The organism is Kocuria sp. ZOR0020 (genome assembly GCF_000800955.1).
Lineage (GTDB): Bacteria > Actinomycetota > Actinomycetes > Actinomycetales > Micrococcaceae > Kocuria > Kocuria subflava.
Map to the genome: position 1 here is coordinate 1 of NZ_JROX01000166.1, position 41,710 is coordinate 41,710.

At 64.9% G+C, this 41,710-nt stretch carries 42 protein-coding genes; 17 read left to right on the top strand and 25 right to left on the bottom strand.

Annotation, left to right across the window (positions count from 1 at the left end):
- Positions 1-67: 67 nt before the first annotated feature.
- The 4 genes from L979_RS10105 to L979_RS10120 all read right to left on the bottom strand — a co-directional run bounded on the left by L979_RS10105 (position 68) and on the right by L979_RS10120 (position 3,565).
- On the bottom strand, positions 68-637 hold the full coding sequence (locus L979_RS10105; protein WP_156125540.1) for a hypothetical protein: 570 nt from the start codon (positions 635-637) through the stop codon (positions 68-70).
- Positions 638-661: 24 nt separating this feature from the next.
- Positions 662-1,342 (bottom strand): hypothetical protein, encoded by a 681-nt coding sequence (locus tag L979_RS10110; RefSeq protein ID WP_156125541.1) that lies wholly within the window; start codon positions 1,340-1,342, stop codon positions 662-664.
- Positions 1,343-1,421: 79 nt separating this feature from the next.
- Positions 1,422-2,714 carry an ABC transporter permease gene (locus L979_RS10115; RefSeq protein WP_047692090.1) on the bottom strand — a complete coding sequence of 431 codons (1,293 nt, stop codon included), beginning with the start codon at positions 2,712-2,714 and terminating at the stop codon, positions 1,422-1,424.
- The gene (locus tag L979_RS10120) at positions 2,711-3,565 is read right to left on the bottom strand and encodes an ABC transporter ATP-binding protein (protein ID WP_081994270.1); all 855 of its coding nucleotides are present in this window, start codon (positions 3,563-3,565) and stop codon (positions 2,711-2,713) included. The genes L979_RS10115 and L979_RS10120 overlap by 4 nt, the downstream gene beginning before the upstream one ends.
- A 197-nt stretch (positions 3,566-3,762) precedes the next feature.
- Here L979_RS10120 and L979_RS10125 point away from each other — a divergent pair, with 197 nt between their 5' ends.
- Entirely contained in the window at positions 3,763-4,788 is a 1,026-nt protein-coding gene (locus L979_RS10125; RefSeq protein WP_197052131.1) for a TOPRIM nucleotidyl transferase/hydrolase domain-containing protein, read from the top strand.
- Positions 4,789-4,921: 133 nt separating this feature from the next.
- Positions 4,922-5,803, top strand: a complete 882-nt coding sequence (locus L979_RS10130; protein ID WP_052209771.1) for a PhzF family phenazine biosynthesis protein — start codon at positions 4,922-4,924, stop codon at positions 5,801-5,803.
- Between the two features lie 16 nt (positions 5,804-5,819).
- Here the strand turns inward: L979_RS10130 and L979_RS10135 are convergent, their stop codons facing one another.
- The 3 genes from L979_RS10135 to L979_RS14700 form a co-directional block, all read right to left on the bottom strand.
- The gene (locus L979_RS10135) at positions 5,820-7,277 is read right to left on the bottom strand and encodes a benzaldehyde dehydrogenase (protein ID WP_047692092.1); all 1,458 of its coding nucleotides are present in this window, start codon (positions 7,275-7,277) and stop codon (positions 5,820-5,822) included.
- A gap of 127 nt (positions 7,278-7,404) precedes the next feature.
- Positions 7,405-9,075, bottom strand: coding sequence for an MDR family MFS transporter (locus L979_RS10140; RefSeq protein WP_081994274.1), 1,671 nt, complete (start codon positions 9,073-9,075; stop codon positions 7,405-7,407).
- Complete coding sequence (locus L979_RS14700) at positions 9,072-9,695, bottom strand: TetR/AcrR family transcriptional regulator (RefSeq protein WP_081994275.1); 624 nt, start codon at positions 9,693-9,695, stop codon at positions 9,072-9,074. Before L979_RS14700 ends, L979_RS10140 begins: the two co-directional genes overlap by 4 nt.
- Before the next feature lie 84 nt (positions 9,696-9,779).
- Here L979_RS14700 and L979_RS10150 point away from each other — a divergent pair, with 84 nt between their 5' ends.
- The 4 genes from L979_RS10150 to L979_RS10165 all read left to right on the top strand — a co-directional run bounded on the left by L979_RS10150 (position 9,780) and on the right by L979_RS10165 (position 13,981).
- Positions 9,780-10,820, top strand: a complete 1,041-nt coding sequence (locus tag L979_RS10150; RefSeq protein ID WP_047692093.1) for a Gfo/Idh/MocA family protein — start codon at positions 9,780-9,782, stop codon at positions 10,818-10,820.
- An 85-nt stretch (positions 10,821-10,905) separates the two neighbouring features.
- Positions 10,906-11,481, top strand: a complete 576-nt coding sequence (locus L979_RS10155) for a TetR/AcrR family transcriptional regulator (RefSeq protein WP_047692094.1) — start codon at positions 10,906-10,908, stop codon at positions 11,479-11,481.
- Positions 11,478-12,632, top strand: coding sequence for an EamA family transporter (locus L979_RS17090; protein WP_081994277.1), 1,155 nt, complete (start codon positions 11,478-11,480; stop codon positions 12,630-12,632). The genes L979_RS10155 and L979_RS17090 overlap by 4 nt, the downstream gene beginning before the upstream one ends.
- 461 nt (positions 12,633-13,093) lie before the next feature.
- Positions 13,094-13,981: a PhzF family phenazine biosynthesis protein gene (locus tag L979_RS10165; RefSeq protein ID WP_047692095.1), complete on the top strand. Its 888-nt coding sequence runs from the start codon at positions 13,094-13,096 to the stop codon at positions 13,979-13,981.
- A gap of 7 nt (positions 13,982-13,988) precedes the next feature.
- Here L979_RS10165 and L979_RS10170 read toward each other — a convergent pair whose 3' ends face one another.
- Positions 13,989-14,570 (bottom strand): methylated-DNA--[protein]-cysteine S-methyltransferase, encoded by a 582-nt coding sequence (locus L979_RS10170; RefSeq protein ID WP_047692096.1) that lies wholly within the window; start codon positions 14,568-14,570, stop codon positions 13,989-13,991.
- A gap of 181 nt (positions 14,571-14,751) precedes the next feature.
- On the opposite strand from L979_RS10170, the gene L979_RS10175 reads away from it, so the two are divergent.
- On the top strand, positions 14,752-15,603 hold the full coding sequence (locus L979_RS10175) for a hypothetical protein (protein ID WP_047692097.1): 852 nt from the start codon (positions 14,752-14,754) through the stop codon (positions 15,601-15,603).
- Positions 15,604-15,676: 73 nt separating this feature from the next.
- Here the strand turns inward: L979_RS10175 and L979_RS10180 are convergent, their stop codons facing one another.
- The 3 genes from L979_RS10180 to L979_RS10190 all read right to left on the bottom strand — a co-directional run bounded on the left by L979_RS10180 (position 15,677) and on the right by L979_RS10190 (position 17,554).
- On the bottom strand, positions 15,677-15,943 hold the full coding sequence (locus L979_RS10180) for a DUF1540 domain-containing protein (RefSeq protein ID WP_047692115.1): 267 nt from the start codon (positions 15,941-15,943) through the stop codon (positions 15,677-15,679).
- 205 nt (positions 15,944-16,148) lie between these two features.
- On the bottom strand, positions 16,149-17,177 hold the full coding sequence (locus tag L979_RS10185; RefSeq protein WP_047692098.1) for a pirin family protein: 1,029 nt from the start codon (positions 17,175-17,177) through the stop codon (positions 16,149-16,151).
- Between the two features lie 65 nt (positions 17,178-17,242).
- A complete protein-coding gene (locus tag L979_RS10190; RefSeq protein WP_052209773.1) occupies positions 17,243-17,554 on the bottom strand; it encodes a GNAT family N-acetyltransferase in 312 nt (103 codons plus the stop codon).
- Between the two features lie 154 nt (positions 17,555-17,708).
- On the opposite strand from L979_RS10190, the gene L979_RS10195 reads away from it, so the two are divergent.
- On the top strand, positions 17,709-18,671 hold the full coding sequence (locus tag L979_RS10195; RefSeq protein WP_231559494.1) for an arsenic resistance protein: 963 nt from the start codon (positions 17,709-17,711) through the stop codon (positions 18,669-18,671).
- Positions 18,672-18,704: 33 nt separating this feature from the next.
- Here the strand turns inward: L979_RS10195 and L979_RS10200 are convergent, their stop codons facing one another.
- The 5 genes from L979_RS10200 to L979_RS10220 form a co-directional block, all read right to left on the bottom strand.
- On the bottom strand, positions 18,705-20,396 hold the full coding sequence (locus tag L979_RS10200) for an ABC transporter permease (protein WP_156125543.1): 1,692 nt from the start codon (positions 20,394-20,396) through the stop codon (positions 18,705-18,707).
- Positions 20,397-20,455: 59 nt separating this feature from the next.
- A complete protein-coding gene (locus L979_RS10205) occupies positions 20,456-21,379 on the bottom strand; it encodes an ABC transporter ATP-binding protein (RefSeq protein ID WP_047692100.1) in 924 nt (307 codons plus the stop codon).
- Positions 21,376-22,398 (bottom strand): MerR family transcriptional regulator, encoded by a 1,023-nt coding sequence (locus tag L979_RS10210; RefSeq protein ID WP_047692101.1) that lies wholly within the window; start codon positions 22,396-22,398, stop codon positions 21,376-21,378. Before L979_RS10210 ends, L979_RS10205 begins: the two co-directional genes overlap by 4 nt.
- A 190-nt stretch (positions 22,399-22,588) precedes the next feature.
- Positions 22,589-23,608, bottom strand: a complete 1,020-nt coding sequence (locus L979_RS10215) for a phosphatidate cytidylyltransferase (RefSeq protein ID WP_052209774.1) — start codon at positions 23,606-23,608, stop codon at positions 22,589-22,591.
- A complete protein-coding gene (locus L979_RS10220; RefSeq protein WP_231559495.1) occupies positions 23,605-24,318 on the bottom strand; it encodes a CDP-alcohol phosphatidyltransferase family protein in 714 nt (237 codons plus the stop codon). Before L979_RS10220 ends, L979_RS10215 begins: the two co-directional genes overlap by 4 nt.
- A gap of 68 nt (positions 24,319-24,386) precedes the next feature.
- Between L979_RS10220 and L979_RS10225 the strand changes: the two genes are divergently transcribed.
- The 3 genes from L979_RS10225 (at position 24,387) to L979_RS10235 (ending at position 28,274) form a co-directional block, all read left to right on the top strand.
- The gene (locus L979_RS10225; protein WP_231559496.1) at positions 24,387-24,989 is read left to right on the top strand and encodes a hypothetical protein; all 603 of its coding nucleotides are present in this window, start codon (positions 24,387-24,389) and stop codon (positions 24,987-24,989) included.
- Positions 24,990-25,249: 260 nt separating this feature from the next.
- Positions 25,250-27,340, top strand: a complete 2,091-nt coding sequence (locus tag L979_RS14705; RefSeq protein WP_156125544.1) for an HNH endonuclease signature motif containing protein — start codon at positions 25,250-25,252, stop codon at positions 27,338-27,340.
- Positions 27,341-27,476: 136 nt separating this feature from the next.
- Positions 27,477-28,274 (top strand): nitrilase-related carbon-nitrogen hydrolase, encoded by a 798-nt coding sequence (locus tag L979_RS10235; RefSeq protein WP_047692103.1) that lies wholly within the window; start codon positions 27,477-27,479, stop codon positions 28,272-28,274.
- Between the two features lie 17 nt (positions 28,275-28,291).
- Here L979_RS10235 and L979_RS10240 read toward each other — a convergent pair whose 3' ends face one another.
- The 7 genes from L979_RS10240 to L979_RS10270 all read right to left on the bottom strand — a co-directional run bounded on the left by L979_RS10240 (position 28,292) and on the right by L979_RS10270 (position 34,749).
- The gene (locus L979_RS10240; protein ID WP_047692104.1) at positions 28,292-28,630 is read right to left on the bottom strand and encodes a hypothetical protein; all 339 of its coding nucleotides are present in this window, start codon (positions 28,628-28,630) and stop codon (positions 28,292-28,294) included.
- Positions 28,631-28,732: 102 nt separating this feature from the next.
- Positions 28,733-29,188, bottom strand: coding sequence for a CrcB family protein (locus tag L979_RS10245; protein ID WP_052209776.1), 456 nt, complete (start codon positions 29,186-29,188; stop codon positions 28,733-28,735).
- Positions 29,188-29,970, bottom strand: a complete 783-nt coding sequence (locus L979_RS14710) for a CrcB family protein (protein WP_052209777.1) — start codon at positions 29,968-29,970, stop codon at positions 29,188-29,190. Before L979_RS14710 ends, L979_RS10245 begins: the two co-directional genes overlap by 1 nt.
- 95 nt (positions 29,971-30,065) lie before the next feature.
- On the bottom strand, positions 30,066-31,316 hold the full coding sequence (locus tag L979_RS10255; protein ID WP_052209778.1) for a PLP-dependent aminotransferase family protein: 1,251 nt from the start codon (positions 31,314-31,316) through the stop codon (positions 30,066-30,068).
- Between the two features lie 8 nt (positions 31,317-31,324).
- Positions 31,325-32,464 carry an N-acetylglucosamine-6-phosphate deacetylase gene (gene nagA / locus L979_RS10260; RefSeq protein ID WP_231559497.1) on the bottom strand — a complete coding sequence of 380 codons (1,140 nt, stop codon included), beginning with the start codon at positions 32,462-32,464 and terminating at the stop codon, positions 31,325-31,327.
- Between the two features lie 17 nt (positions 32,465-32,481).
- Entirely contained in the window at positions 32,482-33,267 is a 786-nt protein-coding gene (gene nagB / locus L979_RS10265; RefSeq protein WP_047692105.1) for a glucosamine-6-phosphate deaminase, read from the bottom strand.
- 3 nt (positions 33,268-33,270) lie between these two features.
- On the bottom strand, positions 33,271-34,749 hold the full coding sequence (locus L979_RS10270; RefSeq protein ID WP_197052132.1) for a PTS transporter subunit EIIC: 1,479 nt from the start codon (positions 34,747-34,749) through the stop codon (positions 33,271-33,273).
- A 144-nt stretch (positions 34,750-34,893) separates the two neighbouring features.
- On the opposite strand from L979_RS10270, the gene L979_RS10275 reads away from it, so the two are divergent.
- The 4 genes from L979_RS10275 to L979_RS10290 are packed head-to-tail and all read left to right on the top strand — an operon-like array spanning position 34,894 to position 37,356.
- On the top strand, positions 34,894-35,124 hold the full coding sequence (locus L979_RS10275; RefSeq protein WP_047692106.1) for a glucose PTS transporter subunit EIIB: 231 nt from the start codon (positions 34,894-34,896) through the stop codon (positions 35,122-35,124).
- Positions 35,121-35,579 (top strand): PTS glucose transporter subunit IIA, encoded by a 459-nt coding sequence (locus L979_RS10280; protein ID WP_047692107.1) that lies wholly within the window; start codon positions 35,121-35,123, stop codon positions 35,577-35,579. The genes L979_RS10275 and L979_RS10280 overlap by 4 nt, the downstream gene beginning before the upstream one ends.
- A gap of 9 nt (positions 35,580-35,588) precedes the next feature.
- Entirely contained in the window at positions 35,589-36,311 is a 723-nt protein-coding gene (locus L979_RS10285) for a GntR family transcriptional regulator (protein ID WP_052209779.1), read from the top strand.
- Positions 36,312-36,366: 55 nt separating this feature from the next.
- Positions 36,367-37,356, top strand: coding sequence for a patatin family protein (locus L979_RS10290; protein WP_081994286.1), 990 nt, complete (start codon positions 36,367-36,369; stop codon positions 37,354-37,356).
- A 147-nt stretch (positions 37,357-37,503) separates the two neighbouring features.
- On the opposite strand, the gene L979_RS10295 is transcribed toward L979_RS10290, so the two are convergent.
- Positions 37,504-38,235, bottom strand: a complete 732-nt coding sequence (locus L979_RS10295; RefSeq protein ID WP_081994288.1) for a Crp/Fnr family transcriptional regulator — start codon at positions 38,233-38,235, stop codon at positions 37,504-37,506.
- Positions 38,236-38,369: 134 nt separating this feature from the next.
- Here L979_RS10295 and L979_RS17095 point away from each other — a divergent pair, with 134 nt between their 5' ends.
- Positions 38,370-39,056, top strand: a complete 687-nt coding sequence (locus L979_RS17095) for a DUF1801 domain-containing protein (RefSeq protein WP_047692128.1) — start codon at positions 38,370-38,372, stop codon at positions 39,054-39,056.
- 3 nt (positions 39,057-39,059) lie between these two features.
- Here L979_RS17095 and L979_RS10305 read toward each other — a convergent pair whose 3' ends face one another.
- Positions 39,060-41,066, bottom strand: coding sequence for an alpha-amylase family protein (locus L979_RS10305; RefSeq protein ID WP_081994290.1), 2,007 nt, complete (start codon positions 41,064-41,066; stop codon positions 39,060-39,062).
- 277 nt (positions 41,067-41,343) lie between these two features.
- Here L979_RS10305 and L979_RS10310 point away from each other — a divergent pair.
- Positions 41,344-41,710, top strand: a 367-nt coding sequence (locus L979_RS10310) for an FAD-binding oxidoreductase (RefSeq protein WP_047692109.1), incomplete at its 3' end; no start/stop codon positions are given.

The window sequence follows — 41,710 nt, forward strand, 5'->3', positions numbered from 1 at the left end:
AGGCGACCCCCACAGCACACGGCCGATCGGTGGATCGAGGCTAAGACATGGTGGCCGGCCTCTCAGGTCAGGAAGGTTGGGGTGCCCGGCGGAACCATTGTTTGACCGGGGCTGTGAAAGCGACGGCAAGCCACAACAGGCTGACCACCAGGAATGCGATGGAAATGCCGGCAGAAACCTGGCCGTAGAGGCCTGGTGCCTTGTCAGTGGGGATCCACGGGGCCACCTGTACGGCGTTCCAGATCAGGAAGGCTGCGGTCAGCACCAGTCCGCCCCAGCGGCCCCAGTCGCTTCCCGCCATGATCCCGAACAGCACGACGACGAACAGGCTGGTGATCATCAGGCCAAGCACCATGTTGCCCATGGTGGACGCCAGAAGGGAGTTGCGCAGGGCGTCGTTGTGAATGAGGTCCGCAGGCACACCTTGCAGGGAGTACTGCCGGCGCAGGGACTCCAGCATGGGGGCGCTGCGCAGTGCCGTGATGCTGGCGATTGAGCCGGCCACGTGCAGGAAGAGTGAGAGGACCGTCAACCCCACCAGGAGGTTCACGGTCCGCGGGCGTACAGCGCCCTGCCGGTTCTTGGGCACGGCACCGCCCGGACCGCGTGATTCCCGCGGCCCAGGCGCAGGTGCCATGTGCTCAGACACTGATGCTGTGACTCAAGCGCGGCGGCTCATCCACAGGGCGATGCTGCGGTTGAACGCCAGGATCAGCCAGTAGACGTTGACCAGCACCAGAATCAACAGAACGACGATGGACACAATCGCCAGCATCCCGCCTGCGCTTGCCATGGTGAGCGAGCTGATGAGGTTCCAGGCGAAGTACAGGGTGGTCAGGATGGCCACGACGATGCCCAGGATGCGGGCCCAATTCCATCGCTTCTTGATGCCCAGCAGAACCAGTGCGTAGATCACCAGGCCCAGGAGGGCAAAGATGATCAGGAATACAGCGCCGCCAATCTGGCTGGCTGCAACCATGTCATCCATGTTCATGCCCTGCGGAAGGGTCTGCCCTGACTCCGCAAACTGATCACGGAAAAGCTGCGCATAGTCAGAGTGGAACAGCATGGCCACACCCAGCGCGCTGTAAACCAGGAACAGCACCAGGGAAGCCACAGTGACCTGGAACCAGCGGTTGATCCGCGGGGGCTGGGTCATTTCAAAGTTCTGGTTGGGGTCGTAACCGGCAGTGCCGTACTTGTTGCCACCCTGGGCGTACGGGGCATTCTGCGAGTACTGGGGGTTCTGCGGCTGCTGGGGGTACTGAGGGTCTTGTGGTGCGTTCGTCAACGGAATCTCCTCCTTGTTGATGGTGAACCAATCGGTTGATGCTGAGCTCATGGGTTGACGTAGAGCTCGTTGGTTGTTGGGGCCGGTGCGGTCTGACATCTGCCGGACCGCACCGGCCCGGTGCGCACGATCACTCGTGACGCAGTGCGTCAATGGGGTCCTTTCGAGCGGCCCGAGCGGCCGGCAGGGTTCCTGCAATGAAGGCGATGAGCATGATCAGCAGGATGATGCCCACCAGCTGCAGAGGCGCGATGCCGTAGAGAGTCAAACCAGCCACGTTGGCCAGAGCCCCACCCTCACCCGTCAGCAATGCGTTGGCCACGGTACCGGCCACAACGCCCACACCCACGCCGATGACGGATCCAATGAACCCGATCAGCACGGCCTCGGATGAAAACAAACCGAAGATCTTGCCCGGGGACATGCCAAGTGCCTTCATCAAACCGATCTCACGGGTTCGTTCCTGAACGGACATCAGCAGGGTGTTCACAATGCCAAAGGCCGCTGCCAGCAGGGCGATCAGGGCAAAACCGTTCAAGACCCAGGTCACCGTGTTGATGATGCCGCGGAGCAAGCCGATTTGGTCCTCCACAGTCATGCCCACCATGCCTTCTTCACGCAAGGCGGCCTTGACCGAGTCCTGTTGATCAAGGTTGGGGACGTCAGCCACTGCCATGGCGTAACCCTGGCTTTCAACCGCCTGCTCAGGCAGTCCTTCATTCTGGTACTCGTACAGTCGGTCGGTGAAGGACGTCGACGGCGTGGGCTGAGAACCCTGGTTCGACAGCATGATCTCCGTGACACCGGAAATGGTGGCTTCGAACTCCTGGCTTTCACCGGTCGCGTTGGTCATGCCGATGTTGACGGTCCCGCCGACGGCATCCTCTGCGTTGTCGTAACCCAGTGACTCCACCCAGGTGGTCGGGATGGTGATCTCATCGGCGTCCCGCTGGGGAGCCTCGCCTGCCGCGTACTCCAAGCTACTGGCGTCACTGGGGAGCCCCAGGGACACGATGTACTGGTCACCGGATTCATCGGCCAGGTAGGTCGGGGACACCGCTACAAGGGGTTCCACGGACTCGACACCGTCGATGTCACGAATCTCGTCGATCTCCGAGGTGCTGAGCATCTGCAGACCGAAGTTGCCTTCCCGGGCGCCTGCTGCTTCCTCGGGGTCGTATTCCTGCGGGCCGGCATCTGTTGGCTGGTTGGACTGCTGCGAGGGCTTTTGGACGTACAGCTGCTGTTGATCCCCAAAACCCTGCACCAGTCGATCGATGTAGGTGTTGATGCCCACGCCCAGACCGGAGGTCAGGGTCAGCGTGAAGGCACCGATGAAGATGGCGATCACGGTCAGGATGGTGCGCGCCTTGGAGCGCATGGTGTTGCCCAGGGCTGTGGTGACTACGTCGGTGGATTTCATCGAGTTCCCTCCTCACGGTGCTTGGGGCCGTCCTCTGAAGCGCTGCTGGTGCTGCCGCCGGTTGCGGCCCAGGGCTCCGTGGCCCTGTAGTTCGGTGCCGGCACGGCGTCACCGGCAGACGACGCCGACTGCTGGTTCGGCTCACCGTGGGTGGCATCCAACCGCCCCTCCTCCACGGAGACGATCTCCCCGTCCTTGAGGTGGATGCGGCGGTCGCACTTGGCGGCGAGGTCGTCGTCGTGGGTGACAACCACCAGGGTGATGCCGCGTTCGCGCTGGAGGCCAAAGAGAATCTCCTCCACCACCTCGGAGGTGTTGGAGTCCAGGTTGCCGGTGGGTTCGTCAGCAAAAATCACGGACGGGTTGGTCACCAGAGCGCGGGCGATGCAGGCGCGCTGTTTCTGACCACCGGAGAGATCCGTTGCCTTGTTCTTGGCCTTGTCCGCCATTTCCAGGCGCTCCAAAGCCTCCATGCCGCGCTGATTGCGTTCCCGCTTGGACAGACCCGCAATCTTGAGGGGCAGAACCACGTTTTCCAGAACAGTCTGATTCGGGTTCAGGAAGAACTGCTGGAACACGAATCCAAAGCTCTGATTACGGACCTTGTGGATTTCCTTGTTCTTCAGTTCGGAAACGGGCCGCCCGTTGAGCGCCACCACTCCCTGGGAGGGACGGTCCAACAGCGCCATCAGGTGCATGAGCGTGGACTTGCCTGATCCGGACTTCCCGATCACGGCCACGGATTCCCCGCGCTTGATCTCCAAGGTGAGTCCCTTGAGGGCATCGAATCGGTTGGCTCCACGTCCGTAGACTTTGACCAGGTTTTCGGTCTCAAGGACCGGCGGTTCCATCGCCGTCGCCTCCTGCTGCATTTGGGTGCGGTGGTGCCCGCTCACACGAGCGAACATGTCCATGGTCGCTGACCTGCTGGCTTGAAACATCCACCGAGAGAATGAACCACCGGACTTGTCACAATGTTTCGTGTACCCGTACTCCAACTTATGGATGAGGCCCCGCCCCGTGATAGCAGCGCACTTAAGCTGACCAGGTGGCACGTTCACACCTCAGCGGCAGGCAGGTCCGGTCGGCGTCGCCCGTTCAGGGGTCTCCGGCCCGACTGACGGTGGCCGTGTGCGCTGGATTTGGCACCGTGGCACATCCATGGGCCGCCTTGGATGCCGCCGGGTTGACTGATCAGACCGTTGTGGACCTGAGATTGCCCCCAGCGCAATCCACTTCGGGTCCGACGGGGGCGGCGTCGTCGGGAAGCCACGCTCGGGCGAATCGCCTGCGGGAGCTGCGTCGAGCCGCCGGTCAGGCCAAGCACATGGCCACGGCGTGCGGTCACAGGAACGCACTGCTGCTGCCGGACCCTGCGGACCCCCTTCCCGGGGAGTGGATTGTGCATCTGGCACGGGTGACCCCGGTTGGGGTTCTGCGCCCGGACATGGCGGCCCTGGCCACCGCGCTGAACCGGCCCCGCAACCAGGTGCTGCGGGAATTGTGGGGCACGGACCCGGCTGATCTTGCCCAACTCTTGCGAGCGCAGCACGCCGTCCTGGTGGAAGGCCCCACGGACCGCACCGTTTTCTCGGTGCTGTTGCGCCGCTGGGGTCTTGGGCACTGCACCGTGGTCACAGCGCACAGCAAGGTGCGGTTGGCTGCGCTGCGTGCCCTGGCCGAGCAGCTTGGGGTACGCACGTACGTGATTTTCGACGGCGACGGCGGCGCTCTCCCACCCCATGCGGCCAAGGCTCACCGAGTGCTCCGAACCCGTCAGGTGCAGACGGCCGCTCTGACCGCCACCCTGCCGTGTCCCAGTGAGCAGGCGAGTTGGGGGTGCGGGGATCCAGGCGTTGTGGGACCCCACTGGGCGGCGTGGCAGGAGAATCTGGAAACCGAACTGCAGACCTGGCCCACATTCCTGGCCGCCTTGCGGGAGCAGGACGCAGATCTGTCGGCCAAGGACGCCGCGGCGCTTGGCGCAGCAGTCGAACGGGCGAGCTTGACGGACCTGCCCGAGTCCTTCCGGCAGATGCTGGAGCGTCTCCGGGTTTCCGAACAGCGCACGTGAAGCACCCAGTGGTGTGGGTGGAGCCCTCAGAGTCGTCGTGTCCGCATGGACCCGTCCGCTTTTGCAGGGGGATCCTGGCGCTGAGCCTGTCTGGATGACAGCTGCAGCGGACGTTGGCCCTAACCTACGGGTCATGACCGCTCTCCCCAACGTCGCCACGCTTGCCCGCACCACCGTTCTGCCGCACGTGGTGGTGGACGTTTTCACCCCCGCACCCTTCCAGGGCAGTCCCATTGCAGTGGTCCTGGATGCGGACAGCCTGAGCACGGAGGAGATGACCAACATTGCCCGGTGGTCCTCCTCCACGGAGGTGGCCTTTGTTCTGTCAGCCACTGACTCCGTGGCCGATTACCAGGTGCGATTCTTCAGCCCCACCACGGAGGTCCGGTTTGCCGGGCTCTCCACGTTGGCTGCTGCCCGTGCCTGGCTGGATCAGGGGCACGAACCCCGCTCCCCCGGGCAGCTCATTCAAGAGTGCGCCGCGGGAACGGTGCACGTTGCGGTGGAGGAGAACAACCACCTCCAGTTCACGGCACCTCCGCTTTACGATCGCGGCGGACCCGATGAGCTCACGGTGGAGATGGCCCGTGAGGTCCTGGGCCTGGACCCGCAGGACATCAAGGCCACCACGTGGCTGGACAACGGCCCGGGATTTCTGGGCCTTCTGATCAACGACGCCGAAACCGTGATCGGCATGGATCCCGACATCCACGAACTCGGTCAGCTGTGCGTGGGCGTCATGGGCGCCTACGGCGACGGCGGGCCGGCGGATTACGAGATGCGTTCCTTTGCCCCGTCCCTGGGAGTGGACGAATATCCTGCGGCAGCAGCTTTGAGCGCCAGCTTTGCCACCTGGCTGGTGCCGCAGGAGATCGCCCCCTCTTCCTACACGGTCTCCCAAGGCACCAGCCTGGGACGCTCGGCCAAGGTCCACGTCCGCACCCGAGGATCAGAGATCTGGGTGGGTGGACCGGTCACCTCACGGGTTCAGGGACAAGTGAGCGTCACCGCCTGATCTGAACGGGTACCGATCAGAACGGGTACTGCGCAATCTCCGGGGAGACGGTGACCCACTGGGTTTCCGTGAACGCCTCGATGTTGGCTTCCGCCCCACCGAACCGTGACCCCGTTCCGGAGGCACCCACGCCACCGAACGGCGCCTGAGCTTGATCCGCCACGGTCATCTCATTGATGTGGACCTTGCCCGAATGGACACGATCGGCCACCTTCATGGCCTCCCCCACGGGCCCGATGATGGAGACGGACAACCCGTACTCGGAGGCGTTGACCATCTCCACGGCCTCATCCACTGACCCCACGGAGAGCACAGGCGCCACGGGCCCAAAGATCTCGTCCTTCCACGCGGGCATCTCCGCAGTCAGGTCGGAGAGCACCGTGGGCCGGTAGAACAAGCCGTCATGGGTGGCACCGGTGCGCACCGTACCGCCTGCGATCACGGTCTCTTGGACAATCGAGTCCACGTTCTTCAGCTGCTTCTCGTCAATGATCGGCCCCAGGTGCACGGGCCCGGCAGAGGGGTCCCCCACCACCAGGTTCTCAGCGCGTTCTGTCAGCTTGGTCAGGTAGTCGTCGTAGACGTCCTGGTGGACCACATGGCGGCCCGTGGTCATGCAGATCTGGCCCTGGTGGAAGAAGGACCCCATGGCCCCGGCTGATGCCGCCAGGTCCAGATCCGCACCCGGCAACACCACGACGGCGTTGTTCCCGCCCAGCTCCAGGTGTGTGCGCTTGAGCAACTTGGCGCCTTCAGCCCCCACCATCCGGCCGGCAGCCGTGGAGCCGGTGAAAGAGATGATGCGAACGGGATCAGCTGCCACCGTGGCCGCCCCGACGTCACCACCACCGGGCAACACCTGCAGCACCCCGGCGGGCAAACCGGCTTCCTCGAAAGCGCGAGCGATCAGAAAACCGCCTGTGATGGTGGTGCGGGGGTCCGGCTTGAGCAGAACCGCGTTGCCCAGCGCCAATGCCGGTGCCACGGAGCGGATGGAGAGAATCAACGGAAAGTTGAACGGGGAGATCACGGTGACCACACCGGCCGGCCGACGCCGGCTCAGGGACCAGTGCGGGGAATCCGAGGACAACCACTGGCCCTGCGGGTGCGTGGGCAGAGCCGCTGCCTCAAAACATTCGGCGGCACCGTTGTGGATCTCCAAACCAGCCTTGGGTGGGATGCCACCGGTTTCACGCACAATCCAGTCGGAGATCTCCTCCGCGTTGTCCTCCAAGATCTGACCGGCCCGGCGCATGATGGCAGCCCGCTCAGAAGCCGGGGTCTGCGCCCACTCAACCTGGGCGGCAGCGGCCTCAGCAGCAGCGCGGTGCACCTCATCGGGAGTCACCGTGCCAATGGTGGTCAGGACGTCGTCGTTGGCGGGGTTGCGGACGGTCAAGGGGTCCCCGCCGCCCTCCTTCCACTGGCCGGTGAAAACCTTGTGCTCAAAAACTGAGGTGTCCAGAAGTCCCACGGTCGCTCCTTTGCGCTCGGGTCACCGCGCACACGGCGCGGGGATGGGCCGGTTGTGGATACAAGAAACCGGTCGAGACCTGCATGGTATGTGATGCAGGTCTCGACCGGCTGGGAGGGGGTCAAGCTCAGCGCTGCTGGGCGGGCTCCTTCTCCGATGAAGCGGTGTCCTCCGAGGTGATCCGGTTGGAGGTGCGCAATGTGGTCTCCGGGACAAAGAACATCAGGATTGCACCCACCGCCACAAACGGCACCAGCCACAGGTAGATGGGAATCAAGGCGTCGTTGTAGGCGCCCACCACAACGCTCTGGATCTGGCCCGGCAAGGTGTGCACCAGCTCCGGGGTGAAGCCCGCGGAGGCATCCGAACCACCGGCACCGGACATGGTCCCGGCCGGCATGCGCTGCTCCAAGAGATCCATCAGGCGGGAGGCGAACAAGCTGCCCACCACGGCCGAACCAAGGGTGGCACCCACCTGGCGGAAGAAGTTGTTGCCCGCAGTGGCCGTGCCCACCATGGCCGGGGAGAACACGTTCTGCACAATGAGCACCAAGATCTGCATGGTCATGCCCAATCCGAGGCCCAGGACACCCAGCGCCAAGCAGACACGCCACACGGGCAGGTCCACGGAGAGCTGGCTCAACAACACCAGAGCCACCCCGATGATCACCATGCCCACCAGCGGGAAGATCTTGTACCGGCCCGTGCGGGAGACGATCTGCCCGGTCACGATCAAGGTGATCAGCATGGAACCCATCATGGGGATCATCAGCAGACCAGACTCCGTTGCGGTGGCTCCGTGCACCATCTGCAGGTAGGTGGGCATGTAGCCGAGCGCCCCGAACATGGCGATTCCCATGAACAAGCCTGCGGACATGGTCAACACAAAACTGCGGCTGCGGAACAGGCTCAGCGGCAGCACGGGCTGGGCTGCCTTGCGCTCAATCAGCACGAACACCACGGAGAGCACCACGACGGCGGCGAACAGGGACAGGATCTGCCAAGAGTCCCACGCATAGTCGCTGCCACCCCACGTGGCAGCCAGGATCAGAGCCACCGTTGCTGCACCCAGGGTGATCATGCCGGCGAAATCGACCTTCACTTGGTTCTGCGGACGCGGCAGCTTGAGCAGGAAGGCGAACAGGCCAAAGGCGATCAGGCCCAGCGGAATGTTGATCCAGAACGCCCAACGCCATCCGGGACCTGTAGTCAACCAACCGCCCAGCAGCGGACCTGCCACGGAGGCCAGGGCGAAAACGCCACCGATCAGCCCCATGTATCGGCCGCGGTCACGCGGAGGAACAATGTCTGCGATCACCGTCTGGGAAAGGATCATCAGGCCACCACCGCCCAGACCCTGGACCACACGGCCACCGATCATCCAGTCGATGTCGGTGGCCATGCCGCTGATGGCGGAGCCCAGCATGAACAGGGCAATGGCCACCAGCAGCACCGGCTTGCGGCCCACCTGGTCACCGATCTTTCCGTACACGGGCATCATCACCGTGGAGGCAAGGATGTAACCGGTGATCACCCACTGCATCTGGTGCACACCGTCCAGGTCTCCCACGATGGTGGGCAGGGCCGTGGAAAAGATGGTCTGATCCAATGCAGCCAGCAGCATGGCCACCATCAGGCCCAGGAAGATGGGCAGCAGGCGTTGCGTGTTCTTCTCCTCGGCCGAGCGCTTGCCCGGCTCCCAACCGACCACGCCGATGGACCCGGTGTAAGCCCCCACCACGGTGGTGGGGGCGGTTTCCGGGAAGGGGTCACGCTCAGTGTCTTGTGTTGTGGTCATGACAAATCCGTTCTGTTCAAAAAGTGATAGGTGTCCACGGCCCGTTGGAGATCTTGGGCCGTGGGGTCCTGACCTGGCACATGGTCAGGACCGGTCCAGGCGAAGCGCAGAATGCTGCCTGCCACCAACACGAGCATGCGAACGCGCTCGGTGATGGGGACGTCGTCGTTGTCCTGAAGTTGCGTCGAGCCGGTCTCCGCAAGCCGCTCCAGCAGTGCGGTGCGCACCAGGTCCTCGGTGCGGTGAAGGGACTGCTTGTGCAGACCCATCAGTTGTGGATGTTCGGCCAACAGCCGGTGGCGCAAGGAATGTTCAGTGGTCGGCCGAGCCGAGCGCACCACGTGGTCCAGAAGCTCAACGGCCTTGAGCAGCAGATCCGGCCCCGGTGTCAGACGGTCAGCAGCACCCTGCGGCACCACCGGGTCTTTCAGTCCCAGGACCGCGTGGTCCTTGGACGGGAAGTAGTTGAAGAAGGTGCGCGGTGAGATTCCCACTGCCTGGGCAATCTCCTCTACCTTGACCGCCTCCAGACCGCGGTCCAACACGGCACGTGCGGCCTCTTGGTGGATGGCCTCCCAGGTTTCGGCCTTCTTCCGCTCCCGCAGACTCATTTCTTGCATGCGTGCAATATTTGCACTCAGGCACTTTTTGCACAACTGCAACTTTGGAGACTTGGGACACACCGCAGCCGTAGGCTGGTCACCATGCGCCTTGCAACCATTGGGACCAGCTCCATCACTTTGAGCCTTTTGACCGCCAGCCGCCAGGTGCCGGAGGTGGTGCACACTGCGGTGTTTTCGCGCAGCAGCGCCCGTGGTGCCGAATTCGCGGACAAAGCGCAGGAGATCACAGGCCAGACACCCCGCGTGATCGCAGACCTCACCGAGCTGGCTGCAGCACAGGACATCGACGCCGTGTACGTGGCCAGCCCCAATGCCTTGCACCACCATCAGGCACGGGAACTGTTGGCAGCCGGAAAGCATGTCCTGGTGGAGAAATCCGCCGCCTCCAACCGTGCGCAGTTCCAGGACCTCCTGGAAACCGCCAGGGAATCCGGGGTGGTGCTGATGGAGGCCATGCGCTCGGTCCATGACCCCGGTTTTGCGCGCATTCGCGAACTACTCCCTACTCTGGGCCCCCTGCGCCGCGCCGAGTTCCGGTTGTGCCAGTACTCCAGCCGCTACCAGCGATTCCTGGACGGGGAAACTCCTGCCATCTTTGATCCCGAGCTGTCCGCGGGCGCCTTGCTGGACATCGGCACCTACTGCGCCCACCCGGCGGCAGCCCTGTGGGGTGAGCCCGCACGCCTCCACGCCGAAGCCACGATCCTGCGCACCGGTGCGGACGGTGCCGGGACGGTGCTGTGCGGTTACGACTCCCCCGCCGGTTTCTCCGTGAGCCTGAACTATTCCAAGATCACCTCATCCAGAACCCCCAGCACCATTGAGGGCGAGCACGCCACGCTGGAGATCGACTCCATCACCACGCCCCGCCGCCTGACCGTGATCGGCACGGACGGATCCACGGAGGAGATCACCGTGGACGGCCTGGGGGGTGGCTCCAGCGCGCCGGGGAACATGAGCTACGAACTGGCGGAGTTCACCCGACTGGCCGCGGCTCCTGCTGCCAACCGCGACGACGACGCCCTGCGCGTCCACCAACAGGCATCCCTGGACACCTTGGCGATCCTGGATCGGACGCGGCAGATTCTGGGCGTGAAGTTCCCGGACGATCCCTGGGACTGAGTAACCCGACAGATCCGCACTAGACAGGTCTGTCTAGTGCGGATTGAACGGTGGCATTCGTCGTCATACTCCCAGGAGAGCCACCATGCCACCCCGCGCACCAGCCCGCGAGCGCATCCTGACAGCCGCTGCAGGTCGCTTCTACGCGGACGGTATTGCCGCTACCGGAATCGATGCCGTGATCGCAGACGCCGGCGTGGCCAAAGCCAGTCTCTACAACAACTTTGCCAACAAGTCCGCCCTGGTGGAGGCCTACATTGAGGCCAGGCACCGGGAGTGGATGGAGCTTCACCGACTCCGCGCGGCGCAGGCCACCACTCCCACGGATCGGGTTATGGCTGTTTTTGATGCCTATCTGGACCATGCACAGGGGGCCTACCGCAACGGGTTCAGGGGGTGCGGATTGTTGAACGCGGCAGGGGAGCTTGCTGCGGATGATCCCGCGCGTGCGGCGGTGACAAAACACAAGGCGGAGGTCCAGTGCATCCTGCGCAGCGCACTGTGCGACCTCACGGATCCTGACACGGCGGAGGGGCTGACGGAGCACATGGCCTTTCTGCTGGAGGGTTCCATGTCCCTGGCCGGGTTGGAACGCAGCCCTGAGCGGATCGTCCACGCCCGAGCACTGGCCGTGCAGCTGATGGAAGGCCTGAGCCGGTGAGGGCATCAGCATCGCGTCAACTGAGCTCACGGAACCATGAGCAGGCCGGCATTGCCGTGCCCTCACTGCGCCGCAACACATCCACCCTGCTGGCCAACCGTGGCCTGGTGGCCCTGGGGGGTGCCGCCGTGGTGGTCTACCCGCTGGCCTTCTACGGCTCCATGCACCTGGCGGGGGTGGCCATTGGCACCGTGATCTCCCTTGCCAGCGCCCCATTGGCCTCAGGCGTGTTGGAGTTGGTGCTGGACCGGCGTCGCCTGGGGCCCTGGTGGATGACTGCTGCCGTTCTGGGAACAGGAGGCAGCACGCTCCTGTGCTTGGCCAAAGCGGCACAACCGGAGGCCTCCGCAGCACATACCGCAGCCGGAATTGCGCTCGGCCTGGTGGCAGGGCTGAGCTACGCGCTGTACTCCTGGGTGGTGCATCGTCTTCTGGGACACGGTGCGCCACGCGCGGCCGCCATGGGTTCGGTGTTCGGTCTGGGTGGGTTGGCGCTGATGCCGGTGCTGCTGCTGACGGGCGCGCCGCTGCTGGAGTCGACCACCAACTTTGCCGTTGGGGCCTACATGGCCCTGGTGCCCATGTTCTTGGGCTACGTGCTCTTTGGCGTGGGTCTGACGCGCGTTCGCCCCAGCACCGCCACCACCATCACGCTGAGTGAACCCGCCGTGGCCGCCCTGTTGGCTGTTGCCGTGGTGGGTGAACGCCTCTCCGGGACCGGATGGGTGGGCCTGGGCGTTGTTGGACTGGCCCTGGTGGTGCTGGCCATGGCCCCGGGAACCCCGGCGGTGCCGGCCTCCCCCACACCACGGGTGGGTTCGTCACGCGGTGGGGACCACGACGTCGTCGATCCCCAGGTCCTCCCAGCGGCGCCGCGCCATCTGGACCCGGACCACGGCAATGGTGAGCAGAAGCCAGAACAAGCAGAACATGACCGCAAGCTCCAGGCCACCAGCAAGGTCCATGCGGCGGACGTCCATGAATCCGTAGGGGGCGCGGGCGGAGTAGTAGATCTGCGCCAGGATGGTGGCCAGACCGTAGGCAACGGGGAAACCCATGGTGGCCAGGGCAGCCGCCCCCGGGATCTTGCGGGCAACCACACCAAAGAGCACGTGAGCCAAGGCCCCGCACGGCACCAGCACGTGCAGTGAGTACATGCTGGCCTGTTCCAGAACGGTGCGCGGCACCATGGTGAAGTCCACCAGCATCATGACCCACCACCCGGCGCCACAGGTGAGAACCCCCACGATCCCGGTCAGATACAGGTAGGCCCCCAGTGCGGAGCGCTGCGCGCCCAGGCAACCCAATGCGCAGATCACAGCAGACAAGCATGTGAAGTAGCGCAAGAAGAACAGCTTGTCCGGCGTCATTTCCTGAGCGGCCTGCAACACCACACCACTGACGCACACACAGAACAGCAACACTGCAATGGGATCGGGCGCGTGGGAGATCTTGGTGGTCTGTGTGTCTCCCACGTCTCCCCTCCCGGCAGGTCCGTCACCCCCGAATGACTGTGCATCCAAGCCAACCACACCCATGACTCAGCAAGGGCCTGCCGGTGCTTTCGGGGCGATTCTTACGCACCGCGGCGTGAGGCTGGAAGGATGACCGCGTGACTGAGTTCAAGTTCTCCCAGGTGGACGTCTTCTCCAGTGCCCCGCACCGTGGCAATCCGGTGGCCGTGGTCCACGGCGCCGATGCCCTGACGGACGATCAGATGGCACGGTTTGCCCACTGGACCAATCTGTCCGAAACCACCTTCCTGCTCAGCCCCACGCAGGAATCCGCGGACTACCGCCTGCGAATTTTCACCCCCGATCAGGAACTACCGTTTGCCGGCCACCCCACCTTGGGCTCAGCAAGGGCGTGGCTGGAAGCCGGCGGCATTCCCCGCACCCCGGGTCAGGTGGTTCAGGAGTGCCCAGCCGGCCTGATCACGGTGGTCATGGACGACGACGACGGCCTCTCCTTTGGCGCCCCACCTCTTGTCCGCTCAGGCGATGTGGATTCAGCAACCCTTGCTGTGGCTCGCCAGGCCTTGGGTCTGAAGCCCGGGCAGATTCAGGCCGCCAACTGGGTGGACAACGGGCCGGGCTGGGTGGGTCTGGTGCTGACTGACGCTCAAACCGTGCTCAGGTGCACGCCGGATGCTGCGGCCTTTGCCGAACATGATCTGCGGGTGGGTTTGCTGGGTGCGTATGGACCGAATGGTCGGACTGGGCCGGGAGATCAGGCTGGACGGACAGGCCATGATGCCGACGTAGAGGTTCGGGCTCTGATCGCCATGGGCGGGACCGTGCGGGAGGATCCCGTGACGGGCAGCCTGAACGCCGGTTTTGCCTCCTGGCTGATCCCCGCCGGCCTGGCACCGGAGGAGTACGTGGCCGCCCAAGGCACCGTACTGGGGCGTGAGGGACGGGTTCGTGTCCGCCATGACGGTCAGGACATCTGGGTGGGCGGGGACACTCAGGTCCTGGTCCACGGCACCGTACAGTTCTGAGGTCGGTTCAGTTCCAGGGTGACGCGCCACGTCCCAGAACGGCAGCTTCATGCTGCAACAGGTTTCTGCGATGACACGGTGAGTTCGGTGATTCACCGGTGGAACCGTTCGCCCGGGTGACCCGGTGGACGGGGAGAAACAGGGACACGGGCACATCGCGGCAGGCGGTGCCGGCAGCACGCGCGGCCAGGGGTGAGCCGGCCAGGGCCGCCACCTCGCCATAGCTGGCAGTCTCCCCGTAGGGGATTTCTTGGATCACCCGGTAGAGATCCCGGCGGAAGCCGCGAACACCGGTGAGATCCACGGCGACGTCGAACTCTTGCCGCTGCCCACTGAACCACTGTTCCACCTGGTCCCGCACAGGTTTCAGGGCCACGTCATCACGGATGGGCGGTTCACCGAAAAGCCCGGTGACTTCATCCAGCGCCCGGGCAAAATCCGCGGGCAGAACCTGGTTGGGAGAGCCTTCCCACGCCTCCTGCGGCGGGGCAAACACCGTTCGGCACACACCGGCCCGTGAGGTCACGATCAACGCCTCACCCAGGGGCGTGTCCACCCAGGTCCAGGCGGGAGAAGCGGGAAGTTCCATACGTCCATGGTCACATGAGCCGGAAAAGTGCACCGTGCAATTAGGGCATGTCTATATGCTCTAATCCTGCTTTGTGCCTTGACTCACCCACAGCTCGACAGGTTAGGTTCCCCTTAGTCATTGATGGTGATGACGGCACCAGAGCCCCTCAGGTGCCACCACCCAGGATCCGGAGTCCCCCATGAGCACGCCCCAGGAACGCGCGTCCACCCAAAGCCACCCCGCAGGCGCCCTGACCGCCAACGCTCAGCCGTGCCACCTGGATCAGGCAGCAACTCACGTGGCCGCTCGTCTGCTCAACGGCGCCGGACAGGCCACCGTGGTCTGCCACGACGGCCAACGGGGTTACACCCTGGACACGGTGTTCCACGGATCCGGCGCGGACGGTCGCCGCTACCTGGTGGCCGCTCCCGACGACGACGCCTGGCCCGCCATGGAGGTCGGCCGCCCACTGCGCGTGGCCATGACCATCAAGTCGGATGCCCCCATTGCGGAAATCCGCATGAACACAGCAGAGCTCACCGGCCATGTCATGTTGACCCGCTGCTCAGAGTCCGAGGAATTGGACGTTCTGGCAGAAGGCCCGCTGCCCTCGGATGTTACCCGGACCCTTGCCTGCTGGCCGGGTGCACAGCTGTGGCACGTCGAGCCCTTGCGGATGACTGCCCACCACGTCCACGGTTCGCACGCATTGGACCATGAAGCTCTCAAACCACGCCCCGCATGGCCCACCCCGGCACAGGAAGATGAAGTCGTGGAGGCCATGCGATGCACGTGGGGTACGTACCTGACGGAGATCGTGCCTCACCTCCGGGCTGCAGCCACCGTGACTGCGGCCTTCCCCGACGCACCGGGTGACGCGCACTGCGCCACGGGGCGCGCCTACCCGGTAGCGGTCACCGACCGTGAGGTCGCATTCCTGATGGCAGAAGGCGCCCAGCGGGAGACCATTGTGGTGCCGCTGGGTCAGACCGTGGATTCCGCGGAGGCATTGCTGCACCGCCTGGATTCCGTGGTGGCCCGGTACGCCTGATGGCATGACTGTGGCCTGGTGCCCACCACCTCCGGGTGGGCACCAGGCCACAGTCATGATCAGAGGTTTCGCGTCAGCGAGCCTGGTAGGACAGGCAAGCTTCCGAATCCCCCACGGTGATGGCGGATGCAGTGCACAGCAGGTCCTGGTTGAACTTACAATCGGCCCGCTGGCAGGCACCCACGTGAGCGCTGGCGGACGGCAGGCCACCGCGAGCATCCAGCTCAATGAAGGTGGCGCAACCGGAATCGGTGATGGTCACGGCCTCAGCGGTGCAACCCTGGTTGTTGTAGGCGCAGGCGGTGACGGTGCAGGTCTTGACGTCGGTGACGGTAGCCATGATGTGGATCTCCTTGAAAGCTGTTCGCAATGGTGAGCGTCCTTCAAGGCTATGGGCCACAAAGAGCTAGCACAACAAAGGAGACCCTTACAAGATTTCGGGAAGATCTATGTTCCCTAATTTCCGTTTGAGGCTCTGACCAGCGTATTTAAAAGTAGTCACATATTGTGGCTCGATTAGCTCATGGATTCCTTGGCGAATGAATTTATCCCCGGGAACGCAATCGCGCATTGGGCAGAGCGGGTGCCGGAAGCGCTGCCGGTTGATCGTCCGGATACGGGCCGAATCGGGGCACCTGCTGCCCGGTCAGCCCGGCGGCAGCCAGGACGTCTTCCGCAGGTGCATCGTCCACGCCGATTTCATGCTGGTAGATGGCCCGGTAGGCCACCACTTCCTCGTGGGAGCGGCCGATGAAGTTCCACCACATCACGATCTCCTCCCCCAGCGGCTCACCGCCCAGAATCAGGAGTCGGGCGGGAGCGGCGTCGTCGTCGTTGAGATGGTTGATGGTGAGTGTGGTGCGGCCGGGGGCAAAGTAGGCCAGGTGATCCTTGGGCATCTCAACACCATCGGCGGTGGGGGTGCCGCGGTCCACCAGAATGGCGTGCTCGAACGTGGGGTCCAGGCTCAGGTCCACGCTGACACCAGGCTCCACGGTGAGCTCTGCACCCAACAGCGGAGGCGTATGGGTGTCCACGGGTGAGGTGGAACCGGCCAGGGAGCCCAGGAACACGCTCAAACTCCAACCGGAACCAGTCACGGGCTCGGGGGCGTAATGGATGAAGTCATGCTCCATGTGCCGTGTGGCATCCGGCAGGGCATACCAGAGCTGGGCGCCGTGGAGCACGGTGGTCTCCGGCGTGGAGAATTCCTGGTGGGTGATGCCGCGCCCTGCCAGCATCAGATTCATCTCACCGGGGCGAACCACGGCTGCGTTGCCTGCGGAATCCAGGTGGTCGATCTGCCCCGTGTAGAGCCAGGAAACGGTGGCCAGGCCGGTGTGGGGGTGACGGGCCACGTTCATGCCGTTGGATTCAATGACGTCATCCGGGCCGTAGCTGTCCAGGAAACACCAGGCCCCCACCAGGGACCGTTTGCGCTGCGGCAGCGTGCGGCGCACGGTCAACCCGCGTGGGCCACCCAGTGGGACCATGCGGGGTGGGAGGATCTGGATGTCCGCACCGGTGTCCGTGGTGCACACGGTTTCCAGGGGGACGGGCTCGGTGTTGCTCACGGGAACCTCCGGGGCAGGGCGGGCTGGTGCGGCCGACTGGTGGGCACGGACGAGCGGGCTGGTGATCAGCGGGTCAGGTGCTGGTAGTCGCTGTTCTTGCGCAGCCACACCCGAATGTAAGGGCAGGTGGGGATGACCTTGAACCCCGCCTCAGCGGCAGCGTCCATGGTGAATCGCACCAGCTCAGCGGCCAGTCCCTGGTTGCGGTACTCGGGCCTGACTCCTGTGTGAATCAGATTCCACGCGGGCGCCCCACTGGCCAGGTTGGCCTCCTGATAGTTCAGCTCACCGATCACCTGGTCACCGTCCAGCAGTTCAAACACACTGCCGGCAGAGTCATGGCGCAGGGAGAATGTGGTGTCCGGAATCTGGGTCACGGTGTGGCCTTTCGCTGAAGTGACGGGCTGCCATCATGTTGGTGACGTATCACGCAACACAGAGGTGGTGCTCGCCTATTCCCTGCAGCATGTCACGATGGCCCGGGCTCATCACAGCAACTCTCACCACAAAGATCACCATTGAAGGGGCACCGTGGAATTCTTGGAACGCCATCAAGTGGCCCTGTACCTGGGCGCCATGGTGCTGGGTGCGGTGTTGGGGCTGGCTGCACCCCAGGCGGCCCCCACCCTGGAGGTGATGATCAATCCGGCCATTGCCTTGATGTTGTTCAGCACGTTCCTGGCCATCCCCGTCACCCACATCGGCCAGGGCTTCAAGGACGTCCGCTTCTTGGGTGTGCTGCTGGCGCTGAACTTTGTGGTGGCCCCGGTGGTGGTGTGGGCACTCACCCTGCCGTTCGTCCAGAACCCGGCGCTGCTGGTGGGGATCCTGCTGGTGCTTCTGGTCCCCTGCATTGACTGGGTGATTGTGTTCACCGGATTGGCCGGCGGGGATTCAGCACGGTTGACCGCCGCCGCACCCGTTCTGATGGTGGTTCAGATGGTGGCTCTGGCCCCGTTGATGGTGCTGATCGGTGGACCGCAGCTGGTGGTCGATGTGCCCCCGGGGCCGTTCATCACGGCCCTGGTCCTGCTGCTCTTGCTGCCGTTGGCTGCCGCGGGCCTCCTCCAGGCACTGGCGCGGCGCTGCCCCGTGGCCGCTCGCGTTCAGACCGGTGGGCAGGCCGTCATGGTGCCGTCTTTGATGGTGGTTCTGGTGGTGGTGATTGCCTCACAGATGGCCGGGCTGGGGTCACGCTGGATTGAGGTCATCTGGGCCGTGCCGGTGTTCGTGGGTTTTGCAGCGGTGATGATCGCAGCCGCCGTTGCCGCCGCTCGCCTCACCCGCACCACGACGACGCCCGCCCGAGCCCTGGTGTTCAGTGCCGTGGCGCGCAACTCCCTGGTGGTCCTCCCACTGGCCCTTGCCTTGCCCGAACGCTATGACTTGGTCCCCCTGGTGGTACTGACCCAGACCATGGTTGAGCTGGTGCTGATGGTGGTCATGCTGCGGGCGGTCCCCCTGGTGGTACCGACCCACCCATTCCGCCGGTGAATCGCCCCTCCTGTGATTCGCCCTGTCTGCGCGTCACCCAGTGGTGATGTCCCGGCGCCCCACCAGGGCCGCTGCAGCCACGATTCCCGCCACACCGATCACACTGAGCAGAATCATCTGGGCCCAGGGCCAATCTTCCCCGCGCACAGGCGCCCAGGCGTAGAGGCTGAGATCCAGCGCCCACTGCGGCAGATCCACCAGTCCCCCGAAGGCTTGGATGAATCCAGATCCGGCCACCACCGCCCAGATGGCACCGGTTGCCCGGGGCACCACCGCAATCAGGAGGGCAGCCAATCCGATGCCTGCCAGTACCGCAGGTACCTGCCCAAATGTTGAGGTCATGGATTGACGGAAGGCTTCCCCAGCCCCGACGTCGTCGGCCATTTGGAGCTCACCCAACCACCCCATCAAGGCGGCTGAGGCTGCCAACAGGGCCACCGAGCTGAACACAGCCACCGTGCTGCGGGCCGTCAAAGAACGCCAGCGGCGGGTGCCCGCGGTGAGTTCAAGGTCCAGGTGACCCGCTTTTTCCTCGGAACGCCACCGAGTCAGGGCGGTGATGCCGAAAACGGCCACCAGGATGGCCACGTACAGGCCCAGGAACTCGTAGAACTGCGCCAGCAAGTGGGTGGGATCCAAGGCTGCGGCCGCGGGGGAACCGGCTGCGGCAACCTGCGAACTCTCCACAGCCCCTGGGCCCTGGGCAGCAGACATGCGCTCCAACAACTCACGGGTGGGCTCACTGTCCCGCAGGGTCTGCACCAGCCCGGCAGTCATGGAGCCGAACAGGGCGGAGACCAACAGCACGGCCACCCACCACCCCAGAACATGCGAGCGCCCGGACACCCACCCCCAGGTCTCCACCCCGCGTACGGTCAACCCGCGGGTGGACACCGAGCGGTCCGGCAGGGTGGAGGCGGAGTACTCGCGGGCGCGGTACAACACCGTCACCACGGCCAACAGCACGCCACACACCAGGGCGAAAACGGCCAGGGTCCACAGATTGTCGTCCGTGTACGGGGAAGCCACTTCCTTCCACCCAAACGGGGTGAACCAGTTGAGCGTCTTGAGCCACTGGGGCCAGGAGTCGTCGTAAATCGCCTGGTCCGCCAGGACCCGCATCAGAAAAGCCCCACCCAAGAAGGCAAATGCCCAGGACTTGGCGCCGCGGGCTTCACCACGCAGTTGGGCACAGAGCATGGCCGTGAGACCCACAGCAAAGCTGGCCGCGGTGGTCACCGCCCCGAACCCCACGGCACCTTCCACGGTGAGTTCATCAGTGGAACCCATCTGCATCAGCAGAATCCCAGCGGAACCCGCACCCACCAACACGCAGGAGGTGAACACCAGGACCATGGCGGCTGCAAGCGGCGCCATGGGCTGAACGCCGGAGGCGCGCACCAACTCCAAACCGCCGGTCTCCTCCTCCCCACGGGTGGTGGAGACCCCCAACAGCAGGGCCATCACGCAGGCCAGGATGATCACGTAGGAACCGACCTCCCACGTGAACAGCTGGCCCAGGGTTCCGGGATCATGCAGGATCCCGTAGAGCAGGCGCATCCCATCCGTGCTCTGCATCTGCGCCACCAGCGGGGCACGCTGCGCCAAGCCCGGGTAAGTGCTCTGGTAGGACGGCACGGTGATGGCCACCATCAGCAACAGAGGCAAGCTCCAAGCGATCAACCCCACCCTGTGACGGCGGAACATCAGCACGGTCGCGGGCATGACTCCCCCGGCGACCCGGTTGGTTGGTGCACCCGCGCGGTGTTTTGCAGTGTGAGTGGTCATCGCGCATCCGTCTGGTAGTGCCGCAGGAACAGGTCCTCCAAGGAAGCCGAAGCCACCGTCACATCAGTGCATCCAGCCACAGCCACATCAGCCAGCACCTGGGGCAACTGATCCCGATGGACCTGCAAGTGGAGACCCGTTGACGCCTGGTGATGCTGCTCAGAGCTGGATTCGATCCCACGGCCACGCAGCGTACGGGCCAGGGTGGTGAGGGTCTGGGCGTCGTCGTGAATGGTGACCTGCACGGCCGCCAAATGCTGCAAGTGGGCCAGGGAACCGGACTCCACCACCCGGCCGTCCTTGATGATGGTGACGTCAGTGCACAGGCGCTCGACCTCGCTGAGAATGTGGGAGGACAGCAGCACAGTCCGCCCGGCCTGGGCCGCCTCCTCAACACAGTCTTGGAAGATCTGCTCCATCAGGGGGTCCAGGCCAGAGGTGGGCTCGTCCAGGATCAGCAGATCGGTGGGAGCGGAAAAGGCCGCCACCAACATGACCTTCTTGCGGTTACCTGTGGAGTAGGAGCGGACCTTCTTGGTGGGGTCCAGGGAGAGTCTCTCCATCAGCTCCTGCTCATGGACCTTGTTGCGTGCACCCCGTAAACCGGCCAGGACATCCAGGACCTGCTTGCCCGTCAGATTCGGCCACAGCGTGGTGTCCCCGGGAATGTAGGAGATGTTGCGGGTGACCTCAGCGGGGTGCTTGCCCGGGTCCAGACCCAGCACGCTCACCTGCCCGGAGGTGGCGCGATACAACCCCAGCAGCACTCGAACGGCCGTGGACTTCCCGGCACCGTTGGGCCCCAGGAACCCGTGGACGGTGCCCTTCTCCACCATGAGATCCACACCGTCCAGGGCGCGGAAGGACCCGAAAGTCTTGACCAGGCCCGTGACCTGGATGGGTGTGCTTCTCTGGTTCATGAGGGGTCTCCTGATGCGCGCGTGGCTGACAGTTGAGTGGTGGCCGGTGCGGATTCTGGATCAAAGGCACCCTGGGATATCAGCTCCGTGAGCCCGTCCAGGGCGTGGCGCAGCAGGGCCCGCTGGTTGGGATCGCGGTACTCGAGCATGAGCAGACCCATCACCACGGAGCGCACTGCCGGGACGTTCCACCCGGGCATGACCGCCAGATACAACCGCACCAGCTCCGGGTGCTCCAGACACCACTGGAGCATGTCACCGGAGAGCTCGACGACGGCGCCCTCCAACTCCTGCCCCGGAACATCCTTGATGGCAACGAATCTCTCCAGGAAGTCGACCATGCGATCGATCTGGTTGTCCGGGAGGTCCAAGGCATCGATCACGTCTGCGCGGATCAGACCGCGCTGGCACAGCATCTCTGCCATGTTCCGCTCCCGACGAAGTACCCGTTGGATATGGGGATCCTGCGGAACAGCTTGCTCCAGCCGGCTGTAGACGCGGTCAATCTGGGGCGGAATGGAACTCAGACCACGGCCGGATTCAGCGGCATCAATGAGGTGGAGGATGCGTTGGCGTTGAGCGTGAAGCTCCTCCAAGGAGGTGTCCACCTGGTACAGGGCAGCGTAAAGATCGTCGACGGCCGCTCCGGAAGGGACCGGCTGGGCGGAATGGACCGTCGGCGGGACTGTGCGGAGTTGGTGGTCTGCGTGGTCCGTGGCGTCCATACGGTCCGCGGTGTCTGCAGAGGTCTTATTGCCTGCGTGGTCCGTGCTGTCCCCACCGGCCGAGCTCTCTTCACGGCCTGCGTTGTCTTCGCGGTCCAGGAGATCGCGGACGTTGCTCAGCGGAAGACCTGCTTGAGCCAGCCACCGGACCCGCAGGATCCTGGCCACGTGGTGAAGCTGGTAATCCCGCCGCCCACCTCTGTTCTCCGGGACGGGCACCAGGCCTTCCTGGTGGTACCAGCGGATGGTGCGCACGGTGGTACCCGTGAGCTCCGCGGCATCTTTGATCTTCATGCTGTCATGGTGCGCTGTGACGCGGCGTCACAGTCAACGAGGGTGGAAAGTTGCCGCCCACCCGCTCACCCGATTTGAGCATGGAAAAGTGCAGATCATGGCTCAGATCTGCACTTTTCCATGCGTAAGTTCGGCATGTGGGGCCGGGGTGACCGGATCTGGGTTACGGGGCGTGCGGAGCCGCCAGGCCTCAGGTGAAGAAGAAGCGCACCAGGTGGAAGAACACCGGTGCTGCGAACACCAGGGAGTCAAAGCGGTCCATGATCCCGCCGTGCCCGGGGATGGCGGAGCCGAAGTCCTTGACCCCGCGGTCCCGCTTGATGGAGCTCATCACCAACCCACCCAGGAAGCCCATCACGCAGGACACGAAAGCCAATGCCGCTGCCTGCCACGGGGTGAACGGAGTGGCCCACCACAGCGCTGCACCCAGTGCGGTTGCGCTGAGCACCCCTCCGATCAGGCCTTCCCATGTTTTGTTGGGGCTCACGCTGGGCGCCACGGGGTGCTTGCCAAGGGTCTTGCCCCACACGTATTGGAGCACGTCAGAGCCTTGAACCACGATCACCAGGAACAGCATCAGCGCCGCCCCCTGGGTTCCGCCGGAGCCAGGGTCTGAGCCTTCCGCAACGGCACGGCCGAGTTCCATGCCCACCGGGAGTTGCAGCAGGGCAGGCACGTGGGAGACCGCAAAAACACAGACCATCAAGGCCCACTGGACACTGGCCGCCCGGTACATGAAGGTGCGGGTCTGCCCTTGCAAAGCAGCCACGGCTGGCAGGAACAAGAACGCGTAGACCGGTATGAACACGGCGAACATGCCGTACCAGTGCTCCCACAGGAACCAGTAGTGCAGCGGGGTGATCACTGCCAACCAAATGATGGTGTGCCGGTCGCGTCTGCGCTCGGGCAACAGAGCTGCCATCTCCCGCAGACCCACCAGGGAGAGCACGGCGAACAGGACAATCACGGCGGTCTCACCCAGCAGCAGGGTCAGGCCCAAGGCGCCGATCATGATCCACCACGCCCAGGTGCGCTGGCGCAGCTCAGACTTGAACTTGGGCTTGTCCTTGAGCCACACCGCACTGATGGTTTCCACCAGCGCGGTGGCCACCAACAACACAGCCACGGAGCCCACCAGCAACCACGCTGATTGACCACCGATCAAACCAACGGGATGGGACCCGTTCAAGAAGTTGTGCAGCCACGTCATGAGGAGGACCCGCCGTCGTCGTGAAGGGGTGCGGTGGCGCGCAGGTCCGCGGCGATGCGGCGCAGACGAACCACCACGGTGACCAGGGACCCCAGGCTGATGACCACCAGCGCCACCACCAAGGAGGTACCCAACGGAACCGGCAGCAGGGGTTCGGTCAGTGCAGCCAGGCACCCCAGGACCAGGATCCACATGCGCCGGGGTTTGGACATGGGCCCGTTGAAGTGGTTGGACAACCCTTGCGCGGCACCCAGGGAGCGGACGTAGGCAGTCAGCACGGCCAGCGATGCCGCTACCCAACCCACCGTGATCCCGCCGCACACCTGAGTTGCGGCGTACCCGGCGCCGGCCAGGAACAGGATGTCGGAGAGGCGGTCCGGGAGTTCGTTGTAGAGATCGCCCACCGGTGAACTCATGCCGCCCTCCACGGCCAGCATCCCGTCCAACATGTTGGCCAGCAAACGCAGGGGTGCGCACAGGGCGGCGGTGAGGAGCAGGAGGGTGCGGGGCAGGGCGTCGTCGTGGATGCCGGCCAGGACAAGGCAGGTGCAGCCGATGGCGGCAATCACCACAGAGGCCACGGAAATCATGTTGGGGGTCAGGTGAAGTCTCTGCAGGAGGGCTGCGGTGCGCTGGGCCCAACCCGTGGTGCGCTGGGGAACACTGCGGCGCATGGTGCGGTGCTGCGGGGATCCTGGTGACTCAGTCACGGTGCGTCCTCTCCCGACGATTGGTGCTGGTGTTCTAAACTTTACACAAGCAAATCATGGAGGATGTTGTGGGTTCACATCGGTTACGCGATCACGGGGTGGCATTCGGCTGGGGTGTTGCGGAGGCCACGGTGTTCTTTGTGGTCCCGGACCTCTGGACCTCTTACCTGGCCTTGCGCAGGCCACGCCGCGGATTCACGACGACGGCCACCGCCACCGCCGGAGCACTTCTGGGTGGTGCGGCGGTGCACCGATGGGCATCGCGGGTTCCGGATTCTCGGTCAGCCGATCTGGCTGCCCGGGTGCCGGCCATCAATCATGAGATGGTGGCCAAGGTTGACCGGCAGTTGGAGAGACACGGACTGGCGGCATTGATGATCGGGCCGTTCACCGGGACCCCGTACAAGCTCTACGCGCGGTCCGCGGGAGTTCAGGGCAAGCCGTTGGTTGCGCTCCTGGCGTGGTCGGTCCCGGCGCGGATGACCCGATTTGTACTGGTGACCGGCATGGTGGGTGGGCTGGCTTCCGTGGCACGGCGTGCGGGGGTTTCGGCACCGGGGCGTGGGTTGGCCCGGATCCCAGGGGTCACGCCTCAGAGAGCTGAACGCGCGGTGTTCCTGGTGGGCTGGGGTGCGTTTTACACGTGGTTCTTCCGGTCAGTGGGGCGGTGAGTTAGGGCTGTGAGGCCTGTGGGCGGTGGGGCCTCATTGCGGTGGGGCCTCATTGCGGTGGGCCTCAGGGCGAAACCGGAGGCTCGGGTCTGATTCCTGTGGATTGTCGCTGGCCGTCATGTGGGTTGGATGGGTCTGTGGAGTTGTGACCACTGGGGTCTGATCACTGATGGGAAGATTTTCGAAATATGTGTCTGACAAGTGCTTTTGAGGGTGTTGAGAGGGCTCGTGTTGTCTGACCCCCGTGGAATCGTGGGGTTATGGATGAGGAAGCAGTGAGGGGGTCGGACCCCTCCCCGGAGATTTCACACGGACGGCCCGTTCCTGGGCCTCCCATGGGTGGTGCAGATGCCCCCGAACTGGCGTATTTGGACGGGCTGGACGCGGCGTCACTGGTTCGTGGCATTCAAGACTCGGCCTCCTGTGAGTCTGCGGCGCGGGGGCGGCTGATGCGCCAGGTGGTGGCGCTTCACAAGGTGGCAGCCAAGAACGCAGGGGCCCGGGCCGTCGTCGAACACGACCACGCTGTATCCACGGCGCTCGCACAGGACTCTCCTGACTTGGTGTTGAGGGATGTGGCTGCAGAGGTGGGGGTGGCACTCATGCTGCCGGCTGGCAGCGCCCGTGTTCTGGTGGAGCAGGCGCTGATCCTGACCGGGGACCTCCCCCACGTCTTGCAGGCGTTGGAGGCTGGTGCCATCACGTGGCCCAAGGCCAAGGTCATCCTGGACGAATGGCGCACTCTCACGGATCAAGCGCCACGCCCCGGCGGAGACCCGCCAGGTGCACCAGGTGCTGATGCCCTTGTTGCTGATACCTCTGAGGCGGTCGGCGAAGGAGACAGTGCGGATGGCAGCGCTGATGGCGGCCCCGCCCGGGAGGAGGCTCTGCAGATCTACCGGGAGGCCACCAAGCTCACCCAGGAACTGACGGTGCGGGCGCCACATTGCACGGTGCGGCAGTTGGGGGACTTCTCACGGCGGCGTCGAACACGGATGGGCGCCGCCGCCAATCAGCGTGCTTGCGCTGCGGCGCGCAAGCACAGAGACGTTTGGATCACCCCGGAGGACAACGGCTTGGCCTGCCTCACGGCCATTCTGGATGCCCCCGCCGCCACTGCCATCCAGTCACGCATCAACCGCATGACGCAGACCTTGGCTGACACCACACGCCTGACCGGCGAGAAGCGCGCAGACGTCCTGACGGATCTGTTGCTGGACGGCGAGCTGCCTGCCGATCGTGGAGTACCGCGTGGAATCCGTGGACAGGTTTCGGTGACAGTACCGGCAACGAATCTGATCGGGCAGGACCCTGACCTGTCGCCCAAGTTCGAGCCTAGGTCTCAGTTCCAGTCTCCGTCCTGGGAACAGTTCCAGGCCCGGTCTCAGCCTCAATCCCCGTCTCAGCCCCAGCCTCAGTCCCCGTCACCGTCCCAGGTGCCAGCGGGTGACCGTTCGGCCGCCGTCCCCCGGACGGATCTTTCCACTCCTGCCGGTCAGGATGTGGAGGGCGGCCGCATGCCATTTTCTGCATCTGACCGCTACACCGCGCCTGGTCCTGCCCCGTACGCCGAATCAGGCCCGCACATGGTGGGCTACGGTCCCATCAGTGACGCCCAGGCCCTGGAAATTGCTGCAGGTGCCACCAGTTGGCGGCGCCTGCTCACGGATCCACACACCGGAGTGGTGACTGACCACGGAAGATCCACCTACGTGGTGCCGGCAGGGCTGCGCAAAGTGCTGGAGATACGGGACCAGACCTGCAGGTTCCCGGGATGCCGTAGGCAGGCTTCGAGTTGCGACATCGACCACACCATCGCCTGGGACAGTGGCGGTGTGACCAGCTTGGACAATACTGCCCACCTGTGCAGGCATCACCACAGCATCAAACACCAGGTGGGCGCGCTGGGCTCCTGGAAGGTGCGGCACATCAATCCCGATCACGACGACCGGACGGCTCCGCCCACAACCGATCCACCCGATGGCCCCCAGGTTGGCGGCCAGCAGCGCCCCGGTCTTCTGGAATGGACATCGCCCACAGGAGTGGTCCGCCGTACGGTCCCCGGCGCACCCACACCTGCCACCACGCGATGGTTGGTGGGAAGTCGCGACGTGCACACGCCAGCCGGTGACCCAAACATGGAGTCCGGCGATGACTCAGCAATGAGGGCGGGCGCGCATCAACACACAGGCACAGATGACATGAATGCCCCGGGTCATGTGGCTGGCGCGGCTCACGTGGCTGGCGCGGATGATGTGGAGGGCCTGGGCCATGCGGCAGACCCGAATCACGTGGAGAACCAGGGCCCTCAGGATGACCTGCCCGACTTGGATCCCCCACCTCCGTTCTGAGGAGAACAGGCGGCGCAGTGTCACGCGGCAGGAGAGCCACCCACTACGGGAGGCACCCAGCAGGGAACCTGATGCAAGGCCAGTGGACTTCGTGGCATCGTGGGCACACAGGATCAATCGATACACAGAGGACCCCATGAAGATCTCCATCGCCCAGATCAACACGGTCCCGGATGTGGACCGAAACCTGGAAGCCATTCTCAGCGCAGTTCAGGCAGCTGCAGCTGATGGTGCCGACCTGGTGGTGTTCCCGGAGGCGGCGGCATGTTCGTTCGACGGCGACTTTGCCAGGTTCGCCCGCGAGAGCGCCGCAGAATTTCATGACGCCGTGCAGGCAGCGGCGGAGGATCATGGGCTGGCCGTCATGGTGGGGTCATTCACCCGCAACCAGGAGGATCACCGAACCTCCAACACCTTGATGGTTTTCCGCCCCGGCGAGCAGCCGGTCAGCTACAACAAGATTCACTTGTTTGACGCCTTCGGTTTCAAGGAGTCCAAAGGCATCGCACCCGGGGATCGACCGGTCACGGTGGAGATCGGCGGCACCACCGTTGGTTTGGCCATCTGTTATGACGTCCGGTTCCCCGAGCTGTTCACAAGGTTGGCGCAGGAGGGGGCGGAGGTCGTCGTCGTTGTGGCGTCATGGGGGGACGGCCCCGGCAAGGCCGAGCAGTGGGACTTGTTGACGCGGGCCCGGGCGCTGGATTCGACGTCGTACGTGGTGGCCTGCGGTCAAGCGGTGCGCGAGTTGGACAAAGAGGGCGAGGCCACCAAGACCCCACTGGGGGTGGGGCACAGCGCGGTGGTGGGGCCCAACGGTGTGGATGAGCTGCGAATGGACGGCGCGCCCGGCCAGCGCACCGTGGAACTGGACGTGGAGCGGGTCGCCAAGATCAGGGAGTCGATCCCGGTGCTGGCCAACAAGAGGCTGTGACCGAACGCCCCACGGTCTCACCGCAGGAATCCCCACACCAGCAGGGTGAGCACCCAGGCGCAGAAGGAGGCACTCAGTCCCAGGCCCATGATGATCAGCGAGCGCTTCACCAAGCCCTTCCGCCCGCGACTTTGAGCACCTCCGGCCGCCACACTGGTGACAATCATGCCGATCACCACCAATCCCAGGCCCAGGAATGACGCGCCCACAGCAAAGAACGGAGCCAGCTGACCTGCCTGTGCGGCATCAGTCACGGTGGATTCGGTAGCTGCCGCCTGGGTGGTGATCATGCCTGCGGCCGAGATCACCGCCATGAGGACCGCAGCGGCACTCAGAACCCAGGACCATGCGATCACTGGGCAACTCGATGATGTCTTGGCATCCCCGGAGAACGACACAAGAGTCCTTTCACATGGGCGAATGCTTCCGATGCCATCCAAGCACAGAGCTTGGATGGCTTAAAGCTGCGCGCCCGACATCATGCCCAGCACCACCGCGATCACCGCGGCCACTGCCGACCCTACCCAGTAGCCCACGGCCATCCAGGTGCGGCGATTGAGCAGCAGCTGGGTCACTTCAAACATGGCCGTGGAGAACGTGGTGAAACCGCCACAGAACCCCACCGTGGCCAGCGCGACCCCCAACGTCCAGGGGTCACTCGAGATGGCTGCGGTCGGCGTCGTCGTCTCGGAGACCAGGGCCACCAGGGACGGCGTGGGTAAAGTGCCCACCAATCCGCAGGTCAGACCCAGCAGCAATGAGCCCGCCACGTTGATGACCAGGGTGGACAACGGCAGCGCACCACGCCACCGGAGTCGAATCTCGCCGTCCATCAGGAACCGGGCTGCAGCACCCAACCCACCGGCGGCGGCAGCCAGCAGCATCCACGGCAACACCTGACCTGCGGTGACCATCACGCATCCCCCCTGGTCGGATCAACAGCCACGCGGGGATCAACGGGCCTGTCTGCATGAACAGACCTGGCCGGGTCACCGGAGCCCAACGGGTCAACAGAGCCCAACGGATCTACAGACTCCATTGGCCCCGCAGAACGGCGGGCATCAGCAGACTTGAGCGAGTCTCCAGAACCACGACGCCCCACGGCCGCACCCACTGCCATGCCCAAGAGTGCAGCCGCCAGACCACCAATCAGGCTGGCGGCCAGGTACAGCGCAACCGACAAGACCGGCCCCAAAGATCCCAGACCCGCAGCCGTTCCGGCGGTGGCACCACTGGTCAGCGAAGGGGAGAGTCCCGCCAGCGTGACCGTGTCCAGCGCGAACCCCGAGTACGTGGTGAACCCGCCAAAAAAACCGGTTCCCAGACCCAGCCGCAACAGACGTCGTTTGGTGCCCTCCGGCCCGGCCTGAAGCACTGCTTGGCGCTCTCCGTGGAATCCTGCCTCCGGCCCGGCTGGGTGCCTTTCGCGCAATCCAGTCGCAAGTCCGGCCTGGCGCCCTTCTTGGAGTCTTACCTGGTGCCCGGCATGGCGCCCTGCCTTGACCAAGGCCTGCAGCAGCCAACCGAGTCCAAAGGCTCCCGCAATGTTGACTAGAACGGTGGCCACAGCACCTGCCCCTACCCAGAAGGACAAGCCTTCAACAACCAGCAGGCGCACCCCGGCACCCACCGCGCCTCCCAGGCCGACCAGCAGGATCAAGCCCCAGTGCCGGTGCAGCAGCTTGTCAGCGCTCATGGCTGCACCGGTCGCTCGAGCCGAACTGCCAGCCGCGGCTGAGCTGGCAGGCACCCGGCACCCCCAGGTCTCGCATCATGAACATGACACCAGGCTCACCCGTGCCAGCGTTCCAGTGCCCGGCCCAACCTGTGCAGGCCTTCGCTGATGACCTCCGGCGGGTTGGTCACGTAGGACAGGCGCATTGTGGAGCGGTCCGGATCGTGGGCAAAGAACGACTCCCCGGGGACAAAGGCCACCCCTTCCTGCACGGCAATCGGCAGCAGTGCTGTGGTGTCGATCCCGTTACCCAGTGCCGCCCACAGGAACATGCCTCCATCCGGTGAGGTGACCGTGGCACCTTCTGGCACCATCTCCAGCAACTCCCGGCGCATCCCGTCACGCCGTTGCTTGTAGACCTCCACCACGGTGCGGATGTGGGCGTCGACGTCGTATGCCTCCAGGTACCGGGCCACCGCCAGCTGATCCACCACGGAGGAATGCAGCCCGATTGCTTCCTTGGCAATGGAGATGGTGTTCATGATGGGGCCCTCACCGCGGATCCACCCCACTCGAATACCCGGTGCCATGACCTTGGAAATCGAGTTCAGCAGCAGGCTCTGGTGCGCCATGCCCGGCAAGGCGGAGATCTGCGGGATGAACTCACCGGAGAACCGCAGCTCACCGTAGGGGTCGTCCTCCACCAACGGCGTGCCGGTGCGCAGCAGCACCTCCGCGATTTCCTTGCGTCGCCCTGCCTGCATGCACACCCCGGACGGGTTCTGGAACGTGGGGATCAGATAGACGAACTTGGGGTTGTGCTCCCGAATGAGATCTTCCAGGGCGTCGGGGCGGGCGCCGTCGTCGTCAGAAGGGATGCCGATCATCCGGGCACCGGAGGAGGCAAAGGCCTGGACAGCCGCCAAGTACGTGGGCCGCTCCACCAGCACGACGTCGCCCGGGTTGATCATGGCGTTGCCCACCAGGTAAATGGCCTCTTGGGACCCCGTAGTCACCTGGATCTGATCGGCGGTGGTGGGGATGGACCGTGACACACGCCGGGCCGCCTGCTCACGCAACTCGGGCTCACCGGGCGTGGAGGAGTACTGCAGCGCCTTGGCCGGGCGGTTGGCGAACACCCAGTCAAAGCTGGCCCGGATGTCATCCGCGGCAAAAAATTCTGCTGCCGGCGCCCCACCCGCAAAGGAAATGATGTTGCCCTGGGACAGAACGTCCAGCAGGTCGCGCACCGCAGTGGTGGTGACACCCGCGTAGCGGTCGGCCACGGGAAAGGAGACCGCGGAGGGGGCCTGGGCGGATACCGGCGAGTTCTGGGCAGGTGCAGCGGATGTAGGCAGGTCAGACATACCCACGATCATTCCACCCAACGGCCCCCGTGTAGCACTGCTTGCACGGACAACTTCTCATCCAGCACCACAAGATCTGCCCGCGTCCCCCGCGCGATCCTTCCGATGTCCGCTCGCCCCAGCGCCCTGGCCGGGGTCGACGACGCCGCCCGCACGGCCACTTCCAGCGGAATCTGCGCCTGAGTGACCGCAAAGCGCACAGCCTGGTCCAGGGTCAAGGTGGAACCCGCAATGGCGCCGGTGTCCCGGATCCGCGCCACACCGTCCACCACGTCCACATCCAACGGACCCAGACGGTAGGAACCGTCCGGATGACCGGCTGCAGCCATGGCGTCAGTGATCAGCGCGAACCGACCACGTGCTGCGCAGACAGCCATGCGCAGCACGGACGGGTGGACGTGAACGCCGTCGGCAATGAGCTCCACGGTCACGTGGGGATCGGCCAGCAGTTGTGGGATGGGGCCTGGCTCTCGGTGGTGCAGCGAGGGCATGGTGTTGAACAGGTGAGTGGCCACGCGAGCGCCTGCATCCAGTGCGGCCCGGGTCTGCGAGTCAGTGGCATCCGTGTGGCCAACGGCAGCCAGCACCCCGCGGTCACACAGCGTCCGGATGGCCTCCAACGCCCCGGCGCGTTCAGGCGCCAGCGTGACCATGCGGACGTGGCCGCGTCCGGCATCCAGCAGACGGTTCACATCTGCCAACAGAGGGTCCCGGAGCAGCCCGGGGTCATGGGCCCCGCAGCGCACTTCCGAAAGCCACGGCCCCTCCAGATGGATGCCCGCCAGCTCCCCGGTCTCTGCAAGTCCCGCAAGCTCCGCCACCTGGTGTTCCAACTGTTCGATGGTGTCAGACACCAGGGAGGCCACCATCGTGGTGGTCCCATGCGCCAGATGGGCGGCGCGAGCAACACGGGCGGCCTCAGTGCCCTCCGTGAAGGCTGCCCCGCCACCGCCGTGCACGTGCATGTCCACAAAACCCGGTGCCAGCGTCACCTCTCCCAGGTGCCGGATCTGGGCGGCGCCTGCATCATCCGGGACCGGACCGGTGCCGGCATCAACGATTGCCTCTCCGCTCACCCGCACCCAGCCCGGGCAGGCCGGGCCATCACGAAAGACCACCTGATCGGCCTGCAGAATCAGACCCACCACCGCCGCATCCCCCACCCTCACAACCCCTGCCAGTCCGGCTTGGCCTCCCAGGCCTGCCGGGCGTAGGAGGCCAACTGCAACCGAGAAGCCGCCGATTCATCCAACACCACGGTCACGTGCGGGTGGAACTGCAAGGCCGTGGCCGGCCACATGGCAGAAACAGAGCCCTCCACCATGTGGTGAATCGCCTCTACTTTGGACTGCCCAAAGGCCAGCAACACCACGTGCCGGGCCTCCATGATGGTGGCCACGCCCTGAGTGAGGCAGTGCTTGGGGACGGAGGCGACGTCGTCGTCAAAGAACCGGGCGTTGTCCTCCCGTGTCTGTCTGGTCAGTGTTTTCAGGCGGGTCCGGGAGCCCAGGGAGGAACCGGGTTCGTTGAAGGCAATGTGACCGTCCGTGCCGATTCCCAAGATCTGCAGGTCGATGCCACCCGCGTTGGTGATCGCCCGCTCGTAGTCTGCGCAGGCCTGCTCGATCTCCTGCGCAGAACCGTCCGGCCCGTGAACATTGGCGGGATCAATGTCCGTGGGCTGCACGAACTCGCGGTCGATCACCGTCCGGTACCGCTGCGGGTGATCGGCGGGCAGCCCCACGTATTCGTCGAGCATGAACGCCTGCGTGTCCTTGAGACTGAGCCGCCCCTGGGCCACCCGCCGCCCCAGCTCCCGGTACACCGCACCGGGGCTGGAGCCGGTGGCCACACCCAGCACCGGGTTCGCCTTGCGCTCCACCAGGGCGACGACGGCCTCAGCCACCAACTCCCCGGCCTGCTGCTGGGTTTCAACAATCACGATCTCCACGGATCACAACTGCCCTTCAGCGTTGAGACCCGTACCGAGGTCCGGATCCTGGCTGCGGGGCTCCCCGGAGGAGTCACCCGAACCTGTGGTCACATCGGTTACCGTGACACCTGCGGCTCCAGCACCGGCTCCTGCAACACCCGCTGCTTCTGCCGCTGTCGCTTGCTGGGAACTGCCGGATACGCCGTCATGCTCTGCATCCGACGTGCTGACCTGGCGCTTGGCCTGGCCCTTCTGCAGTTCGGAGTCCGTGGCCATGGAGGTGTCTCCCTCGGCCTCACGGCCCGGGGTGCGCAGGTTCCAGAACCGGATCACCACGCGGAAGATCAGGTAGTAGATCACCGCGTACATCAGGCCGATCGGGATCAGCATCCAGGCCCGCTGCCCCAGACCGAAGTTCAGAACGTAGTCGATGGCACCGGCAGAGAAGCCGAATCCCATGTGGATGTCCAGGGCGTTGACCAGTGCCAGGGAGGTACCGGTGAGGACGGCGTGGACCAGGTAGAGCGGCCAGGCCACGAACATGAAGGCGAACTCCAGGGGCTCGGTGATGCCGGTGACAAAGGCGGTCAGCGCCACGGAGAACATCACACCACCCACGGCCTTGCGGTTCTCCGGGCGGGCCTCGTGCGTGATGGCCAGGGCTGCGGCGGGCAGGGCGAACATCATGATGGGGAAGAAGCCCGTGGTGAAGATTCCCGCCGCTGGGTCACCGGCAAAGAACCGGGCGATGTCACCGTGTGCGCCCTCAAAAGTTCCCAACTGGAACCACGGGAAGAAGTTCCACAGGTGGTGCAGACCCAGGGGCAACAACAGACGGTTGACGAACCCGAAAAGGCCACCACCCAACACGGCGTTGTCCGCCACGGTTTCACCGGTCCACAACAGTCCGGAGGCAAACAGCGGGTAGGGGAAAGCCATCAGCACACCCAGGATCACCGCAACAACAGCCACCATCATGGGCACCAGGCGGCGCCCGCCAAAGAAGCCCAGCCAGTCCGGCAGCTTGGTCCGGTGGAACCGCTCCCAGAGCTTGGCGGTCACCAGACCGATGATGATGCCGGCCAACACCCCGTAGTTGATCACCGGTGGTTCGCCGTCGGGGCCCTCGGGCAACACCACGGGCGCCATGGCATCAAAGACCGCCAACAGCACCACGTAACCCACCACGGCCGCCAACGCGGTGGAGCCATCGCCCTTCCTGGCAAAGCCGAAAGCGATGCCCACGGCAAACAGCAGGCCCAGGTTGTCGAACAAGGCGCTTCCGGCCGCACCGATCACTGCGGCCACGGTGTGCAGACCGTCAAAGCGGCCCAGGAGATCGTCCTGCCCCAAACGCATCAGCAGAGCCGCCGCCGGCAGGCTGGCAATGGGCAGCATGAGGCTGCGCCCCAACCGCTGCAGAACCTGTAGTGCCTTGGAGGGCTCCTTGCCCTCGGCCTTCTGGTGGGCGCTGGCGCCCAGGATCCCTAGCAGTGGCATGGACCCGCCCTCTCGCTCTCCCGTACAGTGATGATTACTGGTCATAACCAGTGTTGGTGGTCACTTTGACTGACCACATGAGAAGCTGTCAATAGCCTGGGAAACAACTCAAGAAACCCCCGGCTGAGGATGCAAGGAGGAGCCATGTCCAAGCCTGAAGAGATCCTGGCCGCCCTGGGTGGGGCACAGAACGTGGAAGACATTGAAGGATGCATCACGCGGCTGCGCACTGAAGTGGCAGACAGCTCGCTGGTGGATCAGGCGGCCCTCAAAGCACTCGGTGCACACGGCGTGATGGTGGCGGGCACCGTGGTCCAGGTGGTGGTGGGCCCGGAGGCAGAGAACCTGGCCGAAGACATCCAGGACCTCTTGTGACCACGCCCGTTCTTGCCCCGTTCGCCGGGGCGGCCGTGCCGTTGAGCGAAGTCCCGGATCCGGTGTTTGCCCAGGGCATGCTGGGTCCCGGGATCGCCGTGATTCCCGACGACGCGGCGGGGCAACTGGTGGTCGTCGCACCCGTTGCCGGGACGATCATGAAGGCCATGCCGCACGCAGTCGCCCTGGTGAGTGAATCCGGGCAGGGGGTGTTGGTCCACGTGGGGATCGACACCGTCCAGCTCAAGGGTGAAGGCTTTGAGGTCCTGGTGGAAAAGAAGCAAACGGTCATCGCCGGCCAGGAACTGTTGCGGGTGAATGCAGGATTCGTGCGCGAGCAGGGCTATGACCTGATCAGCCCCGTGGTGCTCATGGACGGCGATGCCACTCAGATCACCCAGCCCGTCCACGGACTGGTGGCCTCCGCAGATGCCTTGTTCCAGATCATCGGGTGAAGGATCCGGGTGAGTTCCCAGATCGGGTCCAAGCACGCCCAACTGCGTGATGCCCTGGCACAGATGATCCGGGATGACCTGAAAGTCGGTGACCGGCTTCCCGGCGAGCGCCGCCTGGTGGAGCAGTTCGGAGTCTCCCGGATCACGGTTCGCCACGCCATCGCGCAGTTGGTGGCAGACGGTTTGTTGGTCCGGGAACACGGGCGGGGCACCTTTGTGACCCACGGCATGGCTCGCTCGCGCCTGCACCTGGCGTCCTTTCACGAGGACATGCAGGCAGCCGGGCTCAGGCCCACCACAGCCGTGGACACGGTGGGCGGGCAGCCCGCGCCGGATGCGGCGGCCCAACATCTTGGCCGGTCCCAGGCCTTGCGGATCCGCCGCCTGCGCCTGGGGGACGGTGTTCCGGTCAGCGTGGACGACAGCTGGGTTCCACTGGATCTCTTGCCCCTGGACGCGGACTGGGAAAGCTCCCTCTACGGAATGCTCGCCCGCGCCGGAGCCCCCGTGACCCGCGCCGAACAAACCGTGCAGGCCCAGGCGGCCACACCCCAGGACGCCGCGCTGCTGGGCATAGACCCCGGCACCCCCGTTCTGGTCTTCCACCGGCGTTCCTTCACCACGGGCACCATGCCGGACACCGATCCGGCGCTGGCGGAACGGGCCGTGGAGTACTCGATCTCCGTGTATCGGGCGGATCGTTACCAGCTGCACATGGAAGTTCTGGCCTGACGGATAGGCTCGAATCCCCCACACAGACCTGCGCGCGACAGAGGAGCTACCACCCATGGCTGATGGTCCGGACCAGTTCTCCGCCACCGACGACGACGGCGCCAACCTGGGTTACCCCGGTGCACCCGGCACAAACTCCACTGATGACGCAGCAGAGACGACTGCGTTGACAAGCAACGTCACGGACACGGCCCTGATCTTTGAGGGCGGCGGCATGCGTGGCAGTTACACGGCAGGTGCTGTGACCACGTTGCTGGGAGCCGGGATCCATTTCGACTGGGTGGGCGGTATCTCCGCCGGGTCCAGTCACACCTGTAATTACATCGCCCGGGATGCCCCACGGGCCAGGCGAACGTTCGTGGAGTTCGCCCAGGACCCCCAGTTCGGCAACTTACGGACTTTTGCCCGGGGCCAGGGGTTGTTCAACGCGGAGTACATCTACGAGAAGTCCGGGCTTCCGGATGCCTCTCTGCCCTTCAACTACAGCCAATTCACGCGCAACCCCGCCCGCTACAAGATCGGGGCCTTCAACGCCTCCACCGGTGAACACGTGTACTTCTCCCGCCAGGACCTGGGTTCACAGCAGGACCTGATGGTGCAGGTCCGGGCGTCGTCGTCCATGCCCGTGCTGATGCCGCCGGTGAACTACCGGGGGTCGGTGTGGGTGGACGGTGCACTGGGGCCAACGGGTGGCATTGCCATCGACGCCGCACGCGCGGATGGGTACACCAAGTTCCTGGTCATCCTGACTCGTGAACGCAGCTACATCAAACAGCCCGAGCGCTTTGCATCCATCTACCGGCGGCAGTTCCGTGACCACCCGGCGGTGGTGGAGGCCCTGGACGCCCGCCCGGCCAACTACAACCGGACCCGGGAAGAGCTGTACGACCTCCAGGACTCCGGGCAGGCCATGGTGTTCACCCCGGAGAACATGCCGGTCTCCAACGGGGAACGGCGGGTGGCTCGGCTGCAAGCCGCTTACGCCGCCGGTTACCTCCAGGCCCAGCGGGAACTGCCCCGCTGGAAGGAGTTCTTGGGGATGTGAGGGGCGCGGGCGCAGACACGTCACCTGAAGCAGTCGATGATCCAAGCTCACAGGGCAGCACGAGTCAGGCTCACGGAGCTAGCGCGAGCCAGCCGCACAACGCAGACACGGCCAGGGGAAGGCCCGCTTCCGCCGGGATGCCCTGGCTCAGTCGGCGGCCAGGAGCTCTTGGTCCAGGATGGTGATGTGTCGGCCGCTGCCCAGTGCCAGGGCTCCCCGGTCGGAGAGGCTGCGCAGGCGGCGAGACAGAGTTTCAGGGGTGGTGCCGATCAGACTGGCCAAGTCCTTCTTGCTGACAGGCAGCTCGAACGGGTACCCCACCAACCCGTCCGAGGCGCTCAGAAGGTAGTCGCCAAGGCGCTGGGTCACGGTGCGATCCGCCAGTGAAGCCAGCTGGGCTTCCGTTTCCTCCAGTCGCCGGGTGACCGCCTGCAGCATGTTCACGGCCATCTGCGGACGTTGGTCCAACCACTGCTGAACGTCCAACCGGGAGAGCACGCACACCTGCACGTCCGTGAGAGCCGTGGCCATACGTGGGGCGGGAGAACCGGTGAGCACCGAGTGCTCCCCCATGAATTCCCCGGGGCCCAGGATCCGCAGCAGCCGCTGCGAACCGTCTGGTGCCAGACGCACCTGCTTGACCTGCCCCGCATGAACAATCTGCAGAGCGGGCATGGCACCTTGGGCCTGGACCACCTCACCCCGGGACACCACGCGTGCCGTGATCCGGGAGGCTATGCTGCGCCGCTCCTGGATCGGCAGGTCCCGGAACAGCGGAACCTTGCTCACGCAGTTGAACCGCGCCTCCAAATCCAGGGCCAGGTTGCCGGAAGCATCCGGGGTGGCGCGGGAGCACCCGCAGCCGCTGCTGGTGGACAAGTACAACCTCCTGATGACTGACCGGTGTCCACCCAGGTGACCGGTATGCACTGGCGTGGACCGTCCCCATCTTTGCGCGAGTGCCCTTTGCGCACCTCACGGGTGCCACGGCTTGCCGCCGTAAGCTGCCCACCATGAGCACATCTCTTGAGGACGTCCCCGGAGTGGGCATTCCAGCGCGTCGCGCACTGAGGCAAGCAGGTCACACCAGCCTGGAGGACCTCGACGGCGTGCCGTACGGGGAGCTCTTGGCCCTGCACGGGGTGGGGGCCCGCGGCCTGGAGCGCCTGCAGGCAGCCCTGGCGGAGCGCGGGTTGTCCATGGCGGATGCACCGGAAGCCAACGGCCGCTGCGCCGTCGTCACTGACCATTCAGCCGAAGTCACTGACGGGCACACCGGTACGGGAGCGGCGGATCTGAAAACCCACCCCACCTCCGTGGAACCCGCCGACTTCCTCCGTTCCCTGCCCTGGCCCCGTCGCGTGGAACAAGGCCTGGAGCTGCTGGAACTGTTCACTGAGGCCACGGGCGAGCAACCCACCATGTGGGGGCCCTCCATGATCGGTTACGGGCAGGTCCACTACCGCTACGCCACAGGCCGGGAAGGGGACACGTTTCGCATCGGTTTCAGCCCCCGCAAGGCCTCCATCAGCCTCTACGGGCTGCAGAACCACCCACGCTCAGCCGAGCTTCTGGAGCGCCTGGGCAAGCACCGCACAGCAGTCAGCTGCATCTACGTCAACCAACTTCACGACGTCGACGGTCACGTACTGGTTGAGCTGATCACCCACGCCTGGGAGTCCGAACCCAGGCTCTGCTGAGCTTCACTTGCTGTAGACGCGCAGCCACACCGTCGAGTGCGGCTGCAGGACAACCCCCAGCGCCAGATCCACAATGCGGTCATCCAGCAGGGAGGTGGCATCCCGTTCAAAACCGGAGAGTGTGGAGGCCTCCACCCGGTGCGGGTGGTCATCCACGTTGGCCAGGCACAGCACAGTGCTGGGCCAACCCTCCGGGTCCAGCCCCGGGCGCTGGTAGGCCACCAGGTGCTGGTTGTTGGGCTCAAAGCCGATCAGATCAGCGCCGTCGAACTCCGTGGTCTGGTGACGCACGGCCAGCATGTGCTTGAGCCCCTGGAACACCCGGCCCGCCACGGTGGAGGTGTCCTCCCGGTCCCGGAAACCCCGTTCCGGGAATCGCGGGCGGTGGGCCCACCGGGAGTCATTGCCGTTGGCCGGGTCCAAGTGCCAGTCGGGGTCGTTGGTCTGCGCCAGCTCATCGCCCAGATACAGCAGAGGCAACCCACCCGTGGACATGGCGATGGCATGAGCCAGCAGAACACGGTTGACGCCGTCGTCGGGATGATCCGTGGTGGTGCCCGCCAAGGAAGCGGTGGTGCCACACACCCGCGCATCCCCGGTCTTGGGGTTGTACTGGAAGGCCACGCCGTCGGCGAACGAGTCCGGGAACCGGCCCGTGTAAAAGTCGTTGAGGAACCGGCGGTGGTGGTACCCGTCGATCCCGCGGCGTGAGGCGTCCTCATCGGAGAAGGTCCAGCCGATGTCATCGTGACTGCGCACGTAGTTCACCCACGCGGTGCCGGCCGGCAGACCGTGGCGCTCGCTGATGGCGTCATTGAGCAGCACACCGTTGCGCGTGGCCAGGGTCTCCCAGGTCAGAGCCATCTGCAACGGGTTGTAGGAGATCTGGCACTCGTCCGGGTGGATGTACTGGACCACCTCGTCCGGGTGCACAATCGCCTCGGACTTGAAGATCGTGGCCGGTGCGGCAATGCGGCACACCCGGTTGAGCATCTGAACAATCCAGTGGGCCTGCGGCAAGGACTCACAGGAGGTTCCGAGTTCCTTCCACAAGAAGGCCACGGCATCAAAGCGCAGCACTTCAGCACCCTGGTTGGCCAGGAACAGCATCTCCCCCGCCATGGCGGCCAGGACCTCAGGGTTGGTCCAGTTCAGATCCCACTGGAAATCGTGGAACGTGGTCCACACCCAGCGGGGGTCCCCCGGTGCCACCGGGGTGAAGGAGCCGGCGTGGTCATCCGGGAAGATCTCCCGAGTGGTCTGCTCAAAGGCATCCGGCATGGTGCGGTCCGGGTAGATCCAGTAGTACTGCTGGAACTTGGGATCCCCGGCGCGAGCCGCCTTGGCCCATTCATGGTCATTGGCGGTGTGGTTGAGCACAAAATCCACCACCAGGCTGATGCCACGTTCACGCAGGTCACGGGAGATTCCGGCCAGCTCCTGCATGGTTCCCAGCCGCGGATCGATCTCCCGGTAGGAGGAGACCGCGTAGCCGCCGTCGTTGTTGCCCTCAGGCACGGCAAAGGCCGGCATGAGGTGCAGGTAGGTGAGCCCAAGCTCCTCCATGTAGGGGATGCGGTCCCGCAAGCCGGCCAGGTCCCCGGCCCAGCGGTCCACGTAGCAGACCCCGCCCAGCTGGTGGCGGGACAGGAACCAGTCAGGATCGGAACTGCGGCGCTCATCCAGCTCCCGCAGGTCAGCAGCCCGGGTACCCCAGGACGTTGCCAGAGACTTGCCCAACGCCACCATCACGGAGGTCACGTGCTCGCCGGAACCGTAGGTGCGGCGCACCAGGTCAATCAGCGCGGGGTAGTGGATGTCAAAGCGCTGGATGAAGCTCAATGCCTCAGCTTCTTCCACCGTCCCGGCGTCCACCAGAGCCTCAAGATGCTCCAGTGCCCCCACCTTGGCGGCCTCCACCACGGCAATCGTGTTGTTGAGGTCCGTTGGCTGCTCAGGCTCAGACTGAGCGGACGTGGAGGACAGACGTCCGGAAGGTGTGGAGTGCATTGAACTATGGTCGCCCGTGGCGGTCAGTCACGGCAAAAGTTGACCGTGGATGGGGTCAGGATTTTCGTCACGTTCGGGCGGTTAGGCTGTCGCCCCCTCCGCCCAGGCACCCCCTCCCCCTCCGCCGAATTGCTCCCTCCCCTACCCGCCGAGTAGGCCGTTTGATCGCCCCTGACACACTCAGCAGCGATCAAACGGCCTACTCGGCGGGTAGGGGAAGGAGTAGCACGCGGAAAGCTGCGATACTTGTGGGACCCGCGGATCAAGGAGGCCCCGCATGACTGTGCCCTCGCACAACCGCCGTTCCACGCCCACCCAGACCCAGATCCGGCCCCACAGCGTTGCCCGCCAGGCTCAGGACCCCCTGCTGGAGCAGTTGCGCGCCTGGCCCGGGGAGACCGTCGCCTCCGAGCTGGAGCGGGTCACGGCCGCACACGACGCCTCCCACTACCTCCTGCATCCTCGCGCCCTGGTCCGCCCGCACAGCGCCGCGCAGGTCGGCTCACTCCTGCGGATCTTGGAGCGCCACGGCGCCGGCCTGACCCTGCGCTCCGGCGGCACCTCCCTGTCCGGCCAAGCAGTCACCGATCAAGTTCTGGTGGACGTCCGCCGCCACTTCCGTGGCTTCCACATTCACGACGACG

Excerpts from the sequence above, each read along its gene's own strand:
- L979_RS10200 (WP_156125543.1), bottom strand. The coding sequence starts at position 20,396 with ATGCCCGCGACCGTGCTGATGTTCCGCCGTCACAGGGTGGGGTTGATC.
- L979_RS10275 (WP_047692106.1), top strand. The coding sequence starts at position 34,894 with ATGTCCAAGCCTGAAGAGATCCTGGCCGCCCTGGGTGGGGCACAGAAC.
- L979_RS10115 (WP_047692090.1), bottom strand. The coding sequence starts at position 2,714 with ATGAAATCCACCGACGTAGTCACCACAGCCCTGGGCAACACCATGCGC.
- L979_RS10105 (WP_156125540.1), bottom strand. The coding sequence starts at position 637 with ATGGCACCTGCGCCTGGGCCGCGGGAATCACGCGGTCCGGGCGGTGCC.
- L979_RS10235 (WP_047692103.1), top strand. The coding sequence starts at position 27,477 with ATGAAGATCTCCATCGCCCAGATCAACACGGTCCCGGATGTGGACCGA.
- L979_RS10210 (WP_047692101.1), bottom strand. The coding sequence starts at position 22,398 with ATGAAGATCAAAGATGCCGCGGAGCTCACGGGTACCACCGTGCGCACC.
- L979_RS10290 (WP_081994286.1), top strand. The coding sequence starts at position 36,367 with ATGGCTGATGGTCCGGACCAGTTCTCCGCCACCGACGACGACGGCGCC.
- L979_RS10150 (WP_047692093.1), top strand. The coding sequence starts at position 9,780 with ATGCGCCTTGCAACCATTGGGACCAGCTCCATCACTTTGAGCCTTTTG.
- L979_RS10175 (WP_047692097.1), top strand. The coding sequence starts at position 14,752 with ATGAGCACGCCCCAGGAACGCGCGTCCACCCAAAGCCACCCCGCAGGC.
- L979_RS10270 (WP_197052132.1), bottom strand. The coding sequence starts at position 34,749 with ATGCCACTGCTAGGGATCCTGGGCGCCAGCGCCCACCAGAAGGCCGAG.
- L979_RS14705 (WP_156125544.1), top strand. The coding sequence starts at position 25,250 with ATGGATGAGGAAGCAGTGAGGGGGTCGGACCCCTCCCCGGAGATTTCA.
- L979_RS10305 (WP_081994290.1), bottom strand. The coding sequence starts at position 41,066 with ATGCACTCCACACCTTCCGGACGTCTGTCCTCCACGTCCGCTCAGTCT.
- L979_RS10215 (WP_052209774.1), bottom strand. The coding sequence starts at position 23,608 with ATGACGTGGCTGCACAACTTCTTGAACGGGTCCCATCCCGTTGGTTTG.
- L979_RS14700 (WP_081994275.1), bottom strand. The coding sequence starts at position 9,695 with ATGCAAGAAATGAGTCTGCGGGAGCGGAAGAAGGCCGAAACCTGGGAG.
- L979_RS10155 (WP_047692094.1), top strand. The coding sequence starts at position 10,906 with ATGCCACCCCGCGCACCAGCCCGCGAGCGCATCCTGACAGCCGCTGCA.
- L979_RS10110 (WP_156125541.1), bottom strand. The coding sequence starts at position 1,342 with ATGAGCTCAGCATCAACCGATTGGTTCACCATCAACAAGGAGGAGATT.
- L979_RS10205 (WP_047692100.1), bottom strand. The coding sequence starts at position 21,379 with ATGAACCAGAGAAGCACACCCATCCAGGTCACGGGCCTGGTCAAGACT.
- L979_RS10120 (WP_081994270.1), bottom strand. The coding sequence starts at position 3,565 with ATGGAACCGCCGGTCCTTGAGACCGAAAACCTGGTCAAAGTCTACGGA.
- L979_RS10140 (WP_081994274.1), bottom strand. The coding sequence starts at position 9,075 with ATGACCACAACACAAGACACTGAGCGTGACCCCTTCCCGGAAACCGCC.
- L979_RS10180 (WP_047692115.1), bottom strand. The coding sequence starts at position 15,943 with ATGGCTACCGTCACCGACGTCAAGACCTGCACCGTCACCGCCTGCGCC.
- L979_RS10245 (WP_052209776.1), bottom strand. The coding sequence starts at position 29,188 with ATGGTCACCGCAGGTCAGGTGTTGCCGTGGATGCTGCTGGCTGCCGCC.
- L979_RS10130 (WP_052209771.1), top strand. The coding sequence starts at position 4,922 with ATGACCGCTCTCCCCAACGTCGCCACGCTTGCCCGCACCACCGTTCTG.
- L979_RS17095 (WP_047692128.1), top strand. The coding sequence starts at position 38,370 with ATGAGCACATCTCTTGAGGACGTCCCCGGAGTGGGCATTCCAGCGCGT.
- L979_RS10255 (WP_052209778.1), bottom strand. The coding sequence starts at position 31,316 with ATGTCTGACCTGCCTACATCCGCTGCACCTGCCCAGAACTCGCCGGTA.
- L979_RS14710 (WP_052209777.1), bottom strand. The coding sequence starts at position 29,970 with ATGAGCGCTGACAAGCTGCTGCACCGGCACTGGGGCTTGATCCTGCTG.
- L979_RS10170 (WP_047692096.1), bottom strand. The coding sequence starts at position 14,570 with ATGGAACTTCCCGCTTCTCCCGCCTGGACCTGGGTGGACACGCCCCTG.